Here is a 56,680-nt window from a genome sequence, read left to right as displayed (position 1 = left end):
CGCGATACGCTGGTGCGGCTGCTCGGGCGCGTGCGCCGCAACCTGATCGACTGCGGCGGCGAGTGACGGGGGCGCCCGGCCGGGTGCACCGGGCAACGGGAATGCGTCGTGAATCCCGGCCCGCGTACGAGGACGATGAAGGCACGCCGCAAGAAGGCGGCCGAGGAAATGCCGGCGCGCTACTTAACGCGACAGCGCCGCCAGCATGTACGCCGCAAGATAGAGTCCCACCCCGTACGACAGATGCGTGACGAGGCTGCGCCGGCGCGCGACACCCGGCTGCGGCGTGCGCGACGCCGCGATGCCGAAGCCGAACGCCGGCTGCATCAAGAAGAACGGCGCGACCACGCTCGCGAGCCCGGCGACGAGTGCGGGGAGCGGCGTCGGCGCATCGATCCACGCCGGGCCGGCGATCAGCACGGGCAGTGCCGCGAACGCGATGCCGATCGCGTAATGCGCGACCCAGCCGAGCGCGCGTTCGCCGGCCACGGGTGTGGCGGCGACGATCGACGCATGCCGGAACCGGCCGTGCATCATGTGGCCGAGCCAGCGGCCGACCAGCGCGTAGTCGAGCGACGGAATCCCGAACGCATGCCGCCGGAACAGCGCCCATAGATCCATCAGGAGCGTGGCGCCCGCGCCGATCAACAGCAGTTTGAGCAGGATGTCGGACGGGCTCATCGCGCACCTCCGCTGCGCGCGGCAATGGCGATGGGGCATGGCGGAATACGACGCGGGTTCAACGGTTTCATGGCGGTCCGGGCTTGTCTTCATGGAGTCGAGCGACTATCTTGCAACTTCAAGTTCACTTGAGGTCAAGCATGAGCCGACTGGACATTGCGGACGTTGCGCGGCGCACGGGGCTGCCCGCATCGACGCTGCGCTACTACGAGGAAAAAGGGCTGATCGTTCCGATCGGCCGGCATGGGCTGCGGCGGCAATACGACGAGGCGGTGCTGGAGCGCCTGGCGTTGATCGCGCTCGGCCGCGAGGCCGGTTTCTCGCTCGACGACATCCTCGCGATGGTCGGCGCGGAGGGGCGACCCGCGATCGATCGCGCGAAGCTCGACGGCAAGGCCGACGAGCTCGACCGCACGATCCGCCGTCTCGGCGCGGTACGCGATGCGCTGCGGCATGCGGCCGTGTGCCCGGCGGCGAACCATCTCGAATGTCCGTCGTTTCAGAAGCTGCTGCGCATTGCCGCGCATCGTCATCCGGCGCGCCGTGCGAAGGGGGAAGGGGCGTAGCCGGCGAGCCGGCGCGAGGCGGGCGGTGCGGTAGCGGGTCGGCAGGAAGGTGGCGACGTGGCGATGTAGTCGGCTTGACGCGCGGGGTCGAGAAAAGGCGAGGCCGTCAGTGGGGCTTTCGACTTCAGCGAAGCCGCCTACGCCGGACTCACCCCGCGTAATACACGCGGCATTCCATCTCGCGGCCGCGCACGATCCGCTTGCCGACGAGCGCGCCGTACGTTTCGGTGAAGACGGTGCGCTGGTGCTCGCACTGCACGGCGTCGTAGAAGTAGAGCGAGACCCAGTCGGTCGGTCGATCGGCTTCCGGCGTGCGCATGGCCGCATGCTGGCTCAGCGCCGTGAAATGCCAGCCGCCCTTGGTCATGTGCATCACCGGCGGCGGCACGTAGCCGTCCGCGTTCAGGCGCCGGTGCGCGAGCGTCGGCAGCACGCCCGCGGCCGCCTTGTTGCGGTACTGGCGATCGATGTAGAGCAGCAGCTCGACGGGCGGTTCCGTGCCGGGGCCGGCGCTTTGCATGTGGCCTTGCCAGCGCCGGCGGCGGCTCAGCACGTCGTCGAGCGCGGCGCGGATGCCGACTGCGCGCCGCGGGCCGACGCCCGCGATCGTTTCGAGCTGGCCGTTGCGGGCCGCGCGTTCGAGCTCCTCCAGCGTGTCGATGTGCAGCGCGTCATGAATGCGCAGCGCCAGCGCGTGGCCGATGCCCGGCACCGCTTCGAACGCCGACGCGCGTTCCGCGTCACCGCGCAAGCGGTCGAGCTGGCGCCAGCGGCCCGTCACCAGCAGCTCGGCGATTGCCTGCGCGACGCCCGCGCCGATGTCGGGCAGCGCGCCGAGGGCCTCGACGCCGCCGGTGTCGAACACGCCGCGGATGTCGCGGTCGAGCGCGTCGACCGTATCGGCCGCGGCGCGGTACGCGGCCACCCGGTACGGGTTCGCGCCCTGGTCGACGAGCCACTGCGCGGCCTCGCGCAGGCAGGCCGCGACAGGCCGGTTTTCCTCGTACGTCTGGCTGACGGTCGACTGCATGGCAAGGGACCCGGAAAGCACAAACGGAATGGACGCGGCGAGCGATGCGCCGGTCGGCTGTCAACCATTGTCGCGACGCGCGATGAAGAAAACTTGATGCGCGTCAATGGCAAACGTAACACAGGCGCGCGGCGCACGGTCGTGCCGGAACGCGGTACGACCGTGCGCGTTGCGCGATGCGCTTACGCGTCGAGAAACGACTGCGCGTTCTCGGCCTCGGCGGCCGTACGCAGCGCGGCGAGCGCCCGTTTCTCGATCTGCCGGACGCGCTCGCGCGACATCCCCGCATCCTGCGCGATCGCGTCGTAGGTGTCGGGCTCGGCGCCGCCGAGGCCGAACCGCCGGCGCAGCACGTCGGCCTCGGTCGGCGTGACCGATCGCAGCAGCGATCGCACGCAGTCGCGCATGCGCGTGTCGGCGAGTTGCTCGAACGGGCTGGCCGATGCCTGGTCCTCGATCAGTTCCACGAGGCCGGTGTCCGCGTCCGGCAGCGGCGTATCGAGCGAGACCGGCTCGGCGGGCAGCGCGAGCACCGCACGCAGCTTGTCTTCGGCGAGGCCGGTTTCGGCCGCGAGCTCGGCCGGCGTGGCGCGGCGGCCCGTGCGCTGGCGAAAGCGCAGCGCATGCCGCTGCACGCGCTGGTACTGGTCGCCGACGTGCACCGGCACGCGGATCGTGCGCGAACGATCCGCGACCGCGCGCGCGATCGCCTGGCGAATCCACCAGGTCGCATAGGTCGAGAACTTGAACCCGCGCCGGTATTCGAATTTCTCGATCGCGCGCATCAGGCCGAGACAGCCGTCCTGCACGAGGTCGGACAGATCGACGCCGCGGTTCAGGTACTTGCGCGCGATCGACAGCACGAGCCGCAGGTTCGCCTCGAGCATCGCCCGCGTCGCGTCGCGCACTTTTTGCTGGCCGTCGCTCAACGCGGCTGCAAGTGCGCGCCGTGCGACCGCGTCGAAGTACGCGGCGTCGACCGCCGACGGATCATCGGAGGCGGCCGCGAGCGCGCGCACGGTACGGCTTGCGTCGTCGACGGCCGGTGCGACCCAGGCGAGCGAGCCGAGCAGGGCGGCCACGTGGTTGCGCGCGTCGCGGTAGTCGGCCGAACGGCTGCCATGCGCATGCAATGCATCGCGCAGCGCCGACACCGCTGCCTGCAGCGCGTCGTAGCGGGCGGGCGCGGGCGTTTCGCGATCCTCTTCATCGGGCGATCCGGTTGTGCCTATTGCGCCGGTTGCGCCCGTCGCGCGATGACGCTCGAGCAGTGCGTCGACCGCGGGCGGATAGCCGGCGATCGCATGCAGCACCTGATGACGGCCCGTCTCGATCTCGCGGGCGAGCACGATTTCACCTTCGCGCGTGAGCAGCGGCACTGCATGCATGCGCCGCATGTAGAGCGCGAGCGGATCGGTCGACGCGCTCGTACCGCGCGCGAGGTCGCCGAGTATGGCCCGGCCTTCGTCGAGCGCGTCGCGATCGACCTCGACCGGCGCCGCGCCGGCAAACGGTGCGGGCACGGCCGGCTCGTCGAGTACCGCGATGCCGATGTCGGCTAGCGCGGCGCGCACGACGTCGAGCGCGTCGGGGCTGTCGCTTTCGGGCGGCAGCGCGTCGACGAGGTCGGCGTGCGTCAGATAACCCTGCTCGCCGGCGAGCGCCAGCAGCTGGATGATCGGATCGAGCGGTGTGTCCGCCCGGGGAGTGGGGCGTGGCGTAGTCATGTCGATGGCGGCGCGAGCCGCGTTCCTGTCTGGGCGGGCCGAAGCTCGCCGGTTTGCGGTTGCCGGTGGGTCGCGGACACCCGTCCGCGCCGGTCAGCCCGACATCGTTCAAGTTGAGGGCATTTGCGCCAACTTCAACGCCGGCGCCGCGGACGGGCCAGCACGCGGCGTTCCTGCCCGGCCGTGCCGGGCAGGAAACAAAAAGTAACCGATCATACGCGCGGAAATCTGCAGGGGACGTAAGCTAGAGTCAGGCGCGCGCCCGGCGGCGACGCGCGGATTCTGCCGGAGTACGAGATGAACCCGATTTCCGCCGCGAGGCCCGCCGTCGTCGCGCTGGCCGCACTGATGCTTGGCGGCTGCTACTACACGAGCCCGTACGGTTATGCACCTTATTACGCGCCGGTGCCCGCCACGGTGACGCAGCGCGAGATTCCAGCCGGACCGACCACGCCCGATGCGGCCCCGTCGACCGTGCCGCAGGCGCAGGTCGACGTCGGCCCGGCGGTGCCGGTGTATGTCGCCCCGGCCTACGTGCCGCCGCCGTATCCGTATTACTACCCGGCGTACTACTCCGGCTGGTACGGGCCGCCCGTGACGATCGGCTTCTGGGGCCGCTGGGGCGGCGGCGGATACTGGGGCGGCCGCGGCGGTTACTGGCATCGTCCGTGGGGCGGCGGGCATTGGGGCGGCGGGCATTGGGGTGGCGGCCACTGGGGCGGCGGCCATCGGCACTGACCGGCGCGCGGCGGCGCGGGAGAGCAACATGAGGAACACGATTGTCCGAAGTCTGTGCGTCGTCCTGGCCGGCCTCGCGGCCGCACCGGGCGTCGCCGATGCGCAGAGCAGCGCTTACACGAACTCGCCGGCCGAGCTGTTTGCCGGGCCGGCGCCCGATTATCCGGTGGTCGCGCAGATCCCGCCCGGTACCGCGCTGGATGTGTTCGGCTGCCTGAGCGACTACGCGTGGTGCGATGTCGCGCTGCCGGGCGTGCGCGGCTGGATCGATGCGCAGTTGCTCGACTATCCGTACCAGGGCAGCTACGTGCCGTTGCTCCAATACGGCGCGATCATCGGCGTGCCGGTGACCGGCTTCGCGATCGGCGCGTACTGGGATCGCTATTACCGGCACCGCCCGTGGTATCCCGACCGTGATCGCTGGGCGCATCGTGCGGAGCCGAGGCTCGGCCCCGGCGGCATGCCTCCCGCGCAAGGGCGGCCGCAACCGGGCGCGCCGATGCAGGTCGCGCCGGGCGGCCCGCCGCCCGTGCATGACACGCGGCCGTCGGCGACGCGCGGCGGCTGGAACGGCGCGAACCGCGTGCCGCCGCCGGCTGCACCGGCGCCGATGCCGGGTGGCGTGGGTAATGCGCGCCCGGCCAGCCCGCCGCCCGCGCCGGGCGGCGAAGCCCGCACGATGCCTCAGCCCGCGCGCCAGGGAGGTTGGGGCGGCGGCGGTTATGCGCGGCCGCAAGGCGGCGGAAACGGCGGCGGCAACCATGGCGGCGGTGGAGGCGGTGGTCCCGACGAACTCCGCCACTGACGGCACCGGTGCCGCCGGTGCCGCGGGTTCTCCGGGCACCAGACAAAAAAAGCCGCTCCGGAGAGCGGCTTTTGGATCGGGCAAGCGGCGAGGTAAGCGCTACCGGTCGCCCGCCGCCCGCCGCATCAGTCGTCGAGCAGCGACAGATCGCGCACGGCGCCCTTGTCGGCCGACATGACCAGCTTCGCGTATGCCTTCAGCGCCGCGGACACCTTGCGCGGACGCGGCTGCGCCGGCTTCCAGCCCTTCGCGTTCTGCTCCTCGCGGCGGCGCGCCAGTTCCTCGTCCGACACCAGCACGTCGATCGTGCGGTTCGGAATGTCGATGCGAATCCGGTCGCCGTCGCGCACGAGGCCGATCGCGCCGCCCGCCGCCGCTTCCGGCGAGCAGTGGCCGATCGACAGCCCCGACGTACCGCCCGAGAACCGGCCGTCCGTCAGCAGCGCGCACGCCTTGCCGAGCCCCTTCGACTTGATGTAGCTGGTCGGGTAGAGCATTTCCTGCATGCCCGGGCCGCCCTTCGGGCCTTCGTAGCGCACGATCACCACGTCGCCGGCCTTGACCTTGTCGTTCAGGATGTTCTCGACCGCTTCGTCCTGCGATTCGGTCACGTGCGCCGAGCCTTCGAACACGAGGATGCTTTCGTCGACGCCGGCCGTCTTCACCACGCAGCCGTCGAGCGCGATGTTGCCGGTCAGCACCGCGAGGCCGCCTTCCTTCGAGAACGCATGCTCGTACGAGCGGATGCAGCCCTCGGCGCGATCGAGGTCGAGGCTCGGCCAGCGCGTGTTCTGGCTGAACGCGACCTGCGTCGGGATGCCGGCCGGGCCGGCCAGGTAGAACGTGCGGACCGCTTCGTCTTCCGTGAGGACGATGTCCCACTGGTCGAGCGCATCCTTCAGCGTCGGCGCGTGGACGGTCGGCACGTCGGTGTGCAGCTTGCCGGCGCGCTCGAGCTCGCCGAGGATCGCCATGATGCCGCCCGCGCGGTGCACGTCCTCGATGTGGTACTTGTTCGTGTTCGGCGCGACCTTGCACAGCTGCGGCACGGTGCGCGACAGACGGTCGATGTCCTTCATCGTGAAGTCGATGCCGGCTTCCTGCGCGATCGCGAGCAGGTGCAGGATCGTGTTGGTCGAGCCGCCCATCGCGATGTCGAGCGTCATCGCGTTCTCGAACGCCTTGAAGCCGACCGAGCGCGGCAGCACGCGTTCGTCGTCCTGCTCGTAGTGCTGGCGCGTCAGTTCGACGATGCGGCGGCCGGCACGCTTGAACAGTTGTTCGCGATCGGCGTGCGTGGCGACCACCGTACCGTTGCCGGGCAGCGACAGGCCGAGCGCTTCGGTCAGGCAGTTCATCGAGTTCGCGGTGAACATGCCCGAGCACGAGCCGCAGGTCGGGCAGGCCGAGCGTTCGACTTCGGCGACGTCGGCGTCCGAATACGACTGGTCGGCCGCGATCACCATCGCGTCGACGAGGTCGAGCTTCTTCAGTTCGACGGTCTTGGTGACCGGGTTCGCGAGGCGCGTCTTGCCGGCTTCCATCGGGCCGCCCGACACGAAGATCACCGGAATGTTGAGGCGCATCGCGGCCATCAGCATCCCCGGCGTGATCTTGTCGCAGTTCGAAATGCACACCATCGCGTCCGCGCAGTGCGCGTTCACCATGTATTCGACCGAGTCGGCGATGATGTCGCGGCTCGGCAGCGAGTACAGCATGCCGTCGTGGCCCATCGCGATGCCGTCGTCGACCGCGATCGTGTTGAATTCCTTCGCGACGCCGCCGGCAGCCTCGATCTCGCGCGCGACGAGCTGGCCGAGATCCTTCAGGTGCACGTGCCCGGGCACGAACTGGGTGAACGAGTTGACGACCGCGATGATCGGCTTCGAGAAATCGTCGTCTTTCATGCCGGTGGCGCGCCACAGCGAGCGCGCACCTGCCATGTTGCGGCCGGCGGTGGAGGTTTTGGAGCGGTAAGTGGGCATGGTGATGGCTGAAGAAATATCGCGGGAAAAGGGTGGAGGCACGGGAATAAAGGCCTCTCTCGCGCCCGTGCGAACAACCTCTTGAGCTGCGCCCTGGGCAAACTCCGCGATTATCCCACAGCCGCCGGGCGGGCGGCGCCGGCCGGAGCGGGCGAGTGGTGCACCGGACAGCGGTTAGGTGCAACGGGCACACCGACGTCACGAAGCACGAGGCCCGAAGCCCGAAGCCCGAAGCCCGAAGCCCGAAGCCCGAAGCCCGAAGCCCGAAGCCCGAAGCCCGAAGCCCCAAGCCCCAAGCCCCAAGCCCCAAGCCCCAAGCCCCAAGCCCGACCCGACCCGACCCGACGCCCGAAGCAGTCCATCGCCACAGGCCCGCCGGCGGCTTCATTGCCCGTTCTGCCGACGATGAAGCCGCGCCGTGCCGCTCGATTGCGCGTCAGTCGAGCAGCGTCAGGATCTCGTCGTACAGCGCCTTCGGAATCCGCACGCCGTTCGCGATGCTCCGCGCGCGGGCGTCGAAGCGCCGTTGCGACGGCAGCCGCGCGCCCTGCGCGACGATCGATTCGAACATCCGCTCGCCGCGCGCGAGCCCCGCGTCGAGATCGTCGCCGAGAAACACCTTCGGATCGAACGCGATCACGAGTTCGCCGTGGCACGGCGTCGCGCCGACGCCTTCGTCGAAGTCCATCGATTCCCGGCTCGTCATGTCGCCGATCAGCGCGCCGCCGAGCAGCTCGACCATCGCCGCGAGCGCCGAACCCTTGTGGCCGCCGAACGTGCGCATCGCGCCTTGCAGCGCGGCTTTCGCGTCGGTGGTCGGCTGCCCGTCCGCGTCGATCGCCCAGTGCGGCGGAATCGCCTTGCCTTGCTTCGCGTGCAACTCGATGTCGCCACGCGCGATCGCGCTCGTCGCGAAATCGAACACGAACGGTTCGCCGCCCGGGCGCGGCCACGCGAACGCGATCGGGTTGGTGCCGAACACCGGTTCGCGGCCGCCTTCCGGGGCGACCCAGCTATGGCTCGGATTCATCGCGATGCCGACCAGCCCTTCGGCCGCGATCGCCTCGACCTCGGGCCACAGCGCGGAGAAGTGATAGCAGTGGTTGATTGCCATCGCGGCGATGCCGTGCTGCTTCGCCATCTCGACCAGCACGGGCAGCCCGGTCTCGAAGCTCAGCAGCGAGAAGCCGCGATGCGCGTCGACCGCGACGATCGACGACGACAGCCGGCGCAGCGTCGGCACGGCCTGCGGATCGACCTTGCCTTTCCTCAGCGACCGCACGCAGACGAGCAGCCGGTACACGCCGTGCGAATGGCATTCGTCGCGCTGGCCCTGCGTGATCACGTTGGCGATGGCGCGCGCATGCGCGTCGGACATTCCGTGGTGCGTCAGCACGCGCAACGCGAGCGCGTGGACTTCGTCGAGCGACAGGACGACTTCGGTGGTGGGGTCAGCCATGGTTCACCTCACGCGAAACGAGCACGCCGTCGATGCGTTGCGGTACGCGCAGCGGATTGCTGTTGCGTAGCGCATCCGGCAGCAGCGCGTCGGGCAGGTCCTGGTACGACACGGGGCGCAGGAAGCGCTCGATCGCGCGGGCGCCGACCGACGTCGTGCGGGTGTCGGACGTCGCCGGGAACGGGCCGCCGTGCACCATCGCATGGCCCACCTCGACGCCCGTGCCGAAGCCGTTGACCAGAATGCGGCCGGCCTTGCGTTCGAGCGTCGGGCGCAGCGCGGCGAACAGCGCCGCGTCGCCGTCGGCGAGGTGCGCGGCGATCGTCAACTGGCCTTCGAGCGACTTCAGTACGCGATGCAGCGTGCCGGCGTCTGGGCAGCGGACGATCAGCGACGCGGGGCCGAATACTTCGTCGCGCAATTCGGGGTGGGCGATGAACGCGTTCGCAGAGGTTGCGAACAGCGCCGCGCGCGCCTGATGACGGCCGCCTTCGACGCCTTCGGCCAGCAGTTCAACGGCCGAGTGATCGCGCAGCGCCGCGACGCCTTGCGCATAGCTCGCGTGGATGTGCGGTGTCAGCATCGTCTGCGCGGCGACGGCGCGCACGGCATCGGCTGCCGCGGCCTCGAATGCGCGCAGCGCGGGGCCGTCGACCGCAAGCACGAGGCCCGGATTCGTGCAGAACTGCCCGGCGCCGAGCGTGAGCGACGCGACGAACTGCGGGGCGATGGTGTCGTGACGGGCCTCGAGCGCGGCCGGACACAGCAGCACCGGATTGATCGAGCTCATTTCCGCATAGACGGGGATCGGCTCGGCCCGCGCGGCCGCGATATGCATCAGCGCGACGCCGCCGCGGCGCGACCCGGTGAAGCCGACGGCCTTGATGCGCGGATCGGCGACGAGCGCCTGGCCGATCTCGCGCGATGCGTCGAACAGCAGCGAGAACACGCCGGCCGGCATCCCGCATTCGCGCGCGGCCTGCTGGATCGCGCGGCCGACGAGTTCGGACGTGCCCGGATGCGCGGAATGCGCCTTGACGATCACCGGGCAGCCGGCCGCCAGCGCCGATGCCGTGTCGCCGCCGGCCACCGAGAACGCGAGCGGGAAGTTCGACGCGCCGAATACGGCCACCGGCCCGAGCGCGACGTTGCGCAGGCGCAGGTCGACGCGCGGCAGCGGCTTGCGCTCGGGGCGCGCCGGATCGATGCGCGCATCGAGGAAACCGCCGTCCCGTACGAGCGACGCGAACAGCGCGAGCTGGCCGACCGTGCGGCCGCGTTCGCCTTCGATGCGCGCGCGCGGCAGCCCCGTTTCGACGACGCAGCGCTCGATCAGGTCGTCGCCGAGCGCCATGATGTGGCGGCCGATCGCGTCGAGGAACGCGGCGCGTGCCTCGAGCGACGTCTCGCGATAGGTGTCGAACGCGTCATCGGCGAGTGCGCACGCCGTTTCCAGGTCGTGCAGGCTCGCACCGCCGAACGCCGGTTCGAGTGGTTCGCCGGTCGCGGCGGCGAGCGCGTGGAGAGTGCCGTTCTGTCCGGCGACGGCCGACTGGCCGATCAGGAGCTGACCTGTGAGTTGCATGGTTTCCTCGGAAAAAAGCCAGGCCGGGCGTGCTGCGCCCGGCCGATGGAAGGGAAAAAGGGCGCGGGCGCGTCAGTCCTCGTCGTCGTCGAGTTGCAGCTTGTCGGCGCGCACGCCGGTGTTCGCGCCCCAGTAGTAGATGACGAGCGCGACGGCCGCGACGACGACCGTGTCGTACGGATGCGCGAGCCGGCCCGTGCCGCCGAAGCCGCCGAGATACGACAGCACGATCATCGCCGCATAGAACGCGATCAGCCACGCGGATGAACGCACCTGCTCGGCGAGGCTCAGGTGCGCGGTCGGCACCCAGCGGCGGCACGCGAGATAGATGACGAACATCACGATCTGCAGCCCGAGCAGCCAGGACACCGTGCTCCAGCCCGACCAGTAGACGATCAGCGCGGCGATCACGAACGACGCGGGGCCGGTGAGGCCGAACGCGCTGGCGCGGAACGGCCGCGGCAGGTCGGGCGCGGTGCGGCGCAGCGCGGCGACCGACACCGGCGCGACCGCATAGCTCAACACCAGCGCGGCCGACACGATGTTGATCAGCGCTTCCCACGACGGGAACGGCAGCGTCCAGAAGATCGCGAGGCCGAACGTGAGCCACAGGCCCGCGCGCGGGATGCCCGACGCTTCGTCGACGCGCGTGAACACCTTGAAGAACGTGCCCGTCTTGGCCCAGCCGTAGACCACGCGCGGCGTCGCGTTCATGTAGATGTTGCCGCAGCCGCTCGGCGAGATCATCGCGTCCGCGACGACCATCACCGCGAGCCAGCCGACGCCGAGCGCGAGCGCGATGTCGCGGTACGGCAGCGAGAACGCCTTGCTCACGTCGTGCCAGCCGGCGGCGAGCATGGCCGTCGGGATGCTGCCGATGAACGCGAGTTGCAGCAGCACGTAGATCAGCGTCGACAGCAGGATCGACAGGATCAGCGCGATCGGGATGGTGCGCTGCGGATTGCGTACTTCGCTCGCGACCGACACGATCGGCGTGAGCCCGAGATACGCGAAGATGATGCCGCCGGCCGACACGGCCATCTCGATGCCCGGCATGCCGAACGGCGCGAAGCCGTGCAAGGTCAGGTTCGCGGGCTTGAAGAACGTGAACAGCACGCCGATCACCGCGAGCGGCACGATGAACTTGAAGATGCTGATGATGTTGTTCGCCTTCGCGAAGGTCTTCACGCTCGAATAGTTCAGGTAAAAGAAGAAGCACAGCAGCGCGGCCTGCACGAGCCAGCCGACGGTGGTCGGGTCGCTCGACCCTTCGACCGTCAGGCCCGGAAACCATGCGGCCGCGTACTGGCGCGCGGCGACGACTTCGATCGCGATCAGGCTCGAAAACGCGATCAGCGTGATGAAGCCCATCAGGTAGCCGAGCAGCGGGCCGTGCGAGAACACCGGGTAGCGCACCACGCCGCCCGCGCGCGGCAGCGCGGCGCCGAGCTCGCAGTAGACGATCCCGAGCAGCAGCACCGCGAAGCCGCCGAGCAGCCACGAGAAGATGCCGGCGGGGCCCGCGATCGTCGATACGTGACTCGCGGCGAACAGCCACCCCGAACCGAAAATGGCGCCGAGACCGATGAACGTGAGATCGGTCAGCGACAGCTGTTTCTTGAACTTGCCGTGACCCGCGCCGGGGTGCGCGGAACGGGAAAGCGGGACAGACGGGTGTGCGTTGCCTTGGCCTGGCATGGGCGTGTCTCCTGGAGGGAATATCGGCACAGGCTTGAGGTGCGCCGCGCTCCGACGGAGCAGCGGCGCCTGCCTGTCGGCCGGCGACGCCCGGTTCGAGCGACCGGGGCGGGCTGCGGGGCATTCACGCGCGGCACGCTCTGGCGCCGCGGCGAACGGGCCCGCAGGCCATGCCGGACCGGAGACGGCGGCGTGCAGGCGCAATGCCCGCGCGCCGCCGCAGGGGCGTCGATCAGAGACCGACGTCGGGCAGCGCCGGGCGCGTTTCGAGCGCCTTCGCGACGATGGCCTTCACTTCCGCGAGCGTGTCGCCTTGCAGCGCGAGGCGCGGCGGACGCGTGATCGCGCTGCCGCGGCCGACCAGCTCCTCGCACAGCTTGATGCACTGCACGAGGTCGGGGCGTGCGTCGAGGTGCAGCAGCGGCATGAACCAGCGATACAGCGCGAGCGCTTCGTCGAAGCGCTTTTGCTTCGCGAGGCGGAACAGCGTCTCGCCTTCCTTCGGGAACGCGTTCGACATGCCCGACACCCAGCCCTCGGCGCCGACCGCGATGCTCTCGACCACGACGTCGTCGAGGCCCGCGAACAGCACGAAGCGATCGCCGACCGCATTGCGCAGGTCGATGAAGCGGCGCGTATCGCCCGACGAATCCTTGAAGCAGACGATGTTCTCGCAATCCTGCAGCGCGATCAGCACGTCGGGCGTCACGTCGTTCTTGTAGATCGGCGGGTTGTTGTAGACCATCACCGGCAGGTCGGTGCTCGTCGCGACCGCGCGGAAATGCGCTGCGGTTTCGTGCGGCTTCGCCGAGTAGACGAGCGCGGGCATCACCATCACGCCGTCGACGCCGACGCGCTGTGCTTCGCGCACCGTGTTGCGCGCGAATTCGGTCGTGAATTCGGCGATGCCGGCGATCACCGGAATCTTGCCGCCGGCCGCGTCGCGGGCGGCTTCGATGACCTGGAGCTTCTCGCTCGTCGACAGCGACGTGTTTTCGCCGACCGTGCCGCAGACCACGAGGCCCGACACGCCGTCGTTCACCAGGTTCTTGACCACGCGGTGCGTGGCGTCGATGTCGAGGGAAAAGTCCGGCTTGAATTGGGTGCTGACGGCCGGGAAAACCCCGGTCCACTGAATGGCTTTGCGGCTCACTGAAATCTCCTACGTTCGTATCGGTCGGCCGACGGGTGTGTCGGTGTGGCGACCAGTATCGCCGCGCAAACGCCCATCACGCTTGAGTCGTATCGCGGAGCAAAATGACGAAATCGGCACAGCGGCCGGTAGGGGCGGGAGGGGCGCGTCGCACTATGCCGATTTCGTCGTCGTCCTCATCGAAAAGCCACAAGCGGACGGACGCGCGACGGAGGAAGCTATGCTCCTTTCCCCACTTCGGACGGCTCATGATGAAGCGCATCCAGATCATCGATTCGCACACGGGCGGCGAACCCACTCGGCTCGTCGTGTCCGGCTTTCCGTCGCTCGGCCGCGGCACGATGGCCGAGCGCCGCGACGTGCTCGCGCGCGAGCACGATCGTTACCGCACCGCGTGCATCCTCGAGCCGCGCGGCAGCGACGTGATGGTCGGCGCGCTGCTGTGCGACCCGCTGGCGCCCGACGCGGCGGCCGGCGTGATCTTCTTCAACAATAGCGGCTATCTCGGGATGTGCGGGCACGGCACGATCGGCGTCGTGCGCGCGCTGCATCACATGGGGCGCATCGCGCCCGGCGTGCACCGGATCGAGACGCCGGTCGGCACCGTCGAGGCGACGCTGCACGACGACCTGTCGGTCAGCGTGCGCAACGTGCCCGCATATCGTCACGCGCAGGGCGTCGCGCTCGACGTGCCGGGATACGGCCCCGTGAAGGGCGACATCGCATGGGGCGGCAACTGGTTCTTCCTGATCAGCGACCACGGGCAGCGCGTCGCCGGCGACAACGTCGCGGCGCTCACCGCGTATGCGTCGGCCGTACGCGAAGGGCTCGAACGCGCGGGCATCACCGGCGCGAACGGCGGCGAGATCGATCACATCGAGCTGTTCGCCGACGATCCCGAGCACGACAGCCGCAGCTTCGTGCTGTGCCCGGGCCTCGCGTACGACCGTTCGCCGTGCGGCACTGGCACCAGCGCGAAGCTCGCGTGCCTCGCGGCCGACGGCAAGCTCGCGCCGGGCGTCGTGTGGCGGCAGGCGAGCGTGATCGGCAGCGTGTTCCATGCGAGCTACGAGCTGGCCGATGGCGGCATCGTGCCGACGATTCGCGGCAGCGCGCACCTGAGCGCGGAAGCGACGCTGCTGATCGACGAAGACGATCCGTTCGGCTGGGGCATCGGGTCGTGAGCGAAACGAAGACCGACGTCGTCGTGATCGGCGCCGGCATCGTCGGCGCGGCCTGCGCGCACGAACTCGCGCAGCGCGGGCTGCGCGTGCTCGTCGTCGACGACGCGAGCGGCGGCGCGACCGGCGCGGGCATGGGCCACCTCGTCGCGATGGACGACAACGCGGCCGAGCTCGCGCTGAGCCATTACTCGATCGACCTGTGGCGCGCGTTGAGCGGCGAGATGCCGGAAGGCTGCGCATACCGCAACTGCGGCACGCTGTGGCTCGCGGCCGATGCGCACGAAATGGATCTGGCGCGCGCGAAGCAGGCGACGCTCGCCGCGCACGGCGTGGCCGGCGAGCTGATCGACGCGGCGGCGCTCGCGCAACTGGAGCCGATGCTGCGCGCCGGGCTTGGCGGCGCGCTGAAGATTCCCGGCGACGCGATCCTCTATGCGCCCGTCACCGCGAACTGGCTGCTGCAGCGCGCGCCGCGCATCACGTTGCGCCGCGAGCGGGCCGTCGCGGTCGACGGCGCGAGCGTGACGCTCGCGAGCGGCGACGTGCTGCGCGCGCAGCGTGTGCTGGTGGCGAACGGCGTGGCAGCGCGCACGCTGCTGCCCGAACTGCCGCTGCGCCCGAAAAAGGGCCATCTGCTGATTACCGACCGCTATCCGGGCCACGTATCGCATCAACTCGTCGAGCTCGGCTATGCGGCGAGCGCGCACGCGAGCGACGGCACGTCGGTCGCGTTCAACGTGCAGCCACGGCCGACCGGCCAGTTGCTGATCGGCTCGTCGCGCCAGTTCGACACCGAGGACGCGCAGGTCGAGCCGCCCGTGCTTGCGCGCATGCTGCGCCGCGCGGTCGGCTACCTGCCGGATCTGGCCGACCTGAACGGCATTCGCGCATGGACGGGTTTCCGATCCGCGAGCCCCGACGGCCTGCCGCTGCTCGGCGAGCACCCGGCGCGGCCGGGCGTGTGGCTCGCGGTCGGCCACGAAGGGCTCGGCGTGACGACCGCGCCGGGCAGTGCGCGGCTCGTCGCCGCGCTGATGGCCGGCGAGCGGCCGCCCATCGATATCGAACCGTATTTGCCGGGACGCTTCCTGACCGCGTCGTCCTTGGCCGGAGCGCTGACGTGAAACGACCCCCACGCTTACTTCATTCGCTGTCGACCGGAGTTGGCGCTTCAGCGCTTACTCCGGTCCCATGCAAGGTGCCCCCCGAGGGGGCTGTCAGCCGCCCGCGGCCGGCTTTGCAAAGCCGGCCGGCTACGCAGGCGCAGAGCGATGCTCTGCGAATTCCCTGCTACGCCGTTGGGGCGGCCCGACGGAGGCTGACATGATCATTCATCTGGACGGCCGCGCGCTGACGGTGGCCGACGGCGTGACCGTCGCGGCCGCCGTTGCGGCGAGCGGCGACGACACGACGCGCGTGTCGTGCGCGGGTGCGGCGCGTGCGCCGTTTTGCGGGATGGGCATCTGCCAGGAATGCCGGATGACGATCGACGGCCGGCGCCGGCTGGCGTGCCAGACGCTGTGCCGCGACGGCATGCAGGTGGAGCGCACGCGATGAAACAGGAACGACTGAGCGTCGACGTCGCGATCGTCGGCGCGGGCCCGGCGGGCCTGTCGGCCGCGCGGGCCGCCGCGCGCAGCGGCGCGACCGTTGCGATCGTCGACGACAACCCGCGCGCGGGCGGACAGATCTGGCGGCAGCCGGCAGCGGCCGCACCGACGCCGGCCGCGGCCGAACGCCTGGCCGTGCTGCGGCAGCCGAACGTCATGCACCTCGCGGCGACGCGCATCGTCGCCGAAACGCAGCCGGGCACGCTGCTGCTCGAAGACGACGAATGCGGGCGGCTGCTCGATTTCCGGACGCTGATTCTCTGCTGCGGCGCGCGCGAGCTGCTGCTGCCGTTTCCGGGCTGGACGCTGCCGGGCGTGACCGGCGCGGGCGGCTTGCAGGCGCTGATCAAGTACGGGCTCGACGTGCGCGGGCAGCGCACGGTGATCGCGGGCAGCGGGCCGCTGCTGCTGGCGAGCGCGGTGACGGCCCGGCAGGCCGGCGCACGCGTGTCGCACGTGCTCGAACAGGCCGCATGGGGCGACGTCGCCGGCTTCGGCGCGGGGCTGTGGCGCTGGCCGTCGAAGCTAGCGCAGGCCGCGAAGCTCGCCACCGCTGCTTATCGGCCGGCTGCGTACGTCGTCGAGGCATTCGGCGACCAGCGGCTCGAACGCGTGCGGATTCGCCGGGGCGATCGCGAATTCGACGTCGACTGCGACCGGCTCGCGTGCGGCTTCGGCCTCGTGCCGAATACCGTGCTGCCGCGTCATCTCGGCTGCCGGATCGAGCACGGCGCGGTGGCGGTCGACGCACACCAGCGCACGAGCCGCGACGGGTATTTCGCGGCGGGCGAGTGCACGGGCGTCGGCGGCAGCGAGCTGGCGATGGTCGAAGGCGAAATCGCCGGCTATGCGGCGACCGGGCAGACCGACCGACTGGCCGCGCTGGTCGCACGCCGCGCGCGCTGGCAGGCGTTCGCGGATGCCGTGCGCGAGCGCTTCGCGATCCGCGCGCCGATCCGCCGGCTCGCGCGAGCCGACACGCTGCTGTGTCGTTGCGAAGACGTGCGGTTCGATGCGGTCGCACGGGAACCGGGCTGGACGGCCGCCAAACTGCAGTCACGCTGCGGGATGGGTGCGTGCCAGGGGCGCGTGTGCGGCGCGGCCGCGCAGGTGCTGTTCGGCTGGACGCCGCCGGCGCCGCGCACGCCGCTCGTGCCCGCGCGGGTCGGCACGCTGATGCTCGACGGTACGGAATCCTGCGACGGCGCGTGACGTGTGAGGCGTCGCGGTGAAGCGACCCGGTTCGCGCCGGGCCGCGCCGTTCATTCCACCTTCACTTTTTCCCATCCGCCCACCTGCGGCGCCGCACAGGCGCGCAGGCACTCGATCGTCGCGGCCACGGCCGCGCGGTTCGCGCTGTCGGGGTGCCAGTACATCGACACCGCGCCCTGGCCCTCGAGCTCCATCGGCAGGATGCGGATCGCGTTCAGTTGCGCGAAGCGCCGCGCGGCGCGGTGCGACGCGACGCCGAGCAGGTCGGTGTTGTTCAGCAGCGTGAGGTTCAGGATCGACGAATTCGATTCGACGCAGTGCGACGGCTGCACGCGGCCGGCGGCGTGCAGCGCGGCTTCCAGCGCATTGTGGACGGGCGTGCCCGCCGGCCACACGATCCACGGATAGGCGAGCACGTCGTCCCAGCCGAGCGACGTCGCGCCGGCCAGCGCGTGGCCGGGCCGCGCGACGAACACGACCGGATCGACGTACAGCGCTTCGGCATGCAGCAGCGGATCGACGGACGTCGAGCCGGAGCGGCCGACGACGATATCGAGTTCGCTGCGCGCGAGCTGCGGCATCAGCTGGTTCATCGTGCTTTCGGTGAGCCGCACCTGCGCGCGCGGCATCCGTTTCAGCAATTGCGACACTGCGAACGGCACCGTGTCGGCCGCCGCGACGCCCGACGTGCCGATCGTCACGAGGCCGCTGCCGCCTTCGCGCAACGCGGCCATGTCGTCGCGCGCGATGTCGAGCTGCGCTTCGACGCGTCGCGCATGCTCGATCAGCGCTTCGCCGTAGGGCGTCGGCCGCAGCCCGCGCGCATGCCGCTCGAACAGCGGCAGCCCGACATCCTCTTCCAGCTCCTTCAGCCATTTCGACAGCGCCGGCTGCGTGGTCGCGAGCGCGACCGCCGACTGGCTCAGATTGCCGGTGCCGGCCAGGCTCAACAGTACCTGCAGATGCCGCAGCCGCAGCCGGTGGGTCCAGTCCATTGCATGCCTCGTCGCGAAAAGGTATATCCAAAAATATATGGATCAGATGATTTGACCATTTTACCGGGTATGTCTGCGTCGAATATAAATCTGCTGACGGACTGCAGCACGGTCCCCGACCCGACATAGCGCCGACGCCGATCGGCGCCCCGAAGGAGACATCATGACGACCCATCCGGACGCGCCGCGCGCCGCTTACTACGCACGGATCGCCGAGCAGCGCCTGGCGCCGTTGTGGGAATCGCTGCACAACCTCGTGCCGACCTCGCCGCAGCCGGCGGCGCAAGCCGCGATCTGGAAGTATGCGCAGATACGCGACCTCGTGATGCAGGCCGGCAGCGTGATCAGCGCGGAGGAAGCGGTGCGCCGCGTGCTGGTGCTGGAGAACCCCGGGCTGCCGGGCAAGTCGAGCATGACGCCGAACCTGTATGCAGGATTGCAATTGATCCTGCCGGGCGAGATCGCGCCGAGCCACCGTCATACGCAATCGGCGCTGCGCTTCATCGTCGAGGGGCGCGGCGCGTGGACGGCCGTGAACGGCGAGCGCACGACGATGCATCCGGGCGACTTCATCATCACGCCGTCGTGGGCGTGGCACGACCACGGCAATCCGTCGGCGGAAGACGGCGGCGAGCCGGTCGTGTGGCTCGACGGGCTCGACATCCCGCTGCTCGCGCACCTCGACGCCGGTTTCGCGGAGAACTACCCGGAAGCCGTACAGCCGGTGAATCGTCCGGAAGGCGACAGCTTCGCGCGCTTCGGTCACAACATGGTGCCGGTGCGGCATCGCGTGAGCGATCCGACGTCGCCGGTGTTCAGCTATCCGTATGCGCGCAGCCGCGAGGCGCTCGACGCGCTGTACCGGAACGGCGAACTCGATGCGTGGGACGGCGTGAAGCTGCGCTACGTGAACCCCGCGACGGGCGGCTGGCCGATGCCGACCATCGCCACCTTCATGCAGTTCCTGCCCGCCAGCTTCGACGGCCGCCCGTACCGTAGCACCGACGCGACGGTCTATTGCGTCGTCGAGGGCAGCGGCACCGCCGTGATCGGCGACCAGGCATTCGCGTTCGCGCCGCACGACATCTTCGTCGCGCCGTCGTGGGCGCCGGTGCGGCTGTCGGCGTCGCGCGACAGCGTGCTGTTCAGCTATTCCGACCGGCCGGTGCTGTCCGCGCTGAACCTGCTGCGCGAAGCGCGCGACTGACGCCGGCTGCTTTCGACGATCCGTTTTCCGTGCGCCGCCGAGGTCGCGGCGCGCGCCCCTTCATTCATGCCCACGCTGGAGCCATTCATGACTTTCGTATTCCCGCCCGAAGCGCCGGTGGCGCTGCCCGTCGCCGGCAGCGACGCCCGATTCGCGGTACGCCGCGTCTATTGCGTCGGCCGCAACTACGCGGCCCATGCGCGCGAAATGGGCTTCGATCCCGATCGCGAGCCGCCGTTCTTCTTCTGCAAGCCGGCCGATTCGATCGTGCCGGTGGCATACGGCGACACGCTCGAGCTCGCCTATCCGTCGCAGACGCGGAACTATCACTATGAAGCCGAACTCGTCGCGGTGATCGGCAAGGGCGGTTCGGACATTCCGCTCGAGCATGCACTCGAGCACGTGTGGGGCTACGCGGTCGGCCTCGACATGACGCGCCGCGACCTGCAGATGAAGATGCGCGAAATGGGACGGCCGTGGGAAATCGGCAAGGCGTTCGACCGTTCGGCGCCGATCGGGCCCGTGCACCCGGCGAGCGACGTCGGTCATGTCGAGCAGGGCGGCCTGTGGCTGACCGTCAACGGCGCAACCAGGCAGAAGAGCGACGTGTCGCACCTGATCTGGTCAGTCGCGGAGACGGTGGCCGACCTGTCGAAGTTCTTCCGCCTCGAACCGGGCGACGTGATCTTTACGGGCACGCCCGAAGGCGTCGGCGCGGTGGTCGCGGGCGACGTGATGAAGGTCGGCGTCGAGCGTCTCGGCGAATTGACCGTGCGCGTGGTCTGACGCGCGTTCGTCGATTTCCTCGAAAGGTTACATCGTGCAACTGCATAGCTTCTTCAACAGTTCGACCTCCTACCGGGTGCGCATCGCGCTCGCGCTCAAAGGGCTGCCGTACGACACGCTGCCCGTGAACATCCGCACCGGCGAGCATCGCGAGGCCGATTATGTCGCGCGGGTGAACCCGTCGGCCGCGGTGCCGGCGTTGACCGATGGCGATTTCCGTCTCGGCCAGTCGCTCGCGATCCTCGATTACCTCGACCAGATCCAGCCGACGCCTCGGCTGATCCCGCTCGAACCGCGACGCCGCGCGCGCGTGCTGGAACTGGCGACGCTGATCGCCTGCGACATCCATCCAGTCAACAACCTGCGCGTGCTGCGCTATCTCGGCAGCGAACTGAAGGTCACGCCGCAGCAGAAGACCGCGTGGTACCGGCACTGGGTCGCGGAAGGGATGGCCGGCGTCGAGCGGCTGCTGGCCCGCGCGGACGACGGCCCGTGGTGCTTCGGCGATGCGCCGACGCTGGCCGACGTGTGTCTGGTGCCGCAGGTCGCGAACGCGTTGCGGATGGGTTGCGACCTGAGCGCGTATCCGCGCTGCCTCGCGGTGGTCGAGCACGCGCGGCACGAGCCGGCGTTCGAGGCCGCGCAACCGCAGCGGCAACCGGATTACGTCGCGTAGCACGAATCACGTCATAGAAGCAGGAGACAGACATGGACGAGACAATCAACAAAGGCCGGCGCGTACTCGTGATCGGCGGCGGTATCGGCGGGCTCGCGGCGGCGCTGGCGCTCGCGCGTCAGGGCATTCGCGTGAAGCTGCTCGAACAGGCCGAACGGATCGGCGAGATCGGTGCGGGCATCCAGCTCGCCGCGAACGCGTTCAATGCGCTCGATGCGCTGGGTGTCGGCGAGGCGGCGCGCGGCCGGGCGGTATTGACCGACTGGCTGCAACTGATGGACGCGATCGATGCACGCGAGGTCGCACGCATCGCTACGGGCGCCGCGTATCGCGAGCGCTTCGGCAATCCGTACGCGGTGATCCATCGCGCGGACATTCACCTGTCGATCTACGAGGCGGTCAAGGACCACCCGTTGATCGAATTCCGGACGAGCACGCAAGTGTGCGGCTTCGAGCAGGACGGCCGCGGCGCGACCGTGATCGACCAGCACGGCGAACGCTATCGTGCCGATGCGGTGATCGGCTGTGACGGCGTGAAATCCGCGATCCGTCAGGCGCTGATCGGCGACGCGCATCGCGTGACGGGCCACGTCGTGTATCGCGCGGTGGTGGACGTCGACGACATGCCGAAGGATTTGCGGATCAATGCGCCGGTCGTGTGGGCCGGCCCGCATTGTCATCTGGTTCACTATCCGCTGCGCGGCGGGCGGCAGTACAACCTCGTCGTCACGTTCCACAGCCGCGAGCAGGAGAGCTGGGGCGTGCGCGAGGGCAGCAAGGAAGAGGTGCTGTCGTACTTCGACGGTGTCCATCCGCTGCCGAAGCAGATGCTCGATAGGCCGACGTCATGGAAGCGCTGGGCGACCGCCGACCGCGATCCGGTCGAGCGCTGGAGTGCGGGCTGCGCGACGGTGCTCGGCGACGCCGCGCATCCGATGACGCAATACATCGCGCAGGGCGCGTGCCAGGCGCTCGAGGACGCGGTGACGCTCGGCGCGGCCGTTGCGCAGACCGACGGCGATTTCGAGGCCGCGTTCGCGCTGTACGAACGCGTGCGGATTCCGCGCACCGCACGCGTGCTGTATTCGGCGCGCGAGATGGGGCGGATCTATCACGCGAAGGGCGTCGAGCGGCAGGTGCGCAACGGGCTGTGGGTCGGGCGCACCGATGCGCAGTTCTACGACGCGCTCGACTGGCTGCACGGCTGGCGTGCGGAGGATTGCCTGAAGACGGTCGTATAACGCACCCGTTCAGCCCGATTCCGGTGGCGCGCATTTCAACGACAGACGACGCGCGCCTCCTTCCTGGAGGAGACACCATCATGGCCGATACGCTGTCCATCGACGTCAGCGAATGGATCGACCGGCATCGCATTGCGCCGTTTCAGGCCGCGATCGTCGTCCTGTGCTTTCTGATCGTCGCGATCGACGGATTCGATACCGCGTCGATCGGATTCATCGCACCCGTCATTCGCTCGGAATGGGGCCTGTCGCCTGCGCAGCTCGCGCCGGTATTCGGCACGGGGTTGGCCGGGCTGATGGCCGGCGCGCTCGTATTCGGGCCGTTCGGCGACCGGTTCGGCCGCAAGCGGCTGCTGCTCGCATGCGTGGCGTGCTTCGGCATTGCGAGCGCCGCGTCGGCGAGCGCGGGCGGCCTGACCGAGCTGATTATGTGGCGCTTCGCGACCGGGCTCGGGCTCGGCGGCGCGATGCCGAATGCGATCACGCTGACGTCCGAATACTGTCCGGCGCGACGTCGCTCGCTGCTCGTGACGACGATGTTCTGCGGTTTCACGATCGGCTCCGCCCTCGGCGGGCTCGCGGCCGCGTCGCTGATCGAGCACCACGGCTGGCGCGCGGTGCTGGTCGTCGGCGGCGTGGCGCCGCTGCTGCTCCTGCCGCTGCTCGCGTGGCGACTGCCGGAATCGGTGCGCTATCTCGTCAACCAGGGCGCGCCGTCCGCGCGGATCGCGACGCTGCTCGGTCGTATTGCGCCGGGTCCGCACCTCGCACATGCGTCGTTCATCGCGCCCGCCGGCAAGCCGGTCGGGTCGCCGCTCGGGCGGCTGTTCGCCGCCGACCTGCTGCGCGGCACGCTGCTGCTGTGGCTCACGTTCTTCATGAGCCTGCTCGTCATCTACCTGCTGTCGAGCTGGTTGCCGACATTGCTGCGCACGACCGGCGCGACGTTGCAGACGGCTGCACGCGTGACCGCGATGTTCCAGGTCGGCGGCACGCTCGGCGCGATCGTCCTGGGCTGGCTGATGGACCGCTTCGATCCGCATCGCGTGCTGGCCTGCAGCTATGCGGCGGCCGGCGCTTGCGTCGCGGCAATCGGCGTGTTCGCCGCGTCGCCGTGGGGTACGGCGCTTGCGGTATTCGCCGCCGGCTTCTGCGTATCGGGCTCGCAGGTCGGGGCGAATGCGCTGTCGGCCGCGTTCTATCCGACCGAGTGCCGGACGACCGGCGTGAGCTGGGCGAACGGGATCGGTCGTGGCGGCTCGGTGGTCGGCTCGATGGCGGGCGGCGCGATGCTGGCGATGGGCGTGCCGCTGTCGATCGCGTTCGCCGTCGTTGCCGCGCCATGCGTGATCGCGGCGGTCGCGGTGCTGGCGCTCGGCGTGGTGCGCGCCGGTGCGGTACGCGTGGCGGCCGCCGACGGGATGGCGGGCAGGCAGGCCTGATCGAAGGCGGGGCGGTCCGATTGCCGATTCGGTAAGCGGCGCGATGCTGCCGTAGCTCGCGTTGCCGGCAGACGTGTGCTTCGATGCGCTGTTCTGACGCCGCGCTGACGCATGGCGTCAAGATCGCGCCCGGTTCGATCTTCTCGAATTCGGACCGTTTCGCCGGCTATATCCGGCTCGCGTGCAAGCGCGTATCCGATGTGTCCGACGCATCTGATGCGGTGCATGAGACAGCGTTCGACACACTCGCCCGCCTCGTACGGGAAGCCATGGCGGCCGCGTGAGCGCGACGGCGGCGGCCGGCCGGACTTCCGAATACGCGAGTGCTCCGGCCGGACGCGGTACCGAAGCGGCAAGCCGTCGCCATTTCATCGGCCGACCGAGTGCGTGGCGAGGTGCTGGCGAATCAGCGACAGGTAACGGTCGCCGACCGAGAAATCGCGTGCCGCGCGCGGCCGGGCGGCGGCCGGCCGCAGCGTGGCCGGCGCGCTCATGCCCAGATACCGGCACACGGCGGACGGGAAGGGCTTGCGCGTATGCCCGAGCTGACGCGCCGCGCGCTCGACGCGGGCATCGCCGACCTGGGCTCGAAGCCACGCCAGCACTTGGCGATCGGTTTCGTTGACGATACGGACCAGATGTTCCATCGCGCACCTCACTGTTCATAAATACAGTACTGTAAATATAACCAGTGTTTGCGCCGACCGCAAGCGGGCGTGCGTCGGCTGGCCGTTCGGCCAGGGTCAGCGCACCGGCGCGGCGGCTCGCGCGATCCGGGCCGCGGCGGCGGCCGGGGAGGCGCGGCCGGTATAGCGCGCGTCGGTCAGCGTGCCGAGGAACGCGACGATGTCGTCGATTTCCGCGTCGGTGAGCGCGGGCGGCGTGCCGGGCCGGCGGTTCATCGGCGTCGAGTTGACGTTGATGTTGCCCCGATAGGCGGCCGGCACGTCGTCGAACGTCTTGGCGCCGTGGTACCAGAAGCCGGGATCGGTCGAGCGCGTGTTGTAGAACGCGACCGCGTCGCGCAGCGTCGTAAATACACCGTTGTGCATGAACGTCTGCTTGACCGCGACGTTGCGCAGCCCCGGCGTGCGCAGGTAGCCGCACCATTGCGTCGGTTCGGGCCAGCGCAGCCGACGCGCGGTGTCGCACAGCCCGTTGTCGAAATGGCGCGGATCGCGGTTCGCGGGCAGCGCGCGATTGCGCGGCACCGCGATCGCGTCGTAGCCGAAATCGGTGAACAGCGAGCGCTCCGGGCGGCTCGACGTGTCCGACAGCGTATGGCAGGTCATGCAATTGCCCTTGTCGGGATTCCGGAACAGCGCGAGGCCGCGCATCTCGGCCGGCGCGAGCGGTTTGCGCGTGCGCAGGAACGCATCGAAGCGCGACGTGAACGGCGCCATCTCGTCGCTCTGCAGATAGGCTTCGACGGCCGAACCCAGCGCGCGCACCAGTTGCTCGGGGTCGCGGCGCACCGGCGCGCCGAAGCGCGCGGCGAGATCGGGCGCGAGTTCGGTCGCGTTGACCTTGCGCAGCAGCGCGGCCGGCGACCGGTTGTTCATCTCGTTCGGATCGAACAGCGGCCCGCGGATCTGCTCGGCGAGCGTATCCGCGCGGCCGTCGCTGAACAGGCCGCCGAACGGCGACGGCGCGGGCGCGTCGTCGTCCTGGTAGAAGTGGCGGCGCGGCACGTAGCGCACATACAGCAGCGACGGCGCATTGCGCTGGCTGAAGCGCCCGGGCCGGCTGCCTTCCGGCACGCCGGGCCCCGCGAGCGATGCAGCCGACAGCGTCGGCGCGAACGCGCGGCCCGGATCGTGGCAGCCCGCGCACGACATGCCGCGCGGCTCGGACAGCCGCGGGTCGAAGAAGATGCGGCGGCCGAGCGCGACGAGCGCCGGGTCCGGCGCGAAGCGCGCGGTGGCCGCGTCGATCTTGCCCGTCACCTGCGGCGTGCCGTTGCCGATCGTGTCGACGACGCGCGACGGCGGCGCGCCGGGAAGCAGGACCGTTTCGGCCGGCGCGGCGTGGGCCGCCAGCGTCAGACCGGCGAGCAGGGGTGCGACAAGCGTGCGCAACGTCTGCCGGCCATGCCCCCCGCGGCCTTCATATCGAACTGCTTCACTCACGGCGCGATGAACCCCGTCTTGTCGCAGGCGAGCGTCCTGCCCGACTGGTTGCACGACGCCAGTAACTTGCCGGCCGCCGAATACGCATGGAACACCCAGCCCGTCGCCGGCGCGGCGTTGCGCTCCATGATCAGGAAGCCGAAGCTGTTGTTGTGCGACAGCCGCTCGATCACGGCGCCCGGCGCGGGCGTCAGGCCGGCCGGGAACGGGTCGGGCAGCGCGACGTCGAGGTTGTCGCCGCCGTTGCCGGACACGATCGTCGCCGGGTGCCCGGACGAGAAGTTGATCGCCTGGAAATCGTGCACGTGGCCATGCAGCGCGACGTGCACGCCCGGCGGGTAGTACGCCTGCGCGTTGAGGCTCGACATCACCGACTGCAGCGCGAGGTTGCCCGGCGCGGGCGTGCTGCCGGCGATCGGTGCGAACGCGAGGATCGGGTGATGGTTCGTGAAGATCGTCGTCGTCATGCCGGCTTTCGACGCGAGCGATGCGACCGTCTGGAATTGTTTCTGGTAGATGCCGAACTGCGCGTCGGTCGTCTTGAGCGGCGTGCGGCCGACCTTCGCGGTGTCGAACACGATCACCTGCGAGCCGCCGCCGAGCGACACCGCATAGGGTTCCGAATAGTTCGCGTTGTTGTCGTTGGCCGGATCGTCGCACGAGCGTGCGGCCGAATACGGGCGCGGGTCAAGGAAGCGGAACCAGCCCTGGCCCGCCCGTGCGCATTCCTCGTGGTTGCCGCGCACGACGACCCACGGCGCCTTCGCGAGCAACGGCGCGGCCGGGCGGAACAGGTCGGCTTGCCACGTATCCCAGCCGTAGCCCCACGGGCTGTCCTTGCAGCCGGCGATGTCCGGCGGGCACGCGTTCTCGCGATAGTGATAGTCGCCGACGTGCAGCACGAGATCGGGCGACAGCTTCGCGACGCTGGCCGCGATCGTGTCGAGCGGCCAGACCGCGGCATCGTTGCACGCCTGCCATGCGTTGTCGGCCTTCTTCATCCGGCAACCCGTGTCGGCGATGATCGCGACGCGCTGCGGCTGCGCTTTCGGCAGCGGCAGCGTGCGGCCCGCGACGCTCGCCGCCTGCGCGCCGGCCGGCAGCGTGGCCTCGCACACGGACACCGGGAAGCTCGACGGCTTCGAATCGGCCGGATCGCTGGCGGTCGGCCGCTGGGCGACGGTCGCGGCGCCCGCGCGCAACGTCATGCGCGACACCTTGCCGTCGACGGTCAGTTGCGGGCACAGCGGGTCGGTGGCCGACGCGGGCGTGTAGTTCGTGATCACGCGCGCGATCGCCTGGTTCGCGTCGCCGATCTCGACCCACGCGGCCTGGACGTTGGCCGAGGCGCTGGCCGGATCGTCGGGCGTATCGATGTGATTCGAGCACGCGGACAGCGCGGCGAGGGCGGCAAGGGGAGCGCAGCGCACGAGCAGCGCGCGCGTGAGGAGTCGTCGCATGGGAAGGGAGGCACCGTAGGAAAGTCGTCAACGATACGCAGCGCGAATGTAAGAAATATGAAAAGCGGGGCGCGTGCTGGCTGCCCCTTGACTTCAAGCCGGCTTGAAGCGGCACAGTGCGATTCGTCATCAATGAATCGGAAGGGGATCGACGATGGAAGCCAACCGGCCCAACGAAGCGCAATCCGCGCTCTGGAATGGTCCGTCAGGGCGCGCGTGGGTCGATGCGCAGGCGCCGCTGGACCGGATGTTCGAGCCGTTCGAAACGCTGCTGGCGGAGGCCGCGGCAGCATCGTTTGCCACGCGCGTGCTCGATGTCGGCTGCGGCACCGGCGCGGTTACGCTCGCGATCGCGCGGCGGCTCGGTGCGAGCGCGCAGTGCACGGGCATCGACATTTCGGCGCGGATGATCGATGCCGCCCGAGCGCGTGCCGAACGCAGCGGCGTGCCCGCCCGGTTCGTGTGCGCGGACGTGCAGACGCATGCGTTCGAGCCGGCGAGCGTCGACCTGATCGTGTCGCGTCTCGGCGTGATGTTCTTCGACGATCCGGTGCGGGCGTTCGCGAACCTGCGGCAGGCGGCGCGGCCGGGCGCGACGATGCGGTTCGTCGCGTGGCGCGGCGCGGCCGACAACCCGTTCATGACGACGGCCGAGCGGGCGGCGGCGCCGCTGCTGCCGCACCTGCCCGTGCGGCAGCCCGGCGCACCGGGCCAGTTCGCGTTCGGCGACCGGCAGCGGATCGCGTCGGTGCTGTCGGACAGCGGCTGGGCGGACGTTGCGATCGAGCCGGTGGACCGGATGTGCGTGCTGCCGGAATCCGCGCTGGACGACTACATTGCCCGGCTGGGCCCGGTCGGCCTTGCGTTGCTGGAGACAGACGAAGCGACGCGGCGGCGCGTGATCGACACGATACGCGCCGCGTTCGAGCGATACGTGCACGGTGCCGAGGTGCGCTTCGAGGCGGCGTGCTGGCTCGTGACGGCGCGCGCGCCGTTCGCATGACGCGTAACGTGAAAGCAGCGGATCAAGGCCGGGGCGGCGGCCCGTTCGCCCCGCACGTGGCCGTGCCCGCGTGATGAAGCGGGGCCATGCGACCTGCGTGCGTCAGCGCTTCCGCGCGCGCAGCATCAGCCACGCGCAGCCACCGGCCGCCAGCACGAGGCCGAGCAGGACGGCCTCGGCGCCGAGCGCGAAACCGGGCGGCATGTCGCCGCCGTTCGGCACCGGCGCCAGGTTGCCGGCCATCGCGACGGCGCCGCCGGCGAGCAGCGCCGCGCAGACGATCCAGTAGATCTTGCCGGGCAGTGCCGCGGCGCGGATGCGCCACAGCGCGATGCCGGCGCCGCCGAGGTACAGCACGGCGAGCGTGCCGAGCGCGATGATGTCGGCCGCGCGGCTTTGCAGCAGCCCGCTCATTCGGCCTCCGTCGCGTGCCCCGGTGCCCGGCTCAGCAGGTGCGTGCGGGTGTCTGCCGCGAGCGACACGTAGCGTTCATATTGGCGCAGCACGTCGGCGATCACTTCGTCGCCGCGCAGGTATTCGATGTCGTAGCCGAGCCGGCCGTCCTCGAAGAACGTGACGATGCCATGGACGTGCGCACGCGTCTCGTCCGGCTCGGCCGCCTCGCGCACCAGGAACGCGGCCGCGGATTTCGCGGTGACGCGCACGCCGTACACGAAATCGCGGTGTTCGGCGGTCGGCACGGTGAGCCGCACTGCATCGTCGCTGTCGCGCTGCACGTGCGCATCGACGCCGCTCGCGCGCAGTTCGTCGGCGACCTTGCGCAACGCGGGTTCGACCGTTTCCGCGACGAACTGGCGCGCCTCGGCCTCGGTCGTCTGCCGCAGGATGTGCGTCAGGCGATGGCGCCAGTGCTGGCCGGTCCAGAAGCTCGTTGCAGGCGCAACGTCCTGCGAGTAGTGCGCGCGGTCGGCCGCGAGCCCGCGCCACAGCCCGTAGCACAGCGCGAGCATGATGATGGCGACCGGCAGCGCGGCGATCAGCGTCATCGCCTGCAGCGCGCCCAGCCCGCCCGCGACGAGCAGCACCGCGGCCGTCACGCCGAGCAGCGCGGCCCAGAACAGCCGCTGCCAGACCGGCGAATGCGCATTGCCGCGCGTCGCGATCTGGTCGATCACGAACGCGCCCGAATCGGCGGACGTGACGAAGAACACCGCGATCAGCACGATCGCCACGATCGACAGCAGTTGCGGCAACGGCAGGAAATCGAAGAAGCGGAACAGCAGCGCATCGACGTTGGTCGCCGTCTGCGCGAGCGCGCCGGCCGCGCCGTGCGTATCGAGCCAGATCGCGCTGTTGCCGAACACGGTCATCCACACGAGGTTGAACGCGGTCGGCACGAGCAGCACGCCGATCACGAACTGGCGGATCGTGCGGCCGCGCGAGATGCGCGCGATGAACATGCCGACGAACGGCGACCACGACACCCACCACGCCCAGTAGAGAATCGTCCAGCCGCCGAACCAGCCTTCCTCGCGCGGCGGCGCGTACGCATAGGTGCGGAACGACAGGTCGACGAGGCTCGACAGGTACTGGCCGATGTTGTCGCCGAGTGCGCGCAGCAGGAACGCCGTCGGGCCCGCGACCACCACGAAGGCGAGCAGCAGGAACGCGAGCAGCAGGTTCAGTTCGGACAGCCGGCGCACGCCCTTGTCGAGGCCGGTCGCGGCCGATACGCCCGCGAGGATCACGACCACCGCGACGAGCCCGATGCGGAACAGGTTGCTGCCCGTGTCCCATCCGGCCACCGTATGCAGGCCCGCGCTCAGCTGCATCACGCCGTAGCCGAGCGTCGTCGCGATGCCGGCGACCGTGCCGACCAGCGCGAACGCATCGACGGTGTGGCCGATCCAGCCGTTGATGCGCTCGCGCAGCACCGGATACAGCCCGGAGCGCAGCGTCAGCGGCAGGTTGTAGCGGAAGCCGAAGTACGCGAGCACGAGCCCCATCAGCCCGTAGATCGCCCACGCATGGAAGCCCCAGTGGAAGAAGGTCATCAGCATCGCCTCGCGCGCGGCGGCGGGCGTGCCGGCGTCGACGGTCGGCGGCTTCAGGAAATGCTGCATCGGCTCGCCGACGCCGAAGTACATCAGGCCGATGCCCATGCCGGCCGCGAACAGCATCGCCGTCCACGACACGAAGCTGAACTCGGGTTCGGCATCGTCGGGGCCGAGCCGGATATTGCCGAAGTCGCTGGCGGCGATCAGCACGAGAAACACGAGGAAGCCGGTGACGGCGAGCACGTAGAACCAGTCGAACCGGGCGATGATCCATTGCTGGCCGGCGGAGAACAGTGCGCCGGCTTCGCTCGGGTGCAGTGCGCACACGACGAGTAGCGCGCCGATCACGGCGAGCGCGGGCAGGACGACCTGCGGCTTGAATGTCGTGCGGGGCGAGGGACGGGAATCCGGCATGGCGGGCATCCAGTTGTGGGCGCAACGAGGCGCGACGCCGCCCGGCGCGCACGTTGCGCGTCGGACCCTGATACGGCGTGCGTCGAGTGTACCGCGGTGTCAGGACTGCAAGAAGGGGCATGCAGAAGGGTAAACCTGACGAATTGTAAGGTATCGGGGCGATCGAGAAAACCCGCGCGGTGTGCGCGGCGGGCCGGCGGGGCGGGGAGAATGCAGCGACGATCGCGGATCGGGCACCCGGACGGCGCACGCGCGGCATGCGCATCGTCCGGGCAAGGGGCGGCGCCCGGAAGGCGTCGCCAGGCGGGTTCAGAACGTGACGGCGATCCCGGCCATGCCGACGAACTGGCCATGCGTCGTCGACGGCGTGAGCTGCTGCGAATCGCCGACGATCGGCGCCGCGTCGACGATGTGCCCGGCGCCTTGCGCGCCGAGCGTCTGCCCGCTCGAATGCGTGTACGCCTGCAGCGCGTAGAGCGTCGTGCGTTTCGACAGGCTGTACGACTCCTTCAGCGAATATTGTTGATAGCGGGCCGCGCTCGCGACACCGTTCGCCTTCGATGCGAGCGTGTACGCGAATGCGCCGGCCACCGAGAACGTCGGCGTGAAGCGGTAGGCGGCAAGCGCGCCGTAGGTGTTGAACACGGCCGTGTCGGTGAACGCCGAGCCGTTGCCGGGCAGGTACTTCACGTTCGAATAGTTGAGCCCCATCGTCAGGTCGCCGAGCGTGTAGTTGCCGGCCGCCGCCACCTGTTCGACCGCTTTCGCGCTCAGGTAGCCCTGGTTCAGCACGGACACCGCGAAGCTGCCCGACGACGCGGTGGCCGGATTCAGGAAGCCCGCGGACGAGCCCGAGCTGTTGATCCGCAGGTAGCCGGCCGCGATCCCGATCGGCCCGTTCGCGTAGCGCAGCGCGGCGCTGAACGTGTTGCCCTTGCCGGTCGCGCCCGCAATGCCGCCGAATGCGTACATCGCGCTCGCGGTCAGCCCCGCGAAGGTCGGCGACGTATAGGTAACCGAATTGTTCACGCGGATCGTGGTGTCGAGGCCGTCGATGTCGCCCGGATGCGCGCCGGTGGCGCCGGTCAGCCAGCTGCTCGACGCGTACGGGCCGACGAACAGGAAGTAGGGCGTGTACTGGCGACCGGCCGTGACCGTACCGTAGCTGGCGTTGCGCAGGCCGACGAAGGCCTGGCGATTGAATAGCGTGCCGGCGGCGGCCTGCGCGCCCGTATTCAGGTTGAAACCGGCCTGCAGGTCGAAGATCGCGTGCGTGCCGCCGCCGAGATCCTCGTCGCCGCGCAGCCCGAACTTCGACGCATACAGGTTGCCGTCGCGCATGTAGATGTTCGAGTGTCCCTGCTGGTTGTTCACGTACGCGAGCGAATCGTCGACCACGCCGTACAGCGTGACGCTGCTCTGCGCATGGGCGGCAGTCGTGCCGAGCGACGCGGCCGATAAAATCAGGATTGCAGAACGGTTGATGGATGCTTTCATGCTCGATCTCCAGGTCTCTTCATCTTTTCAAGGGGGTGGGAGGCTGAATGCCTCCTCTGTGGCAGGCGGCGAGCCGCGCGAACGGCCCGCCTGATCGGGTTGGCTTCAGTGGTTCATTGATCGAACGCGACGACGAGGCGGCGCCACGCGCCGTCCTGCGCATCCTGCTCGACACGCGCGCCGCGCACGGCAATCGCACCTTGCAGCGACGCGGGCAGCAGGATTTCGACGCGGTCGGACGGACGCTCCGGGCGGCCGTCCCAGCGGACCGACACGCCGAGCACGCCAGATGCCTCGCGGCCGGTCTCGATGCGCCACAGGCCGTATTCGCCGTCGCGCCATGCTTCCGTTTCGCCATCGTCCTCCACGCATTCGCCGTACGCGACGCCATCCTCGATCCGCGGTGCGACGAGGAACCCGCGCGTGTCGGCGCGCGCCCCGAAATGCTGTTCCGTGACGTTCAGCGGCAGCACGCGGCCTTCGCGCAGTAGCATTACCGGCGTGTCGAGCGGCGCGGGGAGCGTCACGCTCGCGCCGCCGTCGAACGATCGCGCGCTCGCGCAGCACGTCCAGCGTGCGCCCGACGGCAGGTACACCGTGCGTTCGGTCTGGCCGGGCTCGACGACCGGCGCGACCAGCAGCGCGTCGCCGAGCATCATGTCGTCGCACGCGTCGTAGCAGCGCGCATCGCCGGGGAAATCGGCGAGGGTCGGCCGCAGCACGGGCTCGTAGCGCGTCGTGGACAGCCACAGCAGGTGATAGAGGTACGGCAGCAGCCGGTAGCGCTGCTTGATCAGCGACGCGATCTGCGCGGTGATCTCGGGGTACATCCATGGTTCGTTGACGGTGCCGTCGTCGTTCCATGAGTGGATGCTGAAGCGCGGCATGAAGATGCCGAACTGCACCCAGCGCAGCAGCAATTCGGGCGACGGCGCAGGGCCCGAGAAGCCGCCGATGTCATGGCCAATGTTCGACACGCCCGACAGCGCGAGCCCGAGGCCCATCTTCAGGTTGTAGCGCAGCGTTTCCCACGACGTGTAGTTGTCGCCCGACCACGTCTGCACGTAGCGCTGCATGCCTGCGCCGCCCGAGCGCGACACGAGGAACGGCCGCCGCGCCGGCGCATGCGCGCGCTGCGCGTCGCGCGACGCGCGCATCATCAGCATCGTCTGCAGCACCTTCGCCTCACGCGCGGGGAACGGCTGGCCGAAGCCGTGCGCGATCGCGTCGGGCGACCAGATCTCGTATTCGTTGTTGTCGTTCCAGGTCGATTCGATCCCGTATTCCAGCAGCGCCGACGTGACCTGCTCGCGCCACCAGCGGTACGCGTCCGGCTGCGTGAAGTCGATGTACGCGCCGACTTCGTCCCAGAACTGCACCCATGCGGGCTCGCCCGATGCGGAACGGATCAGCAGCCCGCGTTGCGCGGCGTCGTCGAACGCGGGATGGTCGCGCAGCAGGCACGGCTTGATGTTCGCGCACAGGCGGATGCCGTGGTCGCGGTAATGCTGCACGAAGCCTTTCGCATCGGGAAACTTGTCGCGGTTCCAGTTGAACACGTAGCGCTTCGCGCCGATCGACGTATAACCCGACGACAGGTGGAACGAATCGCACAGGATGTCGTGCGTGTCGCACTGCTCGACGAACTGGTTCATCTGCTGCTGCGCGTCCGGCGCGTCGGTGTAGCTCATCGTCGAGCCCGAATAGCCGAGCCCCCATTTCGGCGTGCGCGCGGGGCGCCCGGTGAGCCACGTGAAGCGCCGCGCGGCCGCGAGCGGCGTAGCGGGCGACGCGATGAAGTAGTAGTCGAGATCGCCGTGCTCGGCGACGAAGTAGCGATAGAGCCCGTGGTAGTTGTCGAGCTCGCGGCCCATGTCGAACGCGCAGTCGGACAGCGTGTCGTAGAACAGCCCGAAGCCCTGGCACGCATCGGGCGACCACGTGATGTAGAACGGGATGTGCTTGTACAGCGGGTCGGTGTGCTTCGCGCTGTAGCCCATCGCGTCGATGTTGCGCATCTCGAAGCGGGCGCCCGTGCGATCGAGTTCGCCCGCGCGTTCGCCGAGGCCGAACACCTGGTCGCCGCGCTCGCGGGCGACGTAGTGATACGCGCGATCGTCCCACCAGCCGAAGTTGTACGCCTGCGTCGCGCGGTCGGCGAGCGCGACGCGCCATGCGCCGTCCGTGCCGCGCAGCGACCACGTGCAGTGGCCGCCTTGCCGGCGCACCGCGAGCCGGATCTGCGCGGTTTCGATCCGCACGGCGTCGTCGTCCTCGGCGAAGTCGTAGTGGGGCAGCGCGAAGCCGCCCAGGTCGAGGCGGTCACGCCCGTCGAGCGGCACGTCGTCGAGGCCCGGCGCGATCGTCCAGGTGCGCGGATTGCGCGCCGTCGCGTCGGGCAGCACGCGTACCCGCACGATGTCGTCCTCGAGCACGAAGATTTCGACGGTGGCGCCCGTCTCGGACGCGAGCAGTACGCGGTTCGCGTGGTGGCTGGCGACGCGGAACACGGGCGGATGAAGGAGCGAAGTCATGAATGCGGTTCCTGGTGAAAACGGATGTCAGGCGTGCTGCGCGAGCAGGCGTTCCTGTTTCGACTGGCCGCGGATCAGCAGCGCGAGCAGCGTGACGCCGATGATGTCGAACAGGCCGAGGCACGCGAACAGCGGCGCATAGCCGATCTTGTCGGCGAGCGCGCCGACCAGCAACGAGAAGCCGAGCCCGCCGATCCACGCGGCCATCCCGGCGAAGCCGCTCGCGGTGCCGACTTCCTCGGGGTCGAACACGTCGGCCGACAGCGTGTTGACGAGCGCGGAGATCATCTGGTGCGCGAAGCCGCCGACGCAGAACAGCGCGATCGCGGTGTACGGCGACGACGCGAGCCCGATCATCGCCGGCCCGAGCATCAGCAGCGCGCCGAGCGCGACGCCCGCGACGCGCGACCACACGAGCGGCAGCTTGAAGCGATTCGCGAGGTAGGGCGACAGGTAGCCGCCCGCGATGCCGCCCAGGTCGGCCGCGAGAAACGGCATCCACGCGAACACCGCGATCTGCGTGAGCGGCATGTGGCGCTCGGTCGCGAGGTACAGCGGAATCCAGAAGCTGAAAGTTTGCCACGCGGGTTCCGCGAAGAAGCGCGGCAGCGCGATCGCCCAGAAACGTCGGGCGGTGACGACGTCGCGGATACGGCGCTTCGACACGGGCGGCATCGTGGCCTGGCCGTCGCGGATCAGCGTGCGTTCCTGCGGCGTGATGTGCGGATGGTCGGCCGGCGACCGGTACTGCGTGTACCAGAGGGCGGCCCAGACGAACCCGAGCGCGCCGGTGGCCATGAACGCGGCCTGCCAGCCGAACCGCATCGACAGGAACACGACGAGCGGCGGCGCGATCGCGGCGCCGAGCGACGTGCCCGCGTTGAAGTAGCCGACCGCGACGGATTTCTCGCGATCGGGAAACCATTCGGCGACGGCCTTCATTCCCGACGGAATCGCGGCGGCCTCGAACAGGCCCAGCAAGCCGCGCAGGATGCCGAGCGACAGCCAGCCCGACGCGAAGCCATGCGCGACGCCGATCACCGACCACAGCATCGCGAACAGCGCGAACCCGAGCCGCAACCCGATCAGGTCGACGATGAACCCGCATACCGGCTGCATGATCGTGTAGCCGATCTGGAACGCGCCGACGATGTACGAATACTGCTGCGTCGAGATCGCGAACACCTGCTTGAGCTCGGGCGCGAGCACCGCGAGGGAATTCCGTGCGAGGTAGTTGAGGATCGTGCCGAGACACACGAGCACGATGATCCACCAGCGCAACGCCTTGACTGTCTTCACTGCTGTCTCCTGTCAGGGAGGGCGGGCGCGCGGCGCCTGCCCGGTCCGTGAGGGCCGCCCGTTCGGGGCGGCTTGTTTCGTTTTATTCGTACGATGTCCGATCTTGATATACGTCGGTTTTACCGGGTTATATCGAAATCACGGTGTTCGAGCGAACATTTCGTCGTCATCGAATCGCAATGTTATCTGACGACTGATCATTTTCGAACATCCTATGTTCGAATGCGAATCCGGTCAACGTGAATCTGCATTCGAACGAACGTACCTGGGGTTTTCCCGATGAGCGGAGGCGATCGCTCGCGCGGCGGCGCAGGACGGCCGCCCGTCAAAGGCCCGTGCGACGGGGCCGGATGATCGCCAGGAGGGGCGACGCACGCCGGATGGGGCGTGACAACCCTGATGAAAATTTATTTCTTTTCGGGAATCGGATTGTGTAAATTCATTTTCATCGAACCTTGCAACAACCCTTCGCATGACGCCTCTCGTTCCGCCCGATGTCAGTCACGACGAACCTGCGATCGCCGAGCGGATCGCGTCGACGATGCCGTTGATGACGCCGATTCACCGGCGCATGGGCGAATTCGTGCTCGCGAACCCGTTTCGCGCGGCGACGATGCGGATCGACGAGCTCGCGCAGGCGGTGAATGCGTCGATCGCGACCGCGAACCGCTTCGCGAAGGCACTCGGTTTCGACGGCTATCCGGCGATGCGCGCGGCGCTCGTGCGCGGCTTCGAGGCCACGCTCGGACCGGTCGAACGGCTGCGTTCCGCGCAGGAGCAGGAGTCCGGCGTACGCGGCGCCGCATGGATCGACGCGGTGTTCGACCAGGCTGCCGCCAACATCGAGAACACGCGTGCGCAACTGGATGCGGCCGACGTCGAGGCGGCGGTCGAGGCGATCGTTGGCGCACGACGCGTGCTGATTCTCGGCGCCGGGTCGAGCGCATTTCTCGCCGGGCTGATGGAGCACGGGCTGTCGGTGTGCCACGACAACGTGCAATCGCTCGCGCTGCTGGGCGGCCCGTCGCATGCGGCGCGGCGCCTGTATACGGCCGACTCGCGCGATCTCGTGATCGCGCTCGCGTGTCCGCGCTACGTGAAGGACACGATCGAGCTGGCTCGCCGTGCGGCGGCGCGCGGCGCGCGCGTGCTCGGCATCACCGACGGCCCGCAATCGCCGCTCGCGCCGATCGCGTCGCTGAACCTGTACGTCAAGGCCGAGCGGCGTTTCGCGGCCACGTCGGAAGCCGCCGTGCTCACGATGATCGAGGCGCTGATCGATGCGGTCGCGCTGCGCACCCACCGGTCCGCGAAATCCGCCGCCGAGATGACCGAATTCCTGCTGCCGTGGCTCGTGCAGCCGCAAGCGGCGCTGCCGGCCGCCAACCCTTCTTCCGCTCGTCCGAAAAAATCATGACTTCATCCGCGATCGTCGCGATTCACGGCGGCGCAGGCACGATCCTGCGCGAAGCGATGGATACCGACACCGAACGTCGGTACCGCGCCGAACTCACCGCGATCCTGCAGGCCGCGCAACAGGTGCTGGCCGAGGGCGGCAGCGCGCTCGACGCCGTCACCGTCGCGGTGCGGATGCTCGAGGATTGCCCGCTGTTCAACGCCGGGCGCGGCGCCGTCTATACGGCCGAAGGCAAGCACGAACTCGATGCGGCGGTCATGGACGGCGCGACGCTCGGCGCCGGCGCGATCTGCTGCGCGACCCGCGTGCGCAACCCGGTGCTCGCCGCGCGGCGCGTGATGGAGGCGAGCGAGCACGTGCTGTTCGCCGGCGCGGGCGCCGATGCGTTCGCGGCCGCGCAGGGACTCGAACTGGCGGAACCCGGCTACTTCGACACCGAATCGCGGCATGCGCAGTGGGTGAAGGCGCGCGCGGCGGCCGGCATGATGCTCGACCACGACGCGGCCAGCTTCGCATTCGGCGCTGCCGCACAACCCGCCGCACAACCCGCCGAGCCGCTCGATCCGGACCGCAAGCACGGCACGGTCGGCGCGGTCGCGTGCGATCTGAACGGCCATATCGCGGCGGCGACGTCGACGGGCGGCATCACGAACAAGCAGCCGGGGCGCGTCGGCGATTCGCCGATCATCGGCGCCGGCTGCTATGCGGACGACGCGACTTGCGCGGTCTCCGCGACAGGCACCGGCGAGATGTTCATCCGGCTCGCGACCGCGCATGACGTGGCCGCGCAGATCGCGTATCGCGGCGCGTCGCTCGCCGACGCCGCGCACGACGTCGTGATGAACAAGCTGCCGCGCCTCGCGGGCCGCGGCGGGATCATCGCGGTCGACGCGCACGGCAACGTCGCGATGCCGTTCAACACCGAAGGGATGTATCGCGGCTACGCACGCGTCGGTGAAGCGCCGGTCGTCGGCATCTACCGCGACGATGCGGCCTGAATCCGGATCGCACGAGGAGATACGCCATGACTTCGAACCGTAACTCGTCGCCCCTGGCGCTGCCCGAGCAGCGCGTGGTGGCCGTCGACGACCTGTCGGTCACGTTCCGCCGCGAAGGCGCGACGTTCGACGCGGTGCGCAACGTGTCGTTTCACGTCGATCGCGGCGAGACGCTCGCGATCGTCGGCGAATCGGGCTCGGGCAAGTCGGTCACGTCGCTCGCGCTGATGCGGCTCGTCGAGCACGGCGGCGGCGAGATCACGAGCGGCCGGATCGCGTTCCGGCGCCGCGGCGGCGCGCTGGTCGATCTCGCGCGGGCGAGTGCCGCGACGATGCGCGGCATCCGCGGCGCGGACATCGCGATGATCTTCCAGGAGCCGATGACGTCGCTGAACCCGGTGTTCACCGTCGGCGACCAGATCAGCGAAGCGATCGCGCTGCACCAGTCGAAGGGCGCGGCCGAAGCCCGCGCGGAAGCGCTGCGGCTGCTCGATCTCGTGCGCATCCCCGAGGCGCGCCGCGTGTTCGCGCGCTATCCGCACCAGCTGTCGGGCGGGATGCGGCAGCGCGTGATGATCGCGATGGCGCTGTCGTGCCGGCCCGCGCTGCTGATCGCCGACGAGCCGACGACCGCGCTCGACGTGACGATCCAGGCGCAGATCCTGCAACTGGTGCGCGGGCTGCAGGACGAAATGAACATGGGCGTGATCTTCATCACGCACGACATGGGCGTGGTGGCCGAAGTGGCCGACCGCGTGCTCGTGATGTATCGCGGCGAGAAGGTCGAGGAGGGCGAGTCGGACCGCATTTTCGCGACGCCCGCGCATCGCTACACGCGGGCGCTGCTCGCGGCCGTGCCGCGGCTCGGCTCGATGCAGGGCACCGACGCGCCCGAGAAATTCCCGCTGCTGAAGGTGGACGGCACGCGCGCGACGGCCGCGGCTCCGACCACGGCGCCCGCCGCGAACGATGCGAACGATGCGCAGCCGCCCGTCGATCACGCCGCGCCGCCGATCCTGCGCGTGCGCGATCTCGTCACGCGCTTTCCGGTGAAGAGCGGCGTGTTCGGCCGCGTGTCGCAGTACGTGCATGCGGTCGAACGCGTGAGCTTCGAGCTGCGCGCGGGCGAGACGCTCGCGCTCGTCGGCGAATCGGGCTGCGGCAAGTCGACCACCGGCCGTTCGCTGTTGCGTCTCGTCGAATCGCAAAGCGGCTCGATCGAATTCGACGGCCGCGACATCAGCGCGCTGAAGGGTTCGGACCTGCAGGCGTTGCGCCGCAACATCCAGTTCATCTTCCAGGACCCGTTCGCGTCGCTGAACCCGCGCCTGACCGTCGGCTTCTCGATCATGGAGCCGCTGCTCGTGCACGGCGTCGCGAGCGGCAGCGAGGCGCAGGCGCGCGTCGACTGGCTGCTCGACAAGGTCGGCCTGCCGCCGGAGGCCGCGCGTCGCTATCCGCACGAATTCTCGGGCGGCCAGCGCCAGCGGATCGCGATCGCGCGTGCGCTTGCGCTGAATCCGAAGGTCGTGATCGCCGACGAATCGGTGTCGGCGCTCGACGTGTCGGTGCAGGCGCAGATCGTCAACCTGATGCTCGACCTGCAGCGCGAGCTCGGCGTCGCGTACCTGTTCATCTCGCACGACATGGCCGTCGTCGAGCGCATCAGCCATCGCGTCGCGGTGATGTATCTCGGTCAGATCGTCGAGATCGGCCCGCGCCGCGCGGTGTTCGAGGCGCCGCAGCATCCGTACACGAAGAAGCTGATGAGCGCGGTGCCGGTGGCCGACCCCGCGCGCCGGCATGCGCCGCGCCAGCTTGCCGCGGACGAGATTCCGAGCCCGATCCGCGCGGTCGGCGACGAGCCGGTCGTCGCGCCGCTCGTCGCGGTCGGCCCCGATCATTACGTCGCGACGCATCGCGTCGGCGGCGCGTATTGAACGCGCGGGAGGGTGCATATGGACCGAAGCTGCGCACGAGCAAGGCAACGGCGTCTTTTTCCCGAAAGGGTGCCGTCACGCCGCGATTTCCACCACGCGTTACCGAATCATCCACAGGAGCCCAACAAGATGAACAAGTCGTATTCGTTCCCGATGTTCCGTCCGCGCGCGCTGTTCGCCGCGGGGGCCGGCGCGCTCGCGTTGTCGGTCGCGGTGCCCGCGTTCGCGCAGCAGAATGTCGTGGTCGCCGTGTACTCGACGTTTACGACGATGGACCCGTACGACGCGAACGACACGGTGTCGCAGGCTGTCGTCAAGTCGTTCTACGAAGGCCTGTTCGGTTTCGACCGGAACATGAAGCTCGTCAACGTGCTGGCGACCAGCTATACGGCGTCGCCGGACGCGAAGGTGTACACGGTCAAACTGCGCCAGGGCGTGAAATTCCACGACGGCACCGACTTCAATGCCGCCGCGGTGAAGGCGAATTTCGACCGTGTGACCGATCCGGCGAACAAGCTGAAGCGGTACGGCCTGTTCCGGGTGATCGAGAAGACCGAAGTGGTCGATCCGAACACCGTGCGGTTCACGTTGCGCGAGCCGTTCTCGGCGTTCATCAACACGCTCGCACACCCGTCCGCGGTGATGATTTCGCCGGCCGCGCTGAAGAAGTGGGGGCGTGACGTGTCGCTGCATCCGGTCGGCACCGGCCCGTTCGAGTTCGTCGAATGGAAGCAGACCGACGACATGAAGGTGAAGAAATTCGCCGGCTACTGGAAGAAGGGGTATCCGAAGGTCGACGCGATCGACTGGAAACCGGTGGTCGACAACAACACGCGCGCCGCGCTGATCAAGACCGGCGAGGCCGATTTCGCGTTCACGATTCCGTTCGAGCAGGCGACCGATCTGAAGAGCAATCCGAAGGTGGACTTGATCGAGGCGCCGTCGATCATCCAGCGCTACATTTCGCTGAACACGCGGCAAAAGCCGTTCGATAACCCGAAGGTGCGCGAAGCGCTGAACTACGCGGTCAACAAGGATGCGCTCGCGAAGGTCGTGTTCGCCGGTTACGCGACGCCGCAGACGGGCGTGGCGCCGACGGGCGTCGAATACGCAACGAAACTCGGGCCCTGGCCGTATGACCCGGCGAAGGCGCGTGCGCTGCTGAAGGAGGCCGGCTATCCGAACGGCTTCGAATCGACGCTGTGGTCCGCCTACAATCACACGACGGCGCAGAAGGTGATCCAGTTCGTCCAGCAGCAGCTCGCGCAGGTCGGCGTGAAGGTGCAGGTGCAGGCGCTCGAGGCCGGCGAGCGCGTCGCCCGGGTGGAGAGCGCCCAGGATGCGGCGAAGGCGCCGGTGCGGATGTACTACAGCGGCTGGTCGGCGTCGACGGGCGAGGCGAACTGGGCCCTGTCGCCGCTGCTTGCGTCGGAGTCGGCGCCGCCGAAGCTGTACAACACGGCGTACTACAAGAACGGTCTGGTCGACGACGATCTCGCGCAGGCACTCTCCACGACCGATCGCGCGAAGAAGGCCAGCCTCTACGCCGATGCGCAGAAGCAGATCTGGGCCGACGCGCCGTGGATCTTCCTCGTGCAGGAGAAGATCGTCTACGCACGCAGCAAGCGCCTGCAGGGCATGTACGTGATGCCGGACGGCTCGTTCAACTTCGACGAAATCTCGCTGAAATGACGGCGGTTCACCCGCCACGCGGCGCCGGCGGCGCAATCCGCCGGCGCGTTGACCCGATCGGTGCCCCATGCTGAATTTTCTCGTCAAACGCCTGTTCGGCCTGCTGCCCACGCTCGCGATCGTCGCGGTGCTGGTATTCCTGTTCGTGCACCTGCTGCCCGGCGACCCGGCACGGCTCGCGGCCGGCCCCGAAGCCGACGACGCGACGGTCGCGCTCGTGCGTGCCGATCTCGGGCTCGACAAGCCGATGCCGACCCAGTTCGCGAGCTTCTTCGTGAAGATCGCGCACGGCGATTTCGGCATCTCGACGCGCAGCAAGCGGCCAGTGTCGACCGAGATCGGCGAGCGCTTCATGCCGACGCTGCTGCTCACGCTCGTCAGCATGGTGTGGGCGACGGCGATCGGGATGGCGATCGGGATCGCGTCGGCCGTGTGGCGCAATCGCTGGCCCGACCGACTCGGGATGACGATCGCGGTGTCGGGTATTTCGTTTCCCGCGTTCGCGCTCGGCATGCTGCTGATGGAGATCTTCTCGGTGAAGCTCGGCTGGCTGCCGGTCGTGCCGGACGGCACGTGGAAGAGCTACGTGCTGCCGTCGCTGACGCTCGGCGCCGCGGTCGCCGCCGTGATGGCGCGCTTCACGCGCGCGTCGTTCGTCGAGGTGCTGAACGAGGACTTCGTGCGCACCGCGCGCGCGAAGGGCGTGCATGAGCCGATGGTCGTGTTCAAGCATTGCCTGCGCAACGCGATGATTCCGGTCGTCACGATGATGGGGCTGCAGTTCGGCTTCCTGCTCGGCGGCTCGATTGTCGTCGAGGCCGTGTTCAACTGGCCGGGGCTCGGCCGCCTGCTGGTCGATGCGGTGACGATGCGCGACTACCCGGTGATCCAGGCGATCGTGCTGCTGTTCTCGCTGGAATTCATCCTGATCAACCTGACCGTCGACGTGCTGTACGCGGTCATCAACCCAACCATCCGGTTCAAGTGAGGCGCGCATGAACGCGACTGTCCAGCCCGCGGCGCCGGCCGCATCGACCGCGATCCGCACGCCGTGGCGCGAATTCTGGCGCAAGTTCCGCAAGCAGACCGTCGCGCTCGTCGCGGGCGGCTTCGTGCTCGCGCTCGTCGTGCTGGCGTTCGTCGGCCCGCACATCGTGCCGTTCGATCCGGAAAACTATTTCGACTACGACGCGCTCAACGCGGGGCCGTCGGCCGTGCACTGGTTCGGCGTCGATTCGCTCGGCCGTGACATCTTCAGCCGGATCGTCGCGGGCACCCGCATCTCGCTCGCGGCCGGCTTCTTCTCGGTGGCGCTCGGCGCGGTGATCGGCACGTTCTTCGGGCTGCTGGCCGGCTACTACGAAGGCTGGTGGGACCGCATCACGATGCGCATCGCCGACGTGCTGTTCGCGTTCCCCGGCATCCTCCTCGCGATCGGCGTGGTCGCGATCCTCGGCAACGGGATGGTCAACGTGATCTGCGCGGTCGCGATCTTCAGCATCCCGGCGTTCGCGCGGCTCGTGCGCGGCAACACGCTGGTGCTCAAGCACATGACCTACGTCGAGGCCGCGCGCAGCATCGGCGCGTCCGACTGGACGATCATCATGCGGCATATCCTGCCGGGCACCGTGTCGTCGGTCGTCGTCTACTTCACGATGCGGATCGGCACGTCGATCATCACCGCCGCGAGCCTGTCGTTCCTCGGGCTCGGCGCGCAGCCGCCGACGCCGGAGTGGGGCGCGATGCTCAACGAGGCGCGCGCGGACATGGTGACGGCGCCGCACATCGCGGTGTTCCCGAGCCTCGCGATCTTCCTGACCGTGCTCGCGTTCAACCTGCTCGGCGACGGCTTGCGCGACGCGCTCGACCCGAAGCTGGAGCGCCGTTGATGCGGGCTGCACCGATGTGGACGGCGACGCTGCCGGCCGGGCCGCGCGGCACGATCGCCGACGTGCCGGGCGTGACGGTCGGCCATTGCACGCTCGATGCCGGCAGCGTGCAGACCGGCGTGACCGTCGTGAAGCCGCATCCGGGCGACGTGTACCGCAGCAAGGTGCCGGCGGGGGCGGCCGTGATCAACGGGTTCGGCAAGAGCGTCGGGCTCGTGCAGGTCGACGAACTCGGCACGCTCGATACGCCGGTCGCGCTGACCAATACGTTCGGCGTCGGCGCGGTCGCCCAGGCGCAGATCCGCGCGGCGATCGCGGCGAATCCACGGATTGGCCGCGACTGGTCGACCGTCAATCCGCTCGTGTTCGAATGCAACGACGGTTACCTGAACGACATCCAGGCGTTCGCGGTCACCGCCGCGCACTATGACGACGCATGCCGCGCGGCGTCGCGCGACGTCGCACGGGGCGCGGTGGGCGCCGGGCGCGGGATGTCGTGCTTCGACCTGAAAGGCGGGATCGGTTCCGCGTCGCGCGTGGCCGTCGCGGCCGGCCGGCCCTATACGGTCGGTGCGCTCGTGCTCGCGAATTTCGGCCGGCTGCCGATGCTGACGCTCGGCGGCGTGCCGCTCGGGCGCATCGTCGCGCAACGGCGCGCGGCCGAAGCGGCCCGCGCGGCACCGCCCGAGCAGGGCTCCATCATCCTGTTGCTGGCCACCGATGCGCCGCTCGACGCGCGGCAACTGTCGCGGCTCGCGCGCCGCGCGGGGGCGGGGCTGGCCCGCACGGGGTCCGTCTACGGGCACGGCAGCGGCGACATCGCGCTCGCTTTCTCGACCGCCTACACGATCGCGCACGACGCATCGACGATCGCGCTGCCGGCCCTCGTGGCCGATGCGGCGCTCGATCCGCTGTTCATGGCCGCGGCCGAAAGCGTCGAGCACGCGATCGCCGACGCGTTGCTGCAGGCGGTGACGGTCGCCGGGCGCGACGGCCACGTGCGGCAAGCGCTGCGCGACGCGGTGCCCGATCTCGACCGGCTGTTCAACGAAGATAACGAAGGGCATCCGACCCAGTCATGAAGATTCTGATCTCGACCGACATCGAGGGCGTCGCCGGCGTATTCGCGACCGAGCAGACGCGCGCCGGCAATCCGGAATACGAACGCGCACGCCGCTGGATGACCGCCGAGGCGAACGCGGCGATCGAAGGCGCGTTCGCGGGCGGCGCGCAGGCCGTGTGGGTCAACGATTCGCATGGCGGCTATCGCAATCTGCTGCCCGACGGGCTCGACGCGCGGGCGCGCATCGTGCTCGGCAAGCCGCGCACGCTCGGAATGATGGCCGGCCTCGAACAGCAGCCCGATCTCGTGTTCATGATCGGCTATCACGCGAAATCGCAGACGCGCGGCGTGCTCGCGCACACGATCAACAGCTTTGCGTTCACGCAGGTGTGGCTGAATGGCGTCGAGCTCGGCGAAGCCGGGCTGTGTGGCGCGCTGGCGCGCGAATACGGTGCCCATGTCGCGCTCGCGACCGGCGACGACGTATTCGCCGAGGAAACGCAGCCGCTGTTTCCGGACGCGCGCTTCGAGACGGTCAAGACGGCCGGCGGCGCATCGAGCGGCGAGACGCTCACGCCGTCCGCGTCGTGCGCCCGGATCGCAACCGCGGCGCGAGAGACGGTCGCGCAGGCGCTGTCGTCCGGCCGGCGCGCGGGCGTCCATCGGCCCGCGCCGGCCGCCTGCACGCTGCGCGTACAGACGGCTGCGCTCGCCGACCTTTTCTGCGTGCTACCGTCGCTCGAGCGCGTCGATGCGGTGACGCTGCGCTTCGACGGGCCGTCGGTCGAGCACGTGGTGCGCACGCTGAACAGCCTGTCCGCGATGTCGTTCATGCTGCGGTGATGCGTGCCGCGACGATGCCGCCGGCGCGCGGCCGGTCAGCCGATCGCGACGGGGCGGGTCGTCGGGGCGAGCAGGAATGCTTCCATCGCCGCGACCAGCGCGAGCGGGGTTTCATTCATTGGATAATGGCCGGCATTGCGCAGCACGTCGACGCTGGCGAGCGGATAGCGCCGCAGGTAGGTGCGGGCCATCAGCGCCGCGTCGAACGCCGGATCGTGCTCGCCGATCAGTACCTTGACCGGATGGATGCCCGTGATCTCTTCGCTGAAATCCGTATCGGCCCACGCGCGGAAGTACGCGCCGAATGCCCGCGCCGACGAACAGGCTGCCGAATACGCGGCTTTCCACTCGATCCAGGCGGCGGGCAGCCGGTTACCGGTGCTGCGGTCGATGATGGTCCGGCGATCGGCGAGGTGGTTGGCGGCCCGCTCGAATAGCGCGCGTCGCGCGGCGTCGAACGGCAGGCCGCCGCACGGCACGGGTGCGATCGCCACCAGCGCGCGCACGCGGTCGGGCGCGATGGCTGCGATCTTCTCGATCGCCATGCCGCCCATCGAATGGCCGACGAGACTGAAGGTCGGAAAGCCGAGCGCGTCGGCGAGCGCGAGCGTATCGGCGGCGATCTCGTCGATCGTGTAGTTGCCGTGGGCGTCGCGCATACGGCCGTAACCTCGGTAGTCCATGAATACATAGCTGAAGTGCTCGCGCGACAGCCAGGCTTCGAGCGGTTCGAACGCGCGGGCGTCGCCGAACCAGCCGTGCAGCACGAGAACAGGGTGGGGGCCTTTCCCCACGCGATGAAACATATTGGGCATGTCCGCTCCGATGAGGTTGCCATCCGGCCGACCAGGCCGGCGGGTGTCGCGGCCGTGAGGTCGCGCAACGGTGGAGCGGATCGTAGATCGTTCGAAGGCGACCCGCCTTCGATATCGGGTCATTGATGATGGAATTCGGGCCGTGAGAAATACGCTGCTAGATCCCTACGAACACATTCCCCGGAGCGTGGTCGTGCTCGCCAACGACTTTGCGGCGGGCACGACGTTTCCGGATCACGCGCACGTGCGCGGGCAATTCGCATTCGCGTCGCGCGGCACGATCAGCGTGTCGACGCCGCACGGGCGTTGGCTGGTGCCGCCGCAGCGCGCGTGCTGGGTGCCGGCCGGCGTGCGGCACGAAATGACGATGACCGGGCCGGTCACGATGCTCAATGCGTTCGTGTCCGCCGACGCCGCGCAGGCGGCCGGGCTGCCGGCCCAGTGCGGCGTGTATGGCGTGTCGCCGCTGCTGCGGCAACTGCTCGACGATGCGATCGACCTGCCGGCCATGTACGACGTCGACGGTCGCGCGGGCAAGCTGATGGATCTGCTGGTCGCGGAAATCGCGACGATGCCGCGCCTGTCGCTGCATGCGCCGCTGCCGGCCGATGCGCGGCTGGCGAAGGTGTGCCGGCACCTGTTCGCGGCGCCGTCGATCGACGCCGATCTCGACCGGGTCGCGGCCGACGCAGGCGTGAGCCGCCGCACGTTCACGCGGCAGTTCCGCGCGCAGACGGGCGTGAGTTTTGCCGCCTGGCGCCAGCAGGTCTGCATGCTCGCGGCGATTGCCCGCCTGACCGACGGGCAGCCGGTGACGCGCGTGGCGCTCGATCTCGGCTACGCGAGCGCGAGTGCGTTCACGTCGGCGTTTCGCCGCATTCTCGGCGACACGCCGAGCCGCTATCTCGAGATTCGTCGCTAGCCGGACGCCGCCAAAAAATACGCGTCCGCCAACTTCGGCCAGACGCGTTTAAAGGCACTCTGTCTGAAAAAAATGCGCGGGCCGCTTCAGGGGCAGCGTCGCGCATGATGCATGTCATTGTTGCTTCGTCTGATTTAATCCTGTCAGCTCGTTGCAGATAACGAAGCATACGCCGCATAACGCGCAAACGATATCGTGTCGACCCGCCGATTGATGTGCTGTCGCAGCATGCGTTTCAATGGCGCGTTCGATATCGGGGCGGGAAGCCGATGACGACAGGCATCCGCAGCCCCGTTGGTCACGACGCAGTGCACCATCGAATGATGGCGGCGTCGTGCGCAAAAACGCCGTGTGGCGCGATGCCCGTCGGTATCGCGCCACACGGCGAAGCGGTTGCGCCCGAAGCCGTCAAGTGCCGGCGCGCGCGTGCGTCAAACGTCGAAGAACACGGTTTCTTCCGGCCCCTGCATGCGGATGTCGAAGCGGTAGACGACCGGCCGGCCCGGCTGCGCGTCGCGTTTCGCGACGAGCGTCGCGCGGCGCTCGGCCGGCACCGCGTTCAGCACGGGGTCGACCGCGTTCGCGGCGGCTTCGTCGTCGAAGTACACGCGTGTGAACGCATGGGTGAGAATGCCGCGCATCATCACGGTCACGTTGATGTGCGGCGCCTCGTCGGCGGCGACGCGGCCCGGCTTCACCGTCTCGACGACGAAGCGCTGCTGCGGGTCGGTGCCCGTGCCGACTCGCGCGAAGCCCGTGAAGCCGGATTTCGCGATGTCGTCGCGCGACGCGGGGTAGCGGCCCGCGCCATCCACCTGCGTGAATTCGAGCACCGCGTCGCCGACCACGTTGCCGTCGCCGTCGAACACCTGCCCGACCAGCAGCACATGCTCGCCCTCGGCGTGCGCTGCGGCAATCGTCGGCGTGAACAGGCTTTTCAGGTCGTAGTCGTATTGTTGCGGGCACAGGCCGTATGCAAAGTACGGGCCGACCGTCTGCGAAGGGGTTTGCTTCAGCGTCGTCATGGTTCAGCGCTCCATCGGGGTGGCGTCGCGGCCGCGCAGCACGATGTCGAATTCGTAGCCGAGCGCATAGCCTTCTTCGGTGATGTCCATCGAGAAGCGCGAGATCAGGCGATCGCGCGCGGCTTCCGGCGTGCCCTGGAAGATCGGGTCGTACGCGAGCAGCGGATCGCCGGGGAAGTACATCTGCGTGACGAGACGCGAGCCGAAATAATCGCCGAACAGCGAGAAGTGGATGTGATTCGGGCGCCACGCGTTCGGATGGTTGCCCCACGGATACGCGCCGGGCTTGATCGTCAGGAAGCGGTAGCGGCCTTCGTCGTCGGTCAGGCAGCGGCCCGCGCCGAGGAAGTTCGGGTCGAGCGGCGCGTCGTGCTGGTCGACCTTGTGCACGTAGCGGCCGGCCGCGTTGGCCTGCCACACCTCGACGAGCGTGTTGCGCACGGGCTTGCCGCCTTCGTCGAGCACGCGGCCGGTCACGACCATCCGCTCGCCGAGCGGCTCGCCGTTTTTCACGGCGTTTTTCGTCAGGTCGTGGTCGAGCGCGCCGAGATCTTCCGCGCCGTAGACGGGCGCGTACTGGTCGCGCAGTTTTTCCTTCAGCGGGATCAGCGGGCGGGTCGGGCCGCGCTTCACGGACGAACGGTACTCGGGGTGGACATAGGCCGGATGCGACGGCCAGTCGCGCGGCGTGAGGATCGTGGGGGAATCCATCGGGCGTCTCCTGGTAAGTATTGGGCGAGGTGGATGGCACGACTTTAGCCAATCCGGAAAGTTATGAAAAATGACCTTTTCTCGCGAATCGCATAACCATTCGTTATGTTCGTCCGGGCAATGAAAAAATCCGCCGGACAGGAAGCCTGTCCGGCGGAAAAAGCGATCGGGCTTCGCGTCGTCGGTGACGACCCCGTGCACGGCCCTCCAGCCAGCCCGTCGCTGTTTTTTGTCGTTTGTTCTCGTTGTTATCCGGTCTCCCCGAGCGCGCCCGTCGTCAGGGATGGCGGGGATCGAACACGATCCCGTCGAATTCGAGCGCCAGCGTGCCGCCGCGCAGCACGGCCGACGGTGTCGCCGCGTGGCCGGCACCGAGCACGTCGGTCACGTACTGCGCGCAGAAGCCGCGCCGCGCGCGCAGGTTGAAGCGACTGCCGAGCAGCGCGTCGATTCGCTGCTCGGCCAGCGCATGGATGCGGCGTTGCGCGTCGGCCGACGCTGCCGCGACGCGGCGCGCCAGCGCGATGCGTCCGCCGTCTGTACGGGCGACGAAGCGAGACAGCGGCGTGAGCTTCGTCCACGCGAACACCGTGGGCTCGGCGATCAGCGGTTCGTCGCCCGACGTATCGACGACGATGCCGAAGCGGTTGGCCCACGTGCCGGCCGACCCGGTCGCGCCGGCCGTGGCATCCGGTGCACCGGCCGGCACGCGGATGAACACGAGATCGCCGACGTGCGCGCCGGCGGCCAGCGTGCGCACGGTGGCGAGCGGCATCGTGCGATCGGTGTCGCGTGCATCGCGCGGTGCGGTGGAGTGCGGTTCGCAGGCGGCTGTGTCGATTCGGGTGGTCATTTCGGCTCCGTCGTTGCATGACAGGACGGAGCGGATTATGCAGACAAGTATCCAAAAGTGCTGATGGGGATGCGTGAGTAGCCTAATATCCGACCTCGAGCATCATTTTTTGATACCGACATGACCGAGACCGCCCAACTCATCGAGACGCTGAAGCGCCAGCTCAAGGCGCAGGGAATGACTTACCGGGACGTCGCGCGTGCGCTCGACGTCTCCGAGACGAGCGTGAAGCGGCTGTTCGCGAGCGGCCGCTTCACGCTGGAACGCGTCGCGGAGATCGCGCAGCTGCTCGGCTATACGCTCGCCGAGCTCGTGCAGGAAGCGTCGGCATCCGCGCCGCGCCTGCGCGTGCTGACCGAGCAGCAGGAGGCGTTGCTCGTGTCGGACGAGAAGCTGCTGCTGGTCGCCGTCTGCGCGATCAACTACTGGACCGTGCAGGACATCGTGGCGGCCTATCGGCTCACGCAGGCCGAATGCGTGAAATACCTGCTGATGCTCGACCGGATGAACGTGATCGCGCTGCTGCCCGGCGACCGGATTCGCGTGCGGGTCGCGCGCGATTTCGACTGGCTGCCGGGCGGGCCGATCCGCCGTTACTTCCACGCGCACGTGCTTGACGACTTTCTCGGCAGCCGCTTCGACGGCCCCGGCGAGACGATGACGTTCCTGCAAGGGATGCTGACGGACGCGGCCGCCGCGGAGCTCGAGCAGGAACTGCGGCGGCTCGCCAGCAAGGCGGCGGCGCTGCATGCGGAGTCGTCGTCCGCGCCGCTCGGGCAGAAGCACGGCACGGCCCTGCTGATCGCGAAACGGATCTGGGAGCCGACGGGATTCCACGCGCTGCGGCGCCACGGATGACGCCGCGTCGAACGCTTGGGCCTTTCCGGAAAGTTATGCAAAATGGCGATTCATCGTCATTCGCATAACCACCCGTTATGAATAACCGTATCGCCGACGGCCGCGTCAAATTCCGGCACCTGCAATGCTTTCTCGCGGTCGCGCAGCTGGGCGGCGTGCAGAAGGCGGCCGAAAGCCTGTCGATCACGCAACCGGCCGTGTCGAAGACGATCGCCGAGCTGGAGGCGATCCTCGGCGTGAAGCTGTTCGAGCGCGGCCGGCACGGCGCGCAGCCGACTCGCGAAGCGCAACTGTTCATGCCGCACGCGAATGCGTGCGTGCTGGCGCTGCGGCAGGGCGTCGGGCTGCTGGCGCGCGAGGGCGGGGCGGCAGCCGCGACGCTGGAAATCGGCATGCTGCCGACCGTCGCGGCCTCGCTCGCGCCGGCCTTGATGAAGGCGCTGACCGCACGCTGGCCGCGCATCGTCGTGCGGATCGCGACGGCCGCGAACGCCGAGTTGCTCGAGCGTCTGAAAGCCGGGGCGATCGAATGCGCGATCGGGCGGCTGTCGGAGCCGGAGCGGATGATCGGGCTCGCGTTCGAGCAGTTGTACAACGAGCCGCTCGTCGCGGTCGTGCGCGCCGGGCATCCGCTGCTTGCGAGCGCGGCGCCGGCCGCAGAGCTGGCGCGCTATCCGGTCGTGCTGCCGCCGTTCGGCACGCTGATCCGCCAGTCGGCCGAACAACTGCTCGGTGCATGCGGCGCGCCGCCGCTGGATTCGTTCATCGAGGTGCTGTCGGTATCGGTCGCGCGCGCGCTGGCGCTCGAGAACGACGCGGTCTGGTTCGTGCCGCTCTATGCCGCCGAATACGATCTGTCGGCCGGTGCGCTGGCGCGCCTGCCGCTGCCGGCGGCGGGCACCGACGAGCCGGTCGGGCTCGTGTTGCGTACCGATGCGCAGCCGTCGCCGGTTGCGCGCACGCTGATCGACGCGGTGCGCGACATCGCGCGGTCGCGGTTCGGCGAGGCGCGCCCGCACCGGGCGCCACGCGCGGCGCGCAAGCCTGCTCGCGGCAAGCGTTGATCCGTCGGGCCTGGGGCGATCTCTTTCGTTGCCACAGGATTGGCCATCCGGTCAGTAGCCGTCGTCGGGGTGCTTGGCATATCGTACCGTTTTTGATACGATGGACGACAAGACGATGGCGAGACAGCAGATTCAGGTCACGCTCGGCGTGCGGTTCTTCCGGACGGCCCGCGGCCACGAGCCGGTGCGCGAATGGCTCCATGCGCTCGGGCAAGCGGAGCGAAGGGCGATCGGCGAAGAGATCAAGACCGTTCAACTCGGCTGGCCGCTCGGCATGCCGCTGGTCCGGAAGATGGCGAAGGATCTGTGGGAGATCCGCGTGATGGTGCCGGGGCGAAGCGCGCGCGTGCTGTTCACGGTCGTCGGCGACACGATGGTGCTGCTGCACGGCTTCTTCAAGCAATCGCGGGCCACGCCGTCGGACGATCTCGACGTGACCGTCGCGCGCCTGAAAACGCTGACGCACGCCATCTGAATTCCCCGGTTGCGCCGGAACGCACCGTCTCCGACGGTCGGGCAGCCGGCAACGCCATGCACCTGGAGTACGACATGACGACCACGAACAATCCGTATATCGGCAGCGATTTCGACGCCTTCCTCGAAGCGGACGGCAATCTCGAAGCGGCCACCGCCACCGCGATCAAGCGCGTGATCGCGTGGCAGATCGGGCAGGAAATGAAGGCGCAGCACATCACCAAAACCGCGATGGCCGCGCGGATGAAAACCAGCCGCGCCGCACTCAACCGCCTGCTCGACGAAACCGACACGAGCCTCACGCTCGCGACGCTCGCGAGCGCGGCCGCCGCGCTCGGCAAACGGCTCAGCTTCGAGCTGGTGCCGGCCTGAGCGGCGCGAACGAACGGCGCGCGGCCGGACCGGCGTGATGGTGCGCGCGACGGGCACGGCGAGCGGGGTAGCGTCGTCGACCCGCGGGCGCTTGCCGGGTCATCGACGCGGGCCGGTGATTTGCAAATAAAGCAGTGCACCGCCCGCAAGTAGCAGCGGGCACAGGAAATACCAGCCGGTCGTCACGAACAGTCCGGCGACCGCAATCAGCGAAATCCACGCGCAGCGGTACGCGATGCCGCCGCGCGGCAGCAGCTTCAGCGCGGCTGCCGCGCCGAGCCCGTACACCATCACGAAACATCCGGACGTCACGAGCACGAGCGGCTTCGGCCCGACGTCCGACAGCGCCGTGGCGGCCAGCGCGACGGCCGCCAGCACCGCGATCACGCCGAGGCTGCGACGCGGCACGCCGCCGACCTGGCTGCCCTGCGCGAGCCACGCGGGCAACGCGCCGTCGCGTCCGAGCGCGGCGCCGAGCTTGGCTGCGCCGGCGAAATACGCGTTCATCGTGCCGAGCGTGAGCAGCAGCGCGGCGGCCGCCGCCAGCACCTGCGCATGGCCGCCGATGCCGCCCGCGATCAGTTCGGCGAGCGGCGCGCCCGAGGCGCCCGCGGAAGGCCCGAGCACCGTCACGCTCGCGGCCGCAACCGACAGATACAGGAACCCGACGACCACGACCGCGATGCCGGCCGAGCGCGGCATGTCGTGCGCAGGCCGGCGGAATTCGGCGGCGAGGTGCGTGATGGCTTCCCAGCCGGCGAAGCTCCACACGAGCAGCGCGGCGGCCTGGCCGACCGCGAGCCAGCCGTGCGGGGCGAACGGATGCAGGTTCGCGGCGCGCGCATGCGGCGCGGACGCAAGCACCGCGGCGAGCAGCAGCGCGACGAGCAGTGCTGACAACACGAGTTGCATGCGGCCCGACACGGTGACGCCGAATGCGTTCGCGGCCGATACGGTCGCGATCAGTGCGGCGGCGGTGACGATGACCGTCGTATGTCCGCCGCCCGTGACGGCCGCGACGTAGGCGCCGCCGAACATCGCGGCGGCCGGCGCGCCGGCCGGCACCGCGAAATAGAAGCACCAGCCGACGATGGCCGCAGCCTTCGGGCCGAATGCGCGCCTCGCGTAGGTCGACACGCCGCCCGCATCGGGATAGCGGGCGCCGAGTGCGGCGAAGGTGGCCGCGAGCGGCCCGGACAGCACGACGAGCGCGGCCCACGCGAGCAGCGAGGCGGGCCCGGCGACTTCGGCGGCGAGCGCGGGCAGCGCGATCACGCCGGTGCCGAGCACCGCGCCGATATAGAGTGCGGCGCCCTGGAAAATGGTCAGCGAACCCGCGTGATGGGCAGCGGGCGAATCGGCATGCGAAGGCATGAGCGGCAGTCTCCGGAAAGTGTTGTTTTGTGTGGGCGACGCGCGGAAGTTCGCGCGGTCGATCGTTCGATGCTACCCGAACGATGGTGCCCGCGCGGCCCAGCGATCAGTAGTCGGCTGCCGCTTGCGTGTCAGCCGATGTCAGCAGGAACGCGCAAGCCGCAGACGTGCGTCCTCGCGCGCGGCGGGCGGCAGGTCGGGCGCGTAGTGGAACGTACCCGATACCAGCGATGCGACGGGCACGCCGTCGCGAAACAGCACGCGATTGCCGGCCAGCGCCGGCACCTTGTCGCCGGGCAGCAGCGTGCCGGCGAGATTCAATGGGTCGGCGCCCGTCACGCATACGTATTGTCCGTCGCCCGGTTGCCGCCGCAGTTCGCGCAGGATCGGGATGGCCTCGGGCAGTGCGAACTGCTCGCCCGCGAGCCCGGCGACGAAGCGTCCGCCGCGAATCTCGCCGCGTGCTTCGAGGCGTTGCAGCACGCGCACGAGTTCGCGCCAGCTCGGCAGCCAGTCGGCTTCGCGTTCGAGCAGTCGCCAGAACACGACGCCGTAGCGGCGCAACAGCGTCCACACGATATGTTCGAGCGCGTCGGGATCGGTCGTGGCGAGGCCGCGTTTCGGCGTGGGCGCGTCATCGTCGAGCGGTGCCTGACGCTGCACGAGCGCCCAGCGCCCTGCGTCGTCCATCCCGCCGATCAGCGCGCCGCCGCGCCGCGTGCGAGGCGCATAGGTCGCGCTGCGCTTGACGGCCGGCTTCAGCAGCGCGCGCAGGCCCGCGTAGCTGTCCGCATTCACGAGGCCGGCAGACACGAGTTCGCCGAGCGCCTGTTCGAGCTCGATGGGCAGCATGTGCAGATCGTCGAGCAGCGCATCGAAGAACATCGCGCCGTGCGCGGCGAGCGCGTCACGCACTTGCGTGGCGCGCGCGGACAGTGCCGGTTGCGCATCAGGGTCACGCAACGCCTGCCATGCGGAAAGATGGCGGCGCGGCAACAGCACGATCGGCGTCGTCTTCACGGGTGTGCCGGCCGCGCGCGCCGGCGCGCCGATGCGGGTCCACACCAGCTTGCCCGAGCGGCACAGCTCGTCGAGGCCGCCCGCCGTGTAGTCGGTGAGCCGCGCGGGCAGCAGCGCGTCTTCCCACGCGCTCGCCGCAGCCTCGTAGCCTTCGAGCTGTTCGACCACGGCTGCCAGCGCGTCGCGGCTGGTGCCGCGCGTGTCGGGTGTCAGGTGCTGCCAGTGGAACAGGAAGCGCATGAAATCGGCGCGTTCGACCGGCTCGATCTCGCGGCGCAGCCGCTTCACCGTATAGCGATGAATGCGCGCGAGCAGATGGCGTTCGCACCATTCGTCGGTCGTCGCGCCCGGCGTGAAGCGGCCGCGCATCACGTAGCCTTCGCGCTCCAGCGCGGCGAGCGCCGTCGCGATCGACGCGGGCGGCAGGCCGAGCGGCGCGGCGATCGCATCGAGCGTGAGCGGACCGAAGCCGGTGAGCCGCGCACGGATCACGTCGACGAGCGCCGCATCGGCTTCCCATGGCTCCGCGCATGCGGCCGGCACCTTGAGCGCGGGTGTCGCGCGCGCGTCCGGATGCAGCGCCCGCAGGCAGACGAGCCGCTCGACCGGCACCCACAGCGCGGCGCCGCCCGGCGTCGCGAGTTTCGTCGCGCGGCGGCGTTCCGCGAGTTCCGCGAGTCGCTCGGGCCAGCCTGCGTGCGCGTGCGCCTCGTCGTCGGCGACGCAGGCGAGAGTGAGCAGCGCATCGTGCATCTCGTCGGCATCGCGCACGAGCGGCCACGCTTCGTCGCGCACCGCGTCGATCGCGTCGGCGTCGAGCGCACCGAGGTCATCGGCCGATTCGGGATCGCTCCAGCGGCGCGACTGCACGGCCTGCGTGCGGCGCTCCTCGAGCGGCGCATCGTCGAGGAACGCGTAGGGCTTCGCGTTCAGGATCTCGGCCGCGAGCGGCGACGGCGCGGGCAAGTCGCGTGCGACGAGCTCGATCGCGCCGCTTTCGATCCGGCGCAGCAGCGCGAGCCAGCCGTCGGTGTCCATCGCGTCGTGCAGGCAATCGTCGAGTGTCTGGTCGACGAGCGGGTGATGCGGAATCTCGCGTTCGCCGACGATGTTCTCGAGGCATGCGACCTGGTCGGGAAACACCGTCGCGAGCAGATCGTCGCTCTTCATCCGCTGCAGTTGCGGTGCGGTGCGCCGGCCGCCGGTGAAACGCGGC

50 protein-coding genes and 1 pseudogene (2 of these 51 only partly in view) are annotated in these 56,680 nt (G+C 69.2%); 28 read left to right on the top strand and 23 right to left on the bottom strand.

Going from position 1 to position 56,680, the window contains the following annotated elements; genetic code table 11:
* A protein-coding gene (locus BLS50_RS19950; protein WP_011547936.1) for a MarR family winged helix-turn-helix transcriptional regulator crosses the window boundary here: on the top strand, positions 1-66 show its 3' portion. It extends 375 nt beyond the left edge of the window; 66 of the gene's 441 nt are visible here — the last part of the coding sequence; its start codon lies beyond the left edge, outside the window; its stop codon occupies positions 64-66.
* 117 nt (positions 67-183) lie between these two features.
* Here the strand turns inward: BLS50_RS19950 and BLS50_RS19945 are convergent, their stop codons facing one another.
* The gene (locus BLS50_RS19945) at positions 184-681 is read right to left on the bottom strand and encodes a DUF2938 domain-containing protein (protein WP_069230988.1); all 498 of its coding nucleotides are present in this window, start codon (positions 679-681) and stop codon (positions 184-186) included.
* Positions 682-821: 140 nt separating this feature from the next.
* Between BLS50_RS19945 and BLS50_RS19940 the strand changes: the two genes are divergently transcribed.
* Entirely contained in the window at positions 822-1,247 is a 426-nt protein-coding gene (locus BLS50_RS19940; RefSeq protein ID WP_011547934.1) for a helix-turn-helix domain-containing protein, read from the top strand.
* A 148-nt stretch (positions 1,248-1,395) separates the two neighbouring features.
* Here the strand turns inward: BLS50_RS19940 and BLS50_RS19935 are convergent, their stop codons facing one another.
* On the bottom strand, positions 1,396-2,277 hold the full coding sequence (locus BLS50_RS19935; RefSeq protein WP_011547933.1) for a helix-hairpin-helix domain-containing protein: 882 nt from the start codon (positions 2,275-2,277) through the stop codon (positions 1,396-1,398).
* A 182-nt stretch (positions 2,278-2,459) separates the two neighbouring features.
* Positions 2,460-4,004 carry a sigma-70 family RNA polymerase sigma factor gene (locus BLS50_RS19930; protein ID WP_074803663.1) on the bottom strand — a complete coding sequence of 515 codons (1,545 nt, stop codon included), beginning with the start codon at positions 4,002-4,004 and terminating at the stop codon, positions 2,460-2,462.
* 297 nt (positions 4,005-4,301) lie between these two features.
* On the opposite strand from BLS50_RS19930, the gene BLS50_RS19925 reads away from it, so the two are divergent.
* Entirely contained in the window at positions 4,302-4,742 is a 441-nt protein-coding gene (locus tag BLS50_RS19925) for a hypothetical protein (protein ID WP_074803661.1), read from the top strand.
* Between the two features lie 28 nt (positions 4,743-4,770).
* The gene (locus tag BLS50_RS19920) at positions 4,771-5,547 is read left to right on the top strand and encodes an SH3 domain-containing protein (RefSeq protein WP_074803658.1); all 777 of its coding nucleotides are present in this window, start codon (positions 4,771-4,773) and stop codon (positions 5,545-5,547) included.
* A gap of 125 nt (positions 5,548-5,672) precedes the next feature.
* On the opposite strand, the gene ilvD is transcribed toward BLS50_RS19920, so the two are convergent.
* The 5 genes from ilvD to BLS50_RS19890 form a co-directional block, all read right to left on the bottom strand.
* Entirely contained in the window at positions 5,673-7,532 is a 1,860-nt protein-coding gene (ilvD, locus tag BLS50_RS19915; RefSeq protein WP_027814611.1) for a dihydroxy-acid dehydratase, read from the bottom strand.
* A gap of 436 nt (positions 7,533-7,968) precedes the next feature.
* A complete protein-coding gene (locus BLS50_RS19905) occupies positions 7,969-8,991 on the bottom strand; it encodes an Ldh family oxidoreductase (protein ID WP_074803656.1) in 1,023 nt (340 codons plus the stop codon).
* A complete protein-coding gene (locus BLS50_RS19900) occupies positions 8,984-10,576 on the bottom strand; it encodes an aldehyde dehydrogenase (NADP(+)) (protein ID WP_074803654.1) in 1,593 nt (530 codons plus the stop codon). The genes BLS50_RS19905 and BLS50_RS19900 overlap by 8 nt, the downstream gene beginning before the upstream one ends.
* 72 nt (positions 10,577-10,648) lie before the next feature.
* Positions 10,649-12,274, bottom strand: coding sequence for an APC family permease (locus BLS50_RS19895; protein WP_074803652.1), 1,626 nt, complete (start codon positions 12,272-12,274; stop codon positions 10,649-10,651).
* Positions 12,275-12,506: 232 nt separating this feature from the next.
* Positions 12,507-13,427 carry a dihydrodipicolinate synthase family protein gene (locus BLS50_RS19890; RefSeq protein ID WP_011547925.1) on the bottom strand — a complete coding sequence of 307 codons (921 nt, stop codon included), beginning with the start codon at positions 13,425-13,427 and terminating at the stop codon, positions 12,507-12,509.
* A 251-nt stretch (positions 13,428-13,678) separates the two neighbouring features.
* Between BLS50_RS19890 and BLS50_RS19880 the strand changes: the two genes are divergently transcribed.
* From BLS50_RS19880 to BLS50_RS19865, 4 genes are all read left to right on the top strand, one after another.
* Entirely contained in the window at positions 13,679-14,611 is a 933-nt protein-coding gene (locus BLS50_RS19880; protein ID WP_074806541.1) for a 4-hydroxyproline epimerase, read from the top strand.
* Positions 14,608-15,735 (top strand): NAD(P)/FAD-dependent oxidoreductase, encoded by a 1,128-nt coding sequence (locus tag BLS50_RS19875; protein ID WP_074803650.1) that lies wholly within the window; start codon positions 14,608-14,610, stop codon positions 15,733-15,735. The genes BLS50_RS19880 and BLS50_RS19875 overlap by 4 nt, the downstream gene beginning before the upstream one ends.
* 199 nt (positions 15,736-15,934) lie before the next feature.
* Positions 15,935-16,168, top strand: a complete 234-nt coding sequence (locus BLS50_RS19870) for a 2Fe-2S iron-sulfur cluster-binding protein (RefSeq protein ID WP_074803648.1) — start codon at positions 15,935-15,937, stop codon at positions 16,166-16,168.
* Positions 16,165-17,433, top strand: a complete 1,269-nt coding sequence (locus BLS50_RS19865; protein WP_074803646.1) for an NAD(P)/FAD-dependent oxidoreductase — start codon at positions 16,165-16,167, stop codon at positions 17,431-17,433. Before BLS50_RS19870 ends, BLS50_RS19865 begins: the two co-directional genes overlap by 4 nt.
* Before the next feature lie 50 nt (positions 17,434-17,483).
* Here BLS50_RS19865 and BLS50_RS19860 read toward each other — a convergent pair whose 3' ends face one another.
* Positions 17,484-18,428 (bottom strand): LysR family transcriptional regulator, encoded by a 945-nt coding sequence (locus tag BLS50_RS19860; RefSeq protein ID WP_074803644.1) that lies wholly within the window; start codon positions 18,426-18,428, stop codon positions 17,484-17,486.
* Positions 18,429-18,591: 163 nt separating this feature from the next.
* Here BLS50_RS19860 and gtdA point away from each other — a divergent pair, with 163 nt between their 5' ends.
* The 6 genes and pseudogenes from gtdA to BLS50_RS19830 all read left to right on the top strand — a co-directional run.
* On the top strand, positions 18,592-19,635 hold the full coding sequence (gtdA, locus tag BLS50_RS19855) for a gentisate 1,2-dioxygenase (protein WP_074803641.1): 1,044 nt from the start codon (positions 18,592-18,594) through the stop codon (positions 19,633-19,635).
* Between the two features lie 87 nt (positions 19,636-19,722).
* Positions 19,723-20,421, top strand: a complete 699-nt coding sequence (locus tag BLS50_RS19850) for a fumarylacetoacetate hydrolase family protein (protein ID WP_027805490.1) — start codon at positions 19,723-19,725, stop codon at positions 20,419-20,421.
* Positions 20,422-20,455: 34 nt separating this feature from the next.
* Positions 20,456-21,097 carry a maleylacetoacetate isomerase gene (gene maiA / locus BLS50_RS19845; protein ID WP_074803639.1) on the top strand — a complete coding sequence of 214 codons (642 nt, stop codon included), beginning with the start codon at positions 20,456-20,458 and terminating at the stop codon, positions 21,095-21,097.
* Positions 21,098-21,129: 32 nt separating this feature from the next.
* Positions 21,130-22,338 carry a 3-hydroxybenzoate 6-monooxygenase gene (locus BLS50_RS19840; protein ID WP_074803636.1) on the top strand — a complete coding sequence of 403 codons (1,209 nt, stop codon included), beginning with the start codon at positions 21,130-21,132 and terminating at the stop codon, positions 22,336-22,338.
* Between the two features lie 80 nt (positions 22,339-22,418).
* Positions 22,419-23,780 (top strand): MFS transporter, encoded by a 1,362-nt coding sequence (locus tag BLS50_RS19835; RefSeq protein ID WP_074803634.1) that lies wholly within the window; start codon positions 22,419-22,421, stop codon positions 23,778-23,780.
* Between the two features lie 55 nt (positions 23,781-23,835).
* A pseudogene (locus tag BLS50_RS19830) lies at positions 23,836-24,064 on the top strand (PLP-dependent aminotransferase family protein); the annotation flags it as partial.
* Between the two features lie 84 nt (positions 24,065-24,148).
* On the opposite strand, the gene BLS50_RS19825 reads toward BLS50_RS19830, so the two are convergent.
* From BLS50_RS19825 to BLS50_RS19815, 3 genes are all read right to left on the bottom strand, one after another.
* Positions 24,149-24,427 (bottom strand): hypothetical protein, encoded by a 279-nt coding sequence (locus BLS50_RS19825; RefSeq protein ID WP_011547913.1) that lies wholly within the window; start codon positions 24,425-24,427, stop codon positions 24,149-24,151.
* 96 nt (positions 24,428-24,523) lie between these two features.
* Positions 24,524-25,837 (bottom strand): cytochrome-c peroxidase, encoded by a 1,314-nt coding sequence (locus BLS50_RS19820; protein WP_412668069.1) that lies wholly within the window; start codon positions 25,835-25,837, stop codon positions 24,524-24,526.
* A gap of 68 nt (positions 25,838-25,905) precedes the next feature.
* Positions 25,906-27,369 (bottom strand): metallophosphoesterase family protein, encoded by a 1,464-nt coding sequence (locus BLS50_RS19815; protein WP_074803627.1) that lies wholly within the window; start codon positions 27,367-27,369, stop codon positions 25,906-25,908.
* 154 nt (positions 27,370-27,523) lie between these two features.
* Between BLS50_RS19815 and BLS50_RS19810 the strand changes: the two genes are divergently transcribed.
* On the top strand, positions 27,524-28,372 hold the full coding sequence (locus BLS50_RS19810) for a class I SAM-dependent methyltransferase (protein ID WP_074803625.1): 849 nt from the start codon (positions 27,524-27,526) through the stop codon (positions 28,370-28,372).
* A 102-nt stretch (positions 28,373-28,474) separates the two neighbouring features.
* On the opposite strand, the gene BLS50_RS19805 is transcribed toward BLS50_RS19810, so the two are convergent.
* The 5 genes from BLS50_RS19805 to BLS50_RS19785 form a co-directional block, all read right to left on the bottom strand.
* A complete protein-coding gene (locus tag BLS50_RS19805) occupies positions 28,475-28,786 on the bottom strand; it encodes a hypothetical protein (protein ID WP_006479242.1) in 312 nt (103 codons plus the stop codon).
* Positions 28,783-30,804 carry a BCCT family transporter gene (locus tag BLS50_RS19800; protein WP_074803623.1) on the bottom strand — a complete coding sequence of 674 codons (2,022 nt, stop codon included), beginning with the start codon at positions 30,802-30,804 and terminating at the stop codon, positions 28,783-28,785. Before BLS50_RS19800 ends, BLS50_RS19805 begins: the two co-directional genes overlap by 4 nt.
* Positions 30,805-31,113: 309 nt before the next feature.
* Positions 31,114-32,301 (bottom strand): porin, encoded by a 1,188-nt coding sequence (locus BLS50_RS19795; protein ID WP_006479241.1) that lies wholly within the window; start codon positions 32,299-32,301, stop codon positions 31,114-31,116.
* A gap of 113 nt (positions 32,302-32,414) precedes the next feature.
* On the bottom strand, positions 32,415-34,835 hold the full coding sequence (locus tag BLS50_RS19790; protein WP_074803621.1) for a glycoside hydrolase family 31 protein: 2,421 nt from the start codon (positions 34,833-34,835) through the stop codon (positions 32,415-32,417).
* Positions 34,836-34,862: 27 nt separating this feature from the next.
* Positions 34,863-36,134, bottom strand: a complete 1,272-nt coding sequence (locus tag BLS50_RS19785; RefSeq protein ID WP_074803619.1) for an MFS transporter — start codon at positions 36,132-36,134, stop codon at positions 34,863-34,865.
* A 472-nt stretch (positions 36,135-36,606) separates the two neighbouring features.
* Here BLS50_RS19785 and BLS50_RS19780 point away from each other — a divergent pair, with 472 nt between their 5' ends.
* From BLS50_RS19780 to BLS50_RS19745, 8 genes are all read left to right on the top strand, one after another.
* On the top strand, positions 36,607-37,551 hold the full coding sequence (locus BLS50_RS19780) for a MurR/RpiR family transcriptional regulator (RefSeq protein ID WP_011547904.1): 945 nt from the start codon (positions 36,607-36,609) through the stop codon (positions 37,549-37,551).
* Entirely contained in the window at positions 37,548-38,549 is a 1,002-nt protein-coding gene (locus BLS50_RS19775; RefSeq protein ID WP_074803617.1) for an isoaspartyl peptidase/L-asparaginase family protein, read from the top strand. The genes BLS50_RS19780 and BLS50_RS19775 overlap by 4 nt, the downstream gene beginning before the upstream one ends.
* 26 nt (positions 38,550-38,575) lie before the next feature.
* On the top strand, positions 38,576-40,489 hold the full coding sequence (locus tag BLS50_RS19770) for a dipeptide ABC transporter ATP-binding protein (RefSeq protein WP_074803616.1): 1,914 nt from the start codon (positions 38,576-38,578) through the stop codon (positions 40,487-40,489).
* A 129-nt stretch (positions 40,490-40,618) separates the two neighbouring features.
* Positions 40,619-42,181 (top strand): glutathione ABC transporter substrate-binding protein GsiB, encoded by a 1,563-nt coding sequence (gene gsiB, locus BLS50_RS19765; protein ID WP_027812375.1) that lies wholly within the window; start codon positions 40,619-40,621, stop codon positions 42,179-42,181.
* A gap of 67 nt (positions 42,182-42,248) precedes the next feature.
* The gene (gene gsiC / locus BLS50_RS19760; protein ID WP_074803613.1) at positions 42,249-43,169 is read left to right on the top strand and encodes a glutathione ABC transporter permease GsiC; all 921 of its coding nucleotides are present in this window, start codon (positions 42,249-42,251) and stop codon (positions 43,167-43,169) included.
* 7 nt (positions 43,170-43,176) lie between these two features.
* Positions 43,177-44,070, top strand: coding sequence for a glutathione ABC transporter permease GsiD (gene gsiD, locus BLS50_RS19755; protein ID WP_011547899.1), 894 nt, complete (start codon positions 43,177-43,179; stop codon positions 44,068-44,070).
* Positions 44,070-45,152, top strand: a complete 1,083-nt coding sequence (locus BLS50_RS19750) for a DmpA family aminopeptidase (protein ID WP_074803611.1) — start codon at positions 44,070-44,072, stop codon at positions 45,150-45,152. The genes gsiD and BLS50_RS19750 overlap by 1 nt, the downstream gene beginning before the upstream one ends.
* Positions 45,149-45,976, top strand: coding sequence for a M55 family metallopeptidase (locus BLS50_RS19745; protein ID WP_074803609.1), 828 nt, complete (start codon positions 45,149-45,151; stop codon positions 45,974-45,976). Before BLS50_RS19750 ends, BLS50_RS19745 begins: the two co-directional genes overlap by 4 nt.
* Before the next feature lie 35 nt (positions 45,977-46,011).
* Here the strand turns inward: BLS50_RS19745 and BLS50_RS19740 are convergent, their stop codons facing one another.
* Positions 46,012-46,791: an alpha/beta fold hydrolase gene (locus BLS50_RS19740; protein ID WP_074803607.1), complete on the bottom strand. Its 780-nt coding sequence runs from the start codon at positions 46,789-46,791 to the stop codon at positions 46,012-46,014.
* A 142-nt stretch (positions 46,792-46,933) separates the two neighbouring features.
* Between BLS50_RS19740 and BLS50_RS19735 the strand changes: the two genes are divergently transcribed.
* Positions 46,934-47,713: an AraC family transcriptional regulator gene (locus BLS50_RS19735; protein WP_074803605.1), complete on the top strand. Its 780-nt coding sequence runs from the start codon at positions 46,934-46,936 to the stop codon at positions 47,711-47,713.
* 431 nt (positions 47,714-48,144) lie between these two features.
* On the opposite strand, the gene pcaG is transcribed toward BLS50_RS19735, so the two are convergent.
* The 3 genes from pcaG to BLS50_RS19720 all read right to left on the bottom strand — a co-directional run bounded on the left by pcaG (position 48,145) and on the right by BLS50_RS19720 (position 50,302).
* On the bottom strand, positions 48,145-48,738 hold the full coding sequence (gene pcaG / locus BLS50_RS19730; RefSeq protein WP_027809337.1) for a protocatechuate 3,4-dioxygenase subunit alpha: 594 nt from the start codon (positions 48,736-48,738) through the stop codon (positions 48,145-48,147).
* Positions 48,739-48,741: 3 nt separating this feature from the next.
* The gene (gene pcaH, locus BLS50_RS19725; RefSeq protein ID WP_006489685.1) at positions 48,742-49,449 is read right to left on the bottom strand and encodes a protocatechuate 3,4-dioxygenase subunit beta; all 708 of its coding nucleotides are present in this window, start codon (positions 49,447-49,449) and stop codon (positions 48,742-48,744) included.
* Positions 49,450-49,726: 277 nt separating this feature from the next.
* Positions 49,727-50,302, bottom strand: a complete 576-nt coding sequence (locus BLS50_RS19720; RefSeq protein ID WP_074803602.1) for a YiiX/YebB-like N1pC/P60 family cysteine hydrolase — start codon at positions 50,300-50,302, stop codon at positions 49,727-49,729.
* A 120-nt stretch (positions 50,303-50,422) separates the two neighbouring features.
* Here BLS50_RS19720 and BLS50_RS19715 point away from each other — a divergent pair, with 120 nt between their 5' ends.
* The 4 genes from BLS50_RS19715 to BLS50_RS19700 all read left to right on the top strand — a co-directional run bounded on the left by BLS50_RS19715 (position 50,423) and on the right by BLS50_RS19700 (position 53,070).
* The gene (locus BLS50_RS19715) at positions 50,423-51,160 is read left to right on the top strand and encodes a helix-turn-helix domain-containing protein (protein WP_011547891.1); all 738 of its coding nucleotides are present in this window, start codon (positions 50,423-50,425) and stop codon (positions 51,158-51,160) included.
* A 77-nt stretch (positions 51,161-51,237) separates the two neighbouring features.
* Positions 51,238-52,224: a pca operon transcription factor PcaQ gene (gene pcaQ, locus BLS50_RS19710; protein WP_027812368.1), complete on the top strand. Its 987-nt coding sequence runs from the start codon at positions 51,238-51,240 to the stop codon at positions 52,222-52,224.
* A gap of 115 nt (positions 52,225-52,339) precedes the next feature.
* Positions 52,340-52,699 (top strand): type II toxin-antitoxin system RelE/ParE family toxin, encoded by a 360-nt coding sequence (locus BLS50_RS19705; RefSeq protein ID WP_074806537.1) that lies wholly within the window; start codon positions 52,340-52,342, stop codon positions 52,697-52,699.
* 74 nt (positions 52,700-52,773) lie between these two features.
* Positions 52,774-53,070, top strand: a complete 297-nt coding sequence (locus BLS50_RS19700) for an XRE family transcriptional regulator (protein WP_006479223.1) — start codon at positions 52,774-52,776, stop codon at positions 53,068-53,070.
* A gap of 99 nt (positions 53,071-53,169) precedes the next feature.
* Here the strand turns inward: BLS50_RS19700 and BLS50_RS19695 are convergent, their stop codons facing one another.
* The gene (locus tag BLS50_RS19695) at positions 53,170-54,444 is read right to left on the bottom strand and encodes an APC family permease (RefSeq protein ID WP_074803600.1); all 1,275 of its coding nucleotides are present in this window, start codon (positions 54,442-54,444) and stop codon (positions 53,170-53,172) included.
* A 141-nt stretch (positions 54,445-54,585) separates the two neighbouring features.
* A protein-coding gene (locus BLS50_RS19690; RefSeq protein ID WP_074803598.1) for a DEAD/DEAH box helicase crosses the window boundary here: on the bottom strand, positions 54,586-56,680 show its 3' end. It continues 2,414 nt past the right edge of the window; the window shows 2,095 of its 4,509 coding nt (coding positions 2,415-4,509); the start codon falls outside the window, past its right edge — the gene reads right to left on this strand; it ends in the stop codon at positions 54,586-54,588.

The sequence above is a fragment of the Burkholderia orbicola genome, assembly GCF_900100915.1.
GTDB lineage: Bacteria > Pseudomonadota > Gammaproteobacteria > Burkholderiales > Burkholderiaceae > Burkholderia > Burkholderia orbicola.
This window is presented reverse-complemented; position numbering and strand designations above follow the sequence as displayed.

What these genes read in the sequence shown, in the direction of transcription:
- BLS50_RS19945 (WP_069230988.1), bottom strand. Translation starts at nt 681, where the DNA reads ATGAGCCCGTCCGACATCCTGCTCAAACTGCTGTTGATCGGCGCGGGC.
- BLS50_RS19940 (WP_011547934.1), top strand. Translation starts at nt 822, where the DNA reads ATGAGCCGACTGGACATTGCGGACGTTGCGCGGCGCACGGGGCTGCCC.
- BLS50_RS19935 (WP_011547933.1), bottom strand. Translation starts at nt 2,277, where the DNA reads ATGCAGTCGACCGTCAGCCAGACGTACGAGGAAAACCGGCCTGTCGCG.
- BLS50_RS19930 (WP_074803663.1), bottom strand. Translation starts at nt 4,004, where the DNA reads ATGACTACGCCACGCCCCACTCCCCGGGCGGACACACCGCTCGATCCG.
- BLS50_RS19925 (WP_074803661.1), top strand. Translation starts at nt 4,302, where the DNA reads ATGAACCCGATTTCCGCCGCGAGGCCCGCCGTCGTCGCGCTGGCCGCA.
- BLS50_RS19920 (WP_074803658.1), top strand. Translation starts at nt 4,771, where the DNA reads ATGAGGAACACGATTGTCCGAAGTCTGTGCGTCGTCCTGGCCGGCCTC.
- ilvD (WP_027814611.1), bottom strand. Translation starts at nt 7,532, where the DNA reads ATGCCCACTTACCGCTCCAAAACCTCCACCGCCGGCCGCAACATGGCA.
- BLS50_RS19905 (WP_074803656.1), bottom strand. Translation starts at nt 8,991, where the DNA reads ATGGCTGACCCCACCACCGAAGTCGTCCTGTCGCTCGACGAAGTCCAC.
- BLS50_RS19900 (WP_074803654.1), bottom strand. Translation starts at nt 10,576, where the DNA reads ATGCAACTCACAGGTCAGCTCCTGATCGGCCAGTCGGCCGTCGCCGGA.
- BLS50_RS19895 (WP_074803652.1), bottom strand. Translation starts at nt 12,274, where the DNA reads ATGCCAGGCCAAGGCAACGCACACCCGTCTGTCCCGCTTTCCCGTTCC.
- BLS50_RS19880 (WP_074806541.1), top strand. Translation starts at nt 13,679, where the DNA reads ATGAAGCGCATCCAGATCATCGATTCGCACACGGGCGGCGAACCCACT.
- BLS50_RS19870 (WP_074803648.1), top strand. Translation starts at nt 15,935, where the DNA reads ATGATCATTCATCTGGACGGCCGCGCGCTGACGGTGGCCGACGGCGTG.
- BLS50_RS19865 (WP_074803646.1), top strand. Translation starts at nt 16,165, where the DNA reads ATGAAACAGGAACGACTGAGCGTCGACGTCGCGATCGTCGGCGCGGGC.
- BLS50_RS19860 (WP_074803644.1), bottom strand. Translation starts at nt 18,428, where the DNA reads ATGGACTGGACCCACCGGCTGCGGCTGCGGCATCTGCAGGTACTGTTG.
- gtdA (WP_074803641.1), top strand. Translation starts at nt 18,592, where the DNA reads ATGACGACCCATCCGGACGCGCCGCGCGCCGCTTACTACGCACGGATC.
- BLS50_RS19850 (WP_027805490.1), top strand. Translation starts at nt 19,723, where the DNA reads ATGACTTTCGTATTCCCGCCCGAAGCGCCGGTGGCGCTGCCCGTCGCC.
- BLS50_RS19840 (WP_074803636.1), top strand. Translation starts at nt 21,130, where the DNA reads ATGGACGAGACAATCAACAAAGGCCGGCGCGTACTCGTGATCGGCGGC.
- BLS50_RS19835 (WP_074803634.1), top strand. Translation starts at nt 22,419, where the DNA reads ATGGCCGATACGCTGTCCATCGACGTCAGCGAATGGATCGACCGGCAT.
- BLS50_RS19825 (WP_011547913.1), bottom strand. Translation starts at nt 24,427, where the DNA reads ATGGAACATCTGGTCCGTATCGTCAACGAAACCGATCGCCAAGTGCTG.
- BLS50_RS19815 (WP_074803627.1), bottom strand. Translation starts at nt 27,369, where the DNA reads ATGCGACGACTCCTCACGCGCGCGCTGCTCGTGCGCTGCGCTCCCCTT.
- BLS50_RS19810 (WP_074803625.1), top strand. Translation starts at nt 27,524, where the DNA reads ATGGAAGCCAACCGGCCCAACGAAGCGCAATCCGCGCTCTGGAATGGT.
- BLS50_RS19805 (WP_006479242.1), bottom strand. Translation starts at nt 28,786, where the DNA reads ATGAGCGGGCTGCTGCAAAGCCGCGCGGCCGACATCATCGCGCTCGGC.
- BLS50_RS19800 (WP_074803623.1), bottom strand. Translation starts at nt 30,804, where the DNA reads ATGCCGGATTCCCGTCCCTCGCCCCGCACGACATTCAAGCCGCAGGTC.
- BLS50_RS19795 (WP_006479241.1), bottom strand. Translation starts at nt 32,301, where the DNA reads ATGAAAGCATCCATCAACCGTTCTGCAATCCTGATTTTATCGGCCGCG.
- BLS50_RS19790 (WP_074803621.1), bottom strand. Translation starts at nt 34,835, where the DNA reads ATGACTTCGCTCCTTCATCCGCCCGTGTTCCGCGTCGCCAGCCACCAC.
- BLS50_RS19780 (WP_011547904.1), top strand. Translation starts at nt 36,607, where the DNA reads ATGACGCCTCTCGTTCCGCCCGATGTCAGTCACGACGAACCTGCGATC.
- BLS50_RS19775 (WP_074803617.1), top strand. Translation starts at nt 37,548, where the DNA reads ATGACTTCATCCGCGATCGTCGCGATTCACGGCGGCGCAGGCACGATC.
- BLS50_RS19770 (WP_074803616.1), top strand. Translation starts at nt 38,576, where the DNA reads ATGACTTCGAACCGTAACTCGTCGCCCCTGGCGCTGCCCGAGCAGCGC.
- gsiB (WP_027812375.1), top strand. Translation starts at nt 40,619, where the DNA reads ATGAACAAGTCGTATTCGTTCCCGATGTTCCGTCCGCGCGCGCTGTTC.
- gsiC (WP_074803613.1), top strand. Translation starts at nt 42,249, where the DNA reads ATGCTGAATTTTCTCGTCAAACGCCTGTTCGGCCTGCTGCCCACGCTC.
- gsiD (WP_011547899.1), top strand. Translation starts at nt 43,177, where the DNA reads ATGAACGCGACTGTCCAGCCCGCGGCGCCGGCCGCATCGACCGCGATC.
- BLS50_RS19750 (WP_074803611.1), top strand. Translation starts at nt 44,070, where the DNA reads ATGCGGGCTGCACCGATGTGGACGGCGACGCTGCCGGCCGGGCCGCGC.
- BLS50_RS19745 (WP_074803609.1), top strand. Translation starts at nt 45,149, where the DNA reads ATGAAGATTCTGATCTCGACCGACATCGAGGGCGTCGCCGGCGTATTC.
- BLS50_RS19740 (WP_074803607.1), bottom strand. Translation starts at nt 46,791, where the DNA reads ATGCCCAATATGTTTCATCGCGTGGGGAAAGGCCCCCACCCTGTTCTC.
- pcaG (WP_027809337.1), bottom strand. Translation starts at nt 48,738, where the DNA reads ATGACGACGCTGAAGCAAACCCCTTCGCAGACGGTCGGCCCGTACTTT.
- pcaH (WP_006489685.1), bottom strand. Translation starts at nt 49,449, where the DNA reads ATGGATTCCCCCACGATCCTCACGCCGCGCGACTGGCCGTCGCATCCG.
- BLS50_RS19720 (WP_074803602.1), bottom strand. Translation starts at nt 50,302, where the DNA reads ATGACCACCCGAATCGACACAGCCGCCTGCGAACCGCACTCCACCGCA.
- BLS50_RS19715 (WP_011547891.1), top strand. Translation starts at nt 50,423, where the DNA reads ATGACCGAGACCGCCCAACTCATCGAGACGCTGAAGCGCCAGCTCAAG.
- pcaQ (WP_027812368.1), top strand. Translation starts at nt 51,238, where the DNA reads ATGAATAACCGTATCGCCGACGGCCGCGTCAAATTCCGGCACCTGCAA.
- BLS50_RS19705 (WP_074806537.1), top strand. Translation starts at nt 52,340, where the DNA reads ATGGCGAGACAGCAGATTCAGGTCACGCTCGGCGTGCGGTTCTTCCGG.
- BLS50_RS19700 (WP_006479223.1), top strand. Translation starts at nt 52,774, where the DNA reads ATGACGACCACGAACAATCCGTATATCGGCAGCGATTTCGACGCCTTC.
- BLS50_RS19695 (WP_074803600.1), bottom strand. Translation starts at nt 54,444, where the DNA reads ATGCCTTCGCATGCCGATTCGCCCGCTGCCCATCACGCGGGTTCGCTG.